The sequence below is a fragment of the Bacillus cereus group sp. BceL062 genome (genome assembly GCF_051780025.1).
Taxonomy (GTDB): domain Bacteria; phylum Bacillota; class Bacilli; order Bacillales; family Bacillaceae_G; genus Bacillus_A; species Bacillus_A toyonensis.
On record NZ_JBPWGY010000011.1, the window covers coordinates 173,014 to 220,958 of the forward strand.

Here is a 47,945-nt window from a genome sequence, read left to right on the forward strand (position 1 = left end):
ATTGCAATTATGATTGGTTTCCAAATTTTAATCGGTTGGTTTATGTTTGCTACAAAGGTTGGTCAACAAATCATTATTTTAATTAGTAAAGTTTTCAACAAACTAATTAAACTTGGTACGACAGGTGTCGATTTTCTCTTTAATGGGATTCAAAGAGATTTTGTCTTTTTCTTAAATGTATTATTAATTATCGTATTTTTCTCAGCACTACTTTCAATCTTTAGTTATTTAGGTGTTTTACCATTTATCGTTCGCGTTGTCGGCGGTGCAATTTCAAAAATTACTGGTTTACCACGCGTTGAATCATTCCACGCAGTAAATTCTGTATTCTTCGGTTCAAGTGAAGCGTTAATCGTTATTAAAAATGATTTACAGCATTTTAACAAAAACCGTATGTTTATTATTTGTTGTTCTGCGATGAGCTCCGTTTCTGCTTCTGTTACAGCATCATACGTAATGATGTTAGATGCGAAATATGTACTAGCTGCTCTTCCGCTAAACTTATTCTCAAGCTTAATCGTTTGTTCGTTATTAACACCAGTTGATACGAAAAAGGAAGACGAAGTGATTCAAAAATTTGATAGAACTCTATTTGGAGACAGTTTTATTGGCGCAATGATTAACGGTGCGCTTGACGGTTTAAAAGTAGCTGGGATCGTTGCTGCATTAATGATTGCTTTCATCGGTGTTATGGAAGTTGTAAACTACGTAATTAGCGCAGCTTCAGGTGCAATGGGACATGCTATTACGTTACAACAAATCTTCGGTTATATACTCGCTCCATTCGCATTCTTAATGGGTATTCCAACTCAAGATATTATCCCAGCTGGTGGTATTATGGGTACGAAGATTGTATTAAACGAGTTTGTAGCAATCCTTGATTTAAAAGAAACAGTTACAACATTAGCTCCACGTACAGTTGGAATCGTTACAGTATTCTTAATTAGCTTCGCAAGTATTAGCCAAATTGGTGCAATTGTTGGTACAATCCGTGCCCTTTCTGAAAAACAAGGAAGCGTCGTATCTAAATTTGGTTGGAAAATGCTATTCGCGTCAACACTTGCTTCTATTTTATCTGCGACAATCGCTGGATTGTTTATCTAATAAAAAACTCCACCTTACTTCTATTTTTCTAAATGAAGTTTGAGTGGAGTTTTTTACTATCTTCTATATGTAAACTACTCCAAAAAAACGCAAGACTCCTTTCCGAATTATTCCAAAAATGTATTCCCCTATATATTCTATGATGATATGATGGACAAGGGTATAAGTGACTATAATTAAAACACAATAGAAGGATGATAGAATGAAAAAATATACATATATCGCTTTACTTTCCTCTGCTATTCTCGTAGGTTGTAACACTAGTAATGCTAGTGATAAACAAATAAAAGAAACAACAGCGGAACAAGCAGTTGAACCAAAAAAAGCACAAGCAAAAACAGTAGAAACCCCTTTAACGCAAGGGGCTATCACATGGGATTCGTATGAATATAACGCACAAAACACCACGCTTTATACAAAAAACTTAAGAGATTCATTTAAACAAGTACGTTACAATATTTGGCGTACTGCCGATGGACCTGAAAGCAAACAAACTTTTACTTCACAAGAAAAAGATCGTGATTTTGCCCTCCCACTTCATTTAAAAACATTTCATTTAAAACGTGGAGAATTTCAAATTGAAACAGTAGGGATTAAAGAGGATAATACGGAAACAAATCTAGTAACATCTAAAATTACATTCCAGCAACATGTACCATTTTTGATGTATCATGCGATTGAAAAATACCCTGGACCAGGTGATGGTGATTACGGCTTATACGTACCGCCTGAACAATTCGAAAAACATATGCAGTATTTAAAAGATAACGGTTATACGATGCTTACATTTGAACGTTGGAATGATATAAACCGTGTTAATAAACCTATTTTTATAACAATGGATGATGGTCGAAAAAATAATATGAATGCTCTTCATGTTTTACAAAAATTAAAAGATGATACATTCCAACCTGCAGCAACTGAATTTCTTACTTCAAATGAGATAGACAAACCGAACCGTCTATCAACAGATGATATAAAACAAATGATAGATTCAGGTATTTTTTCTATTCAATCTCATACTGCAAATCATACAATGATGGCTCATTCAGGTAATTATGATGAGGAATTACGCGGTTCTAAAGAAAAAATCGAAACTCTTACCGGTAAAAAGATCATCGCTCTCGCCTACCCAGTAGGCTCTTATAATGACGCCGCTGTCGAAGAAACAAAAAAACATTATGAGTTCGCAGTGACTACTGATCACGGCAATCACATTACAAAAGGTACCCCAAACGAGCAACTCTTAATTAAACGCCATTTTGTAGGACCTGATATGTCCATGGAAAAATTCGCATCTCTTATAAAGTAAACCATAAGATATTTTAAATCTTACTAAAAAACGAAAGAAGAGATCTGTTTACAGTCACTAACCTATCCCCCATCTAAAAATGATACGATAAACAAGGGTAATTCCCCACCGCTCTTACAGCGGTGGGGATTTTAAATATAAGTAATGCAACATACTACACAATAGAAGGTGATTTTATGAGAAAATACGCAGCAATTGCTTTATGTACGTCTGCTATTCTAGCAGGATGTAATACTAGCACTGTAAGTCCAGAACCTAAAAAAGAGAAAAAGGTTCAAGAAGTTAAAAAACAAGAGGAGACTGTGCAAGAACAAGGTAAAATTTCTTATAATCCGATTACACACGATTCTACAAACACAAGTATCCATATTACAGAAATAAAAGATTCTCTAACCGAAGTACAATATAAAATTTGGCGCACTGCGGATGGAAAGGAACATGCTAAATCTTTTTCTTCTAAAGAAAAGGAGAAACAATTTACACTTCCATTTGACATAAAAGAATTTGAAGGAAAACGCGGTGAGTTCCAAATTGAAGCAACAGGAGTCAAGGAAGATGGAAAAATCATCTCACTCACAAAATCTGCTATTACTTTCGAGCAAAAGGTTCCCGTTCTTATGTACCACGCAATCGATGATTATCATGGACAAGGCATTAAAGATTTATTCGTATCACCTGCTAACTTTGAAGGCCAAATGAAATATTTAAAAGATAACGGTTATACATTATTAACGTTTGAACGCTGGGGCGATATTAATAAAGTCAACAAACCAATTTTTGTTACATTTGACGATGGTATGAAAAATAATATGAATGCATTTCATATTTTGCAAAAACTAAAAGACGATACTTTCAAGCCGACAGCAACAGAATATATGATTGTTGATAATGTCGATGTTGAAGGCTCTCTCTCTACAAATGAAATAAAAGAAATTGTTGATTCCGGTATTTTCTCAGTGCAGTCTCATACAGCAACACATGCTGATTTACCGAAGATTACAAACTACGAAGAAGAATTAAAAGGATCGAAAGAAAAGCTAGAAAAAATAACAGGTAAGCCCGTTATCGCAATTGCTTATCCATTTGGCCATGTAGATGATAAAGTCATTACAGAAACGAAGAAATATTATCAATTTGCGACGACAACAAAGCCTGGAAAGTTCATTACGAAAGGTGAACCGGATGAGTTGCTAAAAATGAAACGTGTTCGTATACACCATACAACTACAGTTGAACAGTTTGCTTCTTCCATTAAATAAATGTGAGAGCTCAATACATTTTGAGCTCTCTTTTTACTTTATATTTATATATATTTTTAGAATTTTCTTGTATTATATATAGTAAGAAATCTTTCAAACTAAAGGAGATTATACATATGTCATTTGAACAAACGTTAGAGAAGTATGCTGCCCTTGCAGTTAATGTTGGTGTTAATATTCAACCCGGACAAACTTTATCAATTAGCGCACCTCTTGAAGCTGTACAATTCGTACGCCTCGTTACAGAAAAAGCATATAAATCTGGTGCAAAACACGTATATGTTGATTGGAATGATGAGACGTTAACACGCTTAAAGTTCGATCTAGCTCCTGAAGAAGCATTCGCTGAATTCCCTTCTTGGAAAGCACATGCTCGTGAAGAATTAGCAAAAGAAGGCGCTGCATTTATGTCTATTTATGCAGAAAATCCTGATTTATTAAAAGGGGTAGAAGCAACACGTATCGCAACAGCCCATAAAGTAGCTGGAGAAGCGATGAAAGTATACCGTGATTATGTACAAGCCGATAAAGTAAGCTGGTGTGTAATTTCTGTTCCTACGAAAGAATGGGCTGCGAAAGTATTCCCTAACGTAGCACCAGAAGAACAAGAAGCAAAGCTATGGGATGCTATTTTCAAAGCTACTCGCGCTGATTTAGAAAATCCTGTAGAAGCATGGAAAGAACACGATGAAACATTACATACAAAAGTGGATTACTTAAACGAAAAGCATTATAAAGCTCTTCACTATACAGGTCCTGGAACAGATTTAACAATTGAACTTCCAGAGAAGCATGTATGGGCTGGTGCTGGTAGCTTAAATGAAAAGAACGTACCATTTATGGCTAATATTCCAACTGAAGAAGTATTTACAATGCCACTTAAAACGGGTGTAAACGGCCAAGTTTCTAGCACAAAACCGTTAGTATTTGCAGGTAACATTATCGATAATTTCACGTTAACATTTGAAAACGGGCGTATCGTAGACTATAAAGCTGAATCTGGTGAGGAAGCTTTAAAACATTTAGTAGAAACAGATGAAGGTTCTCACTTCTTAGGAGAAGTCGCTTTAGTGCCTCATGACTCACCAATTTCAAACACAAATATTTTATTCTACAATACACTATTTGACGAAAATGCATCTTGCCACCTTGCGATTGGAAATGCTTACGCATTTAACTTAGTTGGTGGAAAAACAATGTCTAAAGAAGAACTTGCTGAAAACGGCGCAAACGCTAGTATCACACACAACGACTTCATGATCGGATCAGCTGAGCTTGATATCGACGGTATTACAGATGATGGAAGACATGAGCCGATTTTCCGTAAAGGTAACTGGGCATTTTAAATCAACCAAAATAAAAACACATTGGATGATCCAATGTGTTTTTATTTGTTCGGCTTCAATTCAAATTTTATCGTTCTATTTTCACGTGTAAACTCAGGCCTGTATGTGGCGATATATGTATTTTCTTTATCTACATCAAATCGCATGATGTCTTGGATTTTTTCATCTGGTGCTACCTTTTTACTAATGAAGCTATCATATTTATATTCTTTAAACTTTGTACCTTTCTTATTTGTAATCTCAAATTCGTAAAATGCAAAAGGTATTTCTTTTTTACTATTATTTTTCACCGTGAAAACAATCCCTAAAATATCATCTTTCTTTTTATCTATGGTGTAATCTGGATACCCTAATTGGACTGAATCGAGAGTTACTTGCAAACCATCTACATCTACTGTCTCACCTATTTTATAAATTTTTTCTTGAACGTTCTCTTGTTTACTTTCATTACTATTTTCAGTCTCGGTACAAGCACTTAAACTAAAAGCTATGCCACAAATTAAAACAATTTGACTCACCTTTTTTAACATACTTTTTCCTCCACATAAGACAACATTTCATATGTATCATAACAAAACCCTTTACACTTTCTTGTCATATTTTGTCGTATTAATTGCTAACTACACAAATAGAAAAAAGCTATCTTCTACACAAGATAGCTCTCATGATGCCGATGATACTTTAAGTCCAATTACACCTAAAACGATAAATAAAATACAACACGCTTGGAATAAGTTAATATGCTCTTTAAAGAAGTATATACTAATAATCGTAATAAGTAGTGTCCCTAGGCCAGACCAGATCGCATAAGCAATACTTAAGTGAATCTTTTTTACAACGATAGCAAAGATACTGAAACAAATACCATAACAAACGAAAATAAGTACACTTGGAACAAGCTTTGTTAAGCCATTCGATAATTTCATCGCAATCGTTCCAGCTACTTCAAAAATAATTGTAACAGGTAATAATAGCCAATATATCATACTGGAATCTCCTTCTCTGTTACCTTATAGAGATTCTAGTGTATTACTTATAATCCTAATGAAATGTATTTGATTTCTAAATATTCCTCGATGCCGAAATGACCGCCTTCACGCCCGATACCACTTTCTTTAAATCCACCGAACGGTGCTTGTGCAACTGACGGAAGACCATCATTTAAACCGATAATACCGTACTCTAGCGCTTCACTAATTTGGAACGCTTGGCTAATATCCTTCGTAAAAATATACGCAGCTAAACCGTATGGTGTATTGTTTGCACGTTCAATTACTTCTTTAACTGTTTTAAATTTCGCAACTGGTGCAACGGGTCCAAATGTTTCTTCAGTCATACAAAGCATTGTATCATTTGCCAATCCAATTACAGTCGGCTGAATGAAATGTCCATCTAGCTCTGTAACCTGTTGGCCTCCATATAAGAGTTCTCCACCTTTTTGAACTGCATCTTCAATATGTTCTTGTACTTTTAAAACTGCATTCTCATCAATAAGTGGTCCTACAGTAGTTTCCGCACCGAATCCGTCTCCGACTTTAAGTTGCCCTACTGCCTTTTGGAACTTCTCTACAAATACTTCGTATACTTCTTCTTGAACGAATACTCGGTTTGTACATATACACGTTTGTCCTGCATTACGGAATTTCGAACCAATAACGGCTTCTACCGCTTTATCTAAATCTGCATCATTCATTACGATAAATGGAGCGTGACCACCTAATTCTAATGAAACTTTTTTCATCGTTTGCGCAGCGCTAGTCATTAACTCTTTCCCAATTTCCGTTGATCCTGTAAAGGACACTTTTCGAACGCGCTCATCTTCCATCCACGTATCAGCAATTGCTTTTGCACTACCTGTTACAATGTTTATTACACCTTTTGGAATGTCCGCTTCGTGTGCTAATTCAGCTAACTTCAATGCAGTTAACGGTGTTTGACTTGCAGGCTTTACAACTGCTGTACAACCTGCTGCAAGCGCTGGAGCTACCTTTCTCGTAATCATAGCCGCTGGGAAGTTCCACGGTGTAATAGCTGCCATAACCCCAACTGGTTGCTTCATAACTAAAATACGTTTGTTCGGATGAGAAGCAGGAATCATTTCACCGTATACGCGCTTCCCTTCTTCTGCATACCATTCAACAAAGCTATTTGCATAATTCACTTCACCAAGCGCTTCTGCAAACGGCTTTCCTTGCTCCTTCGTCATAATCGCTGCGATTTCTTCTTTATTTTCATCAATAAGTGTGAACCACTTTTTTAATTTCGTTGCACGATCCGCGGCTGTTAATTTTGACCATGTTTTAAAAGCCTCATGCGCCGCATCAACAGCTTGCTTTGCCTCTGTTATCCCGCCCTTTGGTACAGTTGCAAATATTTCTTTCGTTGCTGGATTGTTTACTTCAATTTGCTCTTGCAGTGTAATCCACTCACCATTTATATACATCGCTTTTTTATCTACATTTACAAACGTCGCTTTTTTATCCAATGTTTTCTTCCTCCTCTATGAACTTCTTAATCTTCCTAGTGGCAGCAGATTGACTTATTTTTAGAAACTCTGCTACTTTATAGCTTGATCCACATGTTTTATACGCTTTTAAAATAATATTTCGTTCCACTTCTTCCAACATTTTATAGAGACTTTGACCTGACTGTTCAACTGTTGATTCCTGCATTGCTATTGGTAAATCCTCTATCGTAACGATATCGTCAGCAGTAATAACAATTCTTTCAATTACATTCTCTATTTCTCTATTGTTTCCTTCCCACGGGTATCCAACAAACATTTGTAACGTACTAGGTGCTAACTTTACATCACGTCCGTACTTTTTATTAAAGTGCTGTAAATAATGATAAACGAGTGGTAAAATGTCTTCTGTTCTTTCCCGAAGTGGCGGAATTGAAATCGGAATGACATTCAGACGATAATATAAATCTTTCCGAAATGTTCCTCGTTTCACCATCTCACTTAAATCTCTATTTGTTGCCGCTACAATTCGAACGTCCACCTTTTTTAATTCTCTTCCGCCTATAGGACGAAATGTTTTTTCTTGCAATACTTGCAGAAGCTTCGCTTGAATTTCAAGCGGCATTTCACCAATTTCATCTAAAAAAAGAGTCCCTTTATGTGCTGACTCTAATAATCCCTTTTTCCCTTCACGATTTGCACCTGTAAAAGACCCACCTGAATATCCAAAAAGCTCCGATTCAATTAAATTTGTTGGCAAAGCCGCACAATTAATTTCATAGAAACTTTCATTCTTCCGGTGACTTACTTCATGTAGATGACGTACTAAGCGGCTTTTTCCCACGCCTGTCTCACCTAAAACGAGAACAGTACTATCTACCACAGATACTTTTTTAATCGTTTCTATTATTTTTTGCATAGCAATGCTTTTAAAAATAAGTCCTTCATGTTCATATGTTTCTCTTAATTCTTTTTTGTATGTTTTTAACTGATTATCCATTTCCTCTACCTTTTGTCGTAATTGATAGAGTTCAGTAAGATCTCGAGAATAACTAATCACTCTTCTTAAATTTCCCTCATCATCAAAAACTGGCCTCGTCCGAACATGTAAATACTCTCCCGATTTCGTCGTTTGAACGAGTTCAATCGGTCTCTTTTTTTCAATTACTTCTAATGTTGCGGATGGATAAAAGATTCCATCCTTTTGTAGTTCCTTTACATGTTTACCTACTAACTCTTCAGCAGCTAGTTGATAGTGCCTTTCGCATGTACTATTTACACGTACAACGATTCCCTGCTCATCTGTAACAAAAATTTCGTCAAACGCATATTCAAATACATCTTTTAAATCCATTAACACTCGTTCCTTTTCTGCAACCATCCTAGCCACCCCTAACTTCAAATCCATCGATTCACTTCACTACCTTTATTATAAAGTGAATTTTCTGCATTTTATATAGAGTCAGCTAGAATGTTTGCGATTTATCATTCAGTTTTTATACACGGGCAATATTTGCTTGCTCATAACAAGCTTGTAATGATTCTTCAATAATCGTTAAACCTTCCTCAAGTTGCTCATCTGTAATAACCAATGGCATTAATACACGGACAACATTTCCATATGTCCCCGCAGATAATAAAAGTAATCCTCGTTTATTTGCTTCCGCACACAAATTAGCTGTTAATATTTTGTCAGGCACTTTCGTCTTACGATCTTGAACGATCTCAAATGCACACATTGCCCCTAATCCGCGCACATCACCGATGCAATTATATTTATTTTTCATCTCTTGGAATCGGTCCATTACGACTTTTCCTAATTCTATCGCTCTATCATTTAATTTTTCTTTTTCTATTACATCCAGAACCGCTAATGCAGCCGCACATCCTAATGGACTTCCTGCATACGTTCCACCAAGCTCTCCAGGTGCAGACTCATTCATAATTTCTTTACGTCCAATAACACCGCTTATCGGTACACCAGCTCCTAATGACTTAGACACTGTAATTAAATCTGGAACGACATCATAATGATCAATTGCAAAGTATTTTCCTGTACGGCTAAATCCAGTTTGAATTTCATCCGCTACAAATAAGATGCCATGTTCTGAACAAATATTGCGTACTTCTTGGACAAATTTCTTACTTGGGACGATAAATCCGCCTTCCCCTTGAACCGGCTCCATAACAACAGCTGCAATTGTTTCTGGTGCTACTTCTGATATAAAGAAGTTCTTAAACTCTTCAATGATAAAATCATCGTACTGCTCTTCCGTTAACCCCTCTGGACGACGGTATTCATATGGGAATGGCGCTTTATATACTTCTGGAGCAAATGGACCGAATCCAAATTTATATGGCTTTACTTTACTTGTCATCGTCATTGTCATCAATGTACGCCCGTGGAAACCTTTAGAAAACGCAATAATACCTGATCTTTTCGTATATTTACGGGCGATTTTCACTGCATTCTCTACGGCTTCAGCACCACTGTTTAAAAATAGTACTTGTTTATCAAAACTTCCTGGCGCTAATGCAGCAAGCTTTTCCGCTAATTCAATATATGGCTCATACATCATGACATTAAATCCCGTATGAATGTATTGATCTACTTGTTTATGAAGTGCTTCTTTAACAGCCGGATGACAATGCCCTACATTAATTGTCCCTATTGCCCCAGCAAAATCAATATACTGATTACCATCAACATCTGTTACAAGAGCTCCATTTGCAGATTGTACAAACGTTGATATGCCGTTACTTACTCCTTTTGGTACTATATTTTGGCGGCGCTCTAATAAAGTTGCTGCTTTTGGTCCTGGAATTTGTTCATTTACTTTAGCAAATTTTTTTGTGTTCATTGCGTACCCCATCCTTTTCTTTACATTGTTTTCTCTTTTTATTGCAAAATACATGCCAACTTTCCGTTCTAGTATTCATCCTATACTCTTTGTATCCAGGCATAAAAAATAAGTCTATAAAGACTCATCAAGAGTCTTTATAGACTTATTTCCCTTGCATACTAGACTTTCCTTGTTCCCAAATAAACTCACCTGAATGAGAAATAAACTCACCAACAGATTCTACGACTAAGTCCGCAAGTGGTTCTAAAGTTTTACGGTCTCCCGTACCAGATAGTACTCCAATAGCATAACAATCACCACCGTTTTTAGCTAAATATAGATCGGTTGGCGTATCTCCAACGACTGCCACCTCACATGCCTCTAAATGAAACCTTTCACAAAAGGATTCTATAATTCTTTTATCAGGTTTCTGTGCCGGAAACGTATCAGAAGCTACAATATAATCAAAAAAGGATTCTAATTGATATTGTTTTAAAAATAATTCTGTCGGCGCAAAATCATCAGCTGTAACAACACCTAAAATAAATCCTTTATCTTTTAAACTTTGTAAAATTCTTGGTAGATCTGCCGTCATTTTCATATAGGAACGATGCTCGTACATAAGCGAAAATAATTTTTCACTTACCCATTCATGCATCTCCTCTTCCTTAGATGACTTAATATACTTACAAAGCCCCTTTGCTACATCGAGGCTTGTTCCAGCCGCTAGTGCGCTACTTGGATGAACAAATACCCCATCCACACCAATCTCTTTTAATAAAGCTTGCTGCATTGACTCTGGTAATTGATATAAATTTATACATTCCGCTACAAGCTCTTCCGCTACTTTTATCCAAATTGAGTGAAAATCCATTAATGTCCCATCTTTATCAAATAGTATTGCTTTTACCTTCTCCATAGCACCCTACCTCTCATTTCTTATCCTCTTAAGTGTATCAATAAAATATGGATATAAAATAAACGAATTGTAAAAATACCATAAAAATCAAACTAACTTCCAATTTACAATTCTAATAAAAAAAGATGCCCTTACAGGGCATCCTCTTGATGTTCAGGAACAAATAATTCCAGACAATGATATATGTTTTCGAATTCCATCGGTGCATCCCCACCGTACTCACCATCTAAATTAATCATTAGTTTATCTGGTGAATGCACTTTAATTCGATTCGCTTGTGTGTATAGTACTTTCGGATTGTTAATATGTTCCCCACGTTGCGCTTGTGTTGCTGCTTTAATTAAATCAGCGATAGAACCTTTTTTCAGCACTAATAAGTCAAATAATCCATCGTTAATCGATGCATACGGTGCTACTTTTTCAAATCCACCAACTGAACGAGTATTTGTAATTAAAAACATCGTAATTTCTTCTTGTAATAACTTCCCATCATACTCGATTTCAACATATGTTGGATGTAATGATGGTAACATTTCTATTCCTTTTAAATAGTAAGCAAGTTGGCCTAATACTGTCTTTAGCTTGCTTGGTACTTCATATGTTAATTCTGTAATACGGCCGCCACCAGCAATATTAATGAAATATGTATCATTCGCTCTACCAAGATCTAAAGGAACTGTTTTCCCTTCACAAATAATATCGGCTGCCTCTTCTATAGCGCGAGGTACACCGATCGCACGTGCAAAGTCATTTGTCGTTCCAACTGGAATAATTCCAAACTTCGGACGATGCTCATGTCCTACTAAACCATTTACCACTTCGTTTAACGTACCGTCACCACCAGCGGCGATAACAACATCAAACTTACGATCCGCAGCTTGTCTCGCCGCTACAGTTGCATCTCCAGGACCAGTTGTCGCATGACAAGACGCTTCATATCCAGCTTGTTCTAATTTTTGTAATACTTCTGGTAAGCTCTTCTTAAATAGCTCACGCCCAGAAGTAGGGTTATAAATAATCCTTGCTCGTTTCATCATTTATTAGCACAGGAAATTCCTTATTCATTGAAAAAAAGAATACACCGAATTCTTATTCAGTATCCCTATGCCTACCTCCTCTCATCTTCCTATCCTTCTTTTATCCCGCTCAAACAGGCAGTAAGAACCCGATTGGTGAAGGCTAATAATCAACGGGGGATGAACACCCCCACTACTGATTAAAGTTTCACTTTATGTCTATCCATTCTTCCATAAAAATTTACATATAACGAATAATAATTATCTATTATTTCATGAGATGAAAAAAAACCTCTATGTCTAGATTTATCATTATTCCCACCTTTTTGCAACTATCATACCATAGTTGCTATACAAACATTTTTTCACTTTTGACAGTTAATCAAACGTTTATTTAAATTATTTTTCACCATTTAAACAAACGTTTGATTAACTCAGAAAAAACACCCAAATAAGGGTGTTTTTCTGTTTAATCTTTAAGAATCTATACTATTTTAGCGTTCAAAAATAAGAATCTCTCTCTTATTTTATCGCTTATTAATCTCTTCAAGTAAGATTTTGTTAACAAGCGGTGGGTTTGCTTGTCCTTTTGTCGCTTTCATAATTTGACCAACTAAGAAGCCAATTGCACGGTCTTTACCGTTTTTGAAGTCTTCAATAGATTGTTCATTATTATCAAGGATTTCTGTTACGACTTTACGAAGTGTACCTTCGTCAGAAATTTGAACAAGACCTTTCGCTTTAACGATTTCTTCTGGATCTCCACCTTTTTCAATTAACTCGTTAAATACTTTCTTCGCGATTTTAGAAGAAATTGTACCTTTTTCAATTAATTGAACCATTTTAGATAAACCAGCAGGCGTTAATGCAACATCTTTTAATTCTTTTTGTTGTTTGTTTAAGTATGCAAGTACTTCACCCATTAACCAGTTTGATGTTAATTTCGCATCTGCTCCATCTGCAATTGTTGCTTCAAAGAAATCAGACATCTCTTTCGTTAATGTTAATACGTGTGCATCATAAGCTGGTAATCCAATTTCAGCAACGTAGCGAGCTTTACGTGCATCTGGAAGTTCTGGAATAGAAGCACGCACTTCTTCTTTCCACGCATCATCGATATAAAGTTCAACTAAATCTGGCTCTGGGAAGTAACGGTAATCGTCAGATCCTTCTTTTATACGCATTAAGATTGTTTTCTTCGTTGCTTCATCATAACGACGTGTTTCTTGTTGGATGATACCACCAGATAACAATTCTTTTTCTTGACGCACTTGTTCGTGCTCAAGACCTTTTTGTACGTAAGTGAATGAGTTTAAGTTTTTCAGTTCTGCTTTTGTACCGAATTTCTCTTGTCCAACTGGACGAAGGGAAATATTCGCATCACAACGTAGAGAACCTTCTTCCATCTTACAATCAGATACGCCAGTGTATTGAATGATTGATTTCAACTTCTCTAAGTATGCGTATGCTTCTTCTGGCGTACGCATATCTGGCTCAGACACGATTTCGATTAAAGGCATACCTTGACGGTTATAGTCTACTAATGACCCGTCAGCTGTATGCGTTGATTTACCAGCATCTTCTTCTAAATGAAGACGTGTAATACCGATACGTTTCTTTTTGCCATCTACTTCGATTTCAATCCAACCATTTTCTCCAATTGGCTTATCAAACTGAGAGATTTGGTAAGCTTTCGGATTATCTGGATAGAAATAGTTTTTACGGTCGAACTTCGTTTCCGTTGCGATTTCACAGTTTAATGCCATTGCAGCTTTCATTGCAAAGTTAACTGCTTCTTTATTTAAAGTTGGAAGTACCCCTGGGTATCCTAAGTCAATTACACTCGTTTGTGTATTTGGCTCTGCTCCGAATTCTGTTGGACTCGCAGAGAAAATTTTCGAATTTGTTTTTAACTCAACGTGAACCTCTAAACCAATAATTGTTTCTAAATTCATCTATGCTCGCCTCCTTACAGACTTGCTTTTTTTGTATGATAGTCTGTTGCTTGCTCAAACGCATGTGCAACGCGGTAAATTGTCGCTTCATCGAAGTGTTTACCAATGATTTGTAATCCAAGTGGCATACTATTAGCACCGAATCCACATGGAACAGAAATCGCTGGAACACCTGCTAAGTTTACTGGGATTGTTAAAATGTCGTTTGCATACATTGTCATTGGATCATCCACTTTTTCGCCTACTTTAAATGCTGGAGTTGGCGTTGTTGGTCCAATAATAACATCGTAGTTAGCAAATACATTTTCAAAGTCGTTTTTAATTAATGTACGTACTTGTTGTGCTTTTTTGTAATATGCATCATAGTAACCAGAGCTAAGTGCAAATGTACCCAGCATAATACGGCGTTTTACTTCGTCACCGAAACCTTCGCTACGTGTGTTTTTGTAAAGATCTAATAAGTTATTTACATTATCAGAACGAACACCGTAACGTACGCCATCAAAGCGTGAAAGGTTAGCAGATGCTTCAGAAGAAGATAATAAGTAATACGTTGCTAGAGCGTATTTAGAGTGTGGAAGAGATACTTCCTCCCAAGTTGCGCCCATACCTTCTAATACTTTTAAAGCAGCTAGTACTGACTCACGAGCTTCTTCGCCAACACCTTCGCCTAAGTATTCTTTCGGTACAGCAATGCGTAAACCTTTAACATCGCCTGTTAAACCAGCTAAGTAGTTTCCAACTTCAACATTTGCAGAAGTTGCATCCATGCGGTCAATACCTGAAATAGCTTGTAATAAGTATGCATTGTCTTCTACTGTACGTGTAATCGGTCCGATTTGGTCAAGTGAAGATGCGAATGCTACTAATCCGTAACGAGATACGCGTCCGTAAGTTGGTTTTAAACCTACAACACCGCAATATGCAGCTGGCTGACGAATAGAACCACCCGTATCAGAACCTAGAGAGAATAATACTTCTCCTGCTGCTACAGCTGCTGCAGAACCACCACTAGATCCGCCTGGAACGTAATCTAAGTTCCATGGATTTTTTGTAGCGTAGAAACCTGAGTTTTCATTTGAAGAACCCATTGCGAACTCGTCCATATTTAATTTACCGATTGTAACTGTGTCAGCAGCTTTTAACTTTTGCACAACTGTCGCATCGTAAATTGGATCAAAGTTTGCTAACATTTTGCTCGCACAAGTAGTACGAAGACCGTTAGTGACAATGTTATCTTTTACACCGATTGGCATACCGAATAACAAACCATTATCTTCAGCGCCGATCTTAGCATCTAATTCTTTCGCTTTCGCGCGTGCATTTTCTTCATCTAATGTAAGAAAAGCTTTTACGTTATCTTCAACATCCGCAATACGTTTGTAAGATTCTTCTACTAAATCCGTAACGGAAATTTCTTTGTTGTTTAACTTCTTATGTAACTCTGATACAGAATGATCAAATAATGACATCGAAATTCCCCTCCTCTATTCTAATACTGCTGGAACACGGATTTGATTATCTTTGTGATCCGGTGCATTTTTTAATACTTCTTCTACTGGTAAACCTTTTTCTGGCACATCTTCACGCATAACATTTTTCATAGTTAATACATGAGTTGTTGGTTTTACATCTGTTGTATCTAATTCATTTAACTGTTCTGCAAATGTAACAATTGCATCTAGTTGTTTTTGAAATTTTTCTGCTTCTTGATCAGTAATTGCAAGACGTGCTAAATGTGCTACGTGCTTTACATTCTCAACGGAAATTCTTGACACGGCTAGGCCACCTCCATAATATATCGTTCAATCTACAATACTATTGATGATACCAAATTTTCAGTACTTCAAGCAAGTCAACACATGGCACTTACGGCATTTTTACATAAAAAAAGAAAGGCAAGCGCCTTTCTTTACAATTTACTCTTTATCTAACGGTTTATTTTTTGGAAATCTCTCGTTATCTTCTTCATTATCACGAATTGTTTTTTGTAATACAAAACAAGACATCGTTAAAAATAACGTTCCAATTAAATAGTACCCTTTTACACTAAGCGTTTCATCTAACGTGTAAATCCCAATTAGCATCCCTGAAAGCGCACAAACAAATGAAGTCCATGCTAAAAACGTGAACGCTTGCGTATTTCTTCTTCTCATCATTATCCCCCTTGTTAGATGCACATCCATTATAGATAAATATATTTACCGTTATGGATTTTTATGTAAAATTATTTTTCTATTTATTAATCTATCATAAAAAAATGCCATTTTAAAGATTGTTTTCTTTCTAATCTGAAAAATTAATTAAAATTATTGACATTTATTTCTATTCTGCATAAAATAAAAATAAATATTACGAACCTCGAAATATACGGGAGTGGAATTAATTGTTGCAATATGAACATTTTTTAGACTTACTGCTAGATAACGCCAAGAAACTTTTCTATCCTGAAGAATGGGTAAGCCTTGATTTAACACTTTCAAAGACAGAAGTATTTTGTTTACTTTGGATGGAGCGAAATACAGATATTACAATGACAAAAATTGCTGACCTTCTTGATATACCGATGAGTACAACGACAGGTGTTGTAAATCGCCTTGTAAAAAAGGGGTATATTGAACGGTACCGTGATGAAAACGATCGACGTATTGTATTAATTCGTTTAACAGAAAACGGCGTAATGCTCGTTCAAGAAGTAAAACAAAATGCAGCCCATTACTTTAGCTTAGTGACAGAAGCATTGTCAGAAGAAGAAAAAGCATTCTTACTACAAATCTTCCAAAAGATTATGAATCACATTGCTACGACACAGCAAAAAACAGAAGAAAAGGCTTCTACACCTAGAATGAAAAACATTCCGATTGAATAAAGTGAAACTTTAATCAGTGAGGGGTTTTCTCATCCCTCACTGATTATTAGTTGAACCAATCGGGTATTTACGGGCAGTTGACCTCCCACCTAATTTCTTTGCTCCAGCCGAATTTTTGGACGGAAGTCTTACTGCCCGTTAATGTGGGATAAAGCCCTAACTGGGTTTTTATTCACTTAAATACTTCGATGTTCGTAATATTTGATAACCGAAATAAAGGGGATAGAATGATGAGAGTTATTTTGTATACAGGTAAAGGCGGCGTAGGAAAAACTAGCATTTCAGCAGCAACAGCACTTCAAAGCGCAAAACAAGGATTAAAAACATTAGTAATGAGTACAGACCCTGCTCATAGTTTAGGAGATTCATTTGGTATAAAGCTATCTTCTGAGCCATTAGAAATTCGCGAAAACTTGTGGGCACAAGAGATTAATACGATTTATGAAATGGAAAAAGGCTGGGGAAAGTTACAGAAATACATTACCTTGTTATTCACTTCCAAAGCAGCTGATGATATTACAACAGAAGAATTAACGATGTTTCCTGGTATGGAAGATTTAATTAGCTTACTTCGCGTGCTCGATTATTATAAAAAAAACACATACGACGTTATCATCATTGATTGCGCTCCAACAGGAGAAACATTAGCAATGCTTAGTTTTCCAGACATGCTCGGCTGGTGGATGGAAAAATTATTTCCTATTAAAAGAAAAGTTTTAAAAGTCGTTCGTCCTGTAGCTCAACCACTTCTTGGTGTCCCCCTTCCAACCGATGATATTATGGACGAATTAACAAATACACTTGAACAGCTTGGAGAAATGAGAGATATTTTATCGAACCGAGAAATAACAAGTATCCGCATCGTTGTAAATCCCGAAAAAATGGTCATTAAAGAAGCTCAGCGTAGTTTTACTTATTTAAATTTATACGATTATAACGTAGATGCCATCATGATTAACCGTGTCATCCCTAACACTGTCACCGATCCTTATTTTCAAGCATGGAAAGATACGCAAAAGAAATATAAAACATTAATTCAAGATAGTTTTCAGCCGCTTCCTATTTACGAAGCTCCCATGTTTGAACAAGAAGTTGTTGGTTTACCTATGTTAGAGCGTGTAGGCAATGCTTTATTTAAATCCGATTCCTCTCCTACTGAAGTGAAATTCAATGGTCGCACACAATATGTGAAAAAAGATGGCGATGAATATATTTTCGTTCTGTCCATCCCCTTCTCAAACAAAAGTGAACTTTCATTAAATCAAAAAGGTGATGAGCTTATTATTCGAGCCGGCTCTGTTAAACGGAACATCACATTACCAAAAACATTAACACACCTTTCTATTCAAGGAGCCAAGTTTGAAGAGGATGTACTAAACATTCGATTTGGAGGTGTGGTGCATGCATGAGGAATTACTACGAAAAGTAATTCGGACAAAAGTAAGATTCGGTATGCGTATATTAGAAGAGCTACCTACTCCAATCCAGCAATCAGCTAAGCAAATGCTAAGTATTTTGCAAGAGGAGCTAGCTGCTTATCCGAAAGAACGAGAGCATCATGAAGATAATTTAAAAAGTATCCTAATTGAATAATCATCTCTGTATAGAGGGCCTTTTTAGGCTTTCTATACTTTATTGGAGTGATATAAGTTGCTAAAAAAACATTCCACTATTACGCTTTGGATCATTCCTTTATTATTTTTCATTCATAACCTTGAAGAAGCTTTCCAAATGCCACAATATCTTGCTAATCAATTTTCAATTCATCTTATAACTAGCCAACAATTTTTCATTGCCATTTCCATATTAACAATCTTCGTCGTACTTATCGTCTTTCTATATCAACTAAACTTCTTGTCTTCTATACACTGGATTATTTTTATACAAGGAGCCATTTTCTTTAACGCTGTGCAACATATTATTTTGTTTTTGATTTATCGCTCCTATAATCCTGGCGTAATATCCTCAGTTTTCATTGTTATCTTTTCTATTTTCTTTTTTTCATCCAAAAAACAATTAATTCATAAAAAGCAATTCGTAATTACACTCATTTTCAGCTTACTTTCTTATCCCATTATAATTTGGATTACCTTACTATTCGCTAGCTGCTTTCAGTAATAAAAAAAGACCAGGAAAACTCCCGGTCCATCACTCTACTTAACAAACATTGGATTCTACGTTATACAAAATTGGAAGGTACAAAATTAGGGTTTTGTTTGTTAAGTAGATTATATGTTGAACGAACTAACAGCGGAGGGGTTCCTTCTGTTAGTTCATTAAACCCAATGATTATTTTACGATTTTTTCAAGCTCCTCAAGTGAAAGATCTACTGAAATTGAACCATCCTTTGTTTCTTTCTTAACTGCATCTGTTACTTCTTTTGAATGATATAATTCAATTACTTTTTTCAGTGTTGGATCGTCTTTATCTTTCGTACGAGCTGCGAAAATATTAATATAAGGCTTCGCATTTTCATTCTTTGGATCTTCTAAGAAAATAGGATCCTTCGCTGGATCTAATCCAGCTTGACCAGCCACACCGTTATTAATAACTGAAGCTGCTACATCTTTTAATACACGAGGTGTTTGCTGTGCAATAACCGGTGTAATTTTTAACTTCTTCGGATTTTCAGCGATACCACTTGGATCCCCAAATAGACCAAAATCTTTTTTAAGTTTCAATAACCCCGCTGCATCAAGAAGTTTTAATGCACGTGCTTGGTTCGTTGGATCATTTGGAATAGCAATTTCTGAACCATCCGGGATTTCATTTGCTTTCTTATATTTTTCAGAGAATAAGCCCATTGGTGCAATTTGTGTTGTACCGACAGCTGTAATATCTAACTTATGCTCCTTTTTAAATTGCTCTAAGAAAGCAATATGCTGGAATGAGTTTAATTCAATATCTCCATCAGCTAACGCTTTATTTGGCGTTGTATAATCAGAGAACTCAACCAGTTTAATTTTAATCCCTTCTTTTTCAGCTTTTTTCTTCAAAATTTCCCAAACGTCTCCATCCGTTCCAGTTACACCGACACGAACTACTTTCTCTTTTGCTCCTGCACCTGTGTCTCCACCTGAGCAGCCGCTTAGTGCTGAAATTCCTAAAATCGCTGATAATGCAAATGCTAAAATTTTCTTCATTTTCTTTTCCCCTCTTCCTTTTTATGATCTGCGTAAAAAGACTTTCGCAAAGTAGTTTCCTAAATTTTGAGCTATCTGTACAAGAATAATAAGTAAAACGACCGTTACGAACATAACTGATGTATCAAAACGTTGATAACCATATGTCATTGCTAAGTCACCAAGACCACCACCACCGACAAGCCCAGCAACTGCAGAAAATTCAATTAAACCAACTGTCATAAACGTAACACCTAAGATCAATGGTGCTAACGCTTCTGGCACGAGAATTTCAAAAACAATTCTAAGTGGTGAAGCGCCCATCGCTTGTGCAGCTTCAATTACTCCTTTCGGAACTGAGACAAGATTTGTTTCAACCATTCTAGCAATACCAATAGATGCCACTAACGTCATTGGGAAGATTGCTGCCGCTGTTCCAATCGTCGTTCCGATCACGCTTCTTGTTAGTGGGCTTAAAGCTACTAAAAAGATAATGAATGGAACTGGACGAATTGTATTAATGATGACGTTAAGAATAGAAAAAACCCATTTATTTTCTAAAAAATTACCTTTTCTTGTTACATATAAAAGTAAACCTAGAGGTATACCAAGAATTGTAGCGAATATAAGGGTTACAATTACCATTAAGAGGGTGTCCCCCGTCGCATCTAATATACGAGGCCAAAATATACTCCAATCAACTCGCATGAGCTTCTACCTCCTTCAGCTTCACTTGCAGTCTTAGATGTTGTAATGCTTTTTGAATTTCCTTCTGTTCACCTTGCAATTCTACAAGAAGATTTCCAAATAGCACATTTTGAAGTTCAATAATATTTCCGTACAGTACATTTACATCGACGTTATAGTTTTTTGCGATATATGATAGTACCGGCTGTCCAGTCTCCTCACCAGTAAAAGTTAAGCGATAGATCTGACCACCATTTTGAATTTTCGCTAGAACACTTTCTGGCAAGTGGTCATTAATAACAGAACGTACAAAGTTTTGAGTTGTCTTTGTTTTTGGTTGTGTGAAAACATCAAACAGTTTTCCTTCTTCAATAACTTTTCCCTTCTCCATTACAGCTACACGGTGACAAATTTCTTTCACAACATGCATTTCATGTGTAATAAGAAGAATTGTTAAATTATATTCACGATTGACTTTCTTTAATAAGTTTAAAATCTCTGTCGTTGTTTCTGGATCTAAGGCTGATGTTGCCTCATCACATATAAGTATATCTGGTGATGTTGCAAGTGCCCTAGCAATCCCAACACGTTGCTTTTGTCCGCCTGATAACTGCTCCGGATAATAGTTTGCTTTATCTTCTAGCCCTACAAACTTCAGCAGTTCATTGACTCTTTCTTTTATTTCATTCTTTGGTACTTTCGCTAACTTTAATGGATAAGCAATATTCCCAAACACTGTTCTTGAATTAAATAAATTAAAACTTTGGAAAATCATCCCAATTCTTTGTCTAAGTTTCCGTAATTCTTTCGTTGATAGTGATGTAATATCTTTATCATCTATTGAGATCGTTCCTGCAGTCGGTCTCTCTAACATGTTTACTAGGCGTAATAAAGTACTCTTTCCAGCACCACTAAATCCGATAATGCCAAAAATTTCGCCCTTCTCAACTGATAATGTTACATCCTCCACAGCATGAACAGATTGCCCACCTGATTCATATACTTTACTTACGTTATTAAAAGAAATCATTTTCTTCCCTCCTATATGCTGTAAAAACTAGAAGTAGAGCTTTCGAGGTAAAATAAAAAGTGCTCTCCTTCTTATCAGTAATAAAAGATAAGAAGGAGAGCACTTATATGTACTCGTTCACATCTTCTCATCTTCCAAGCCTATAAAGACTTGCTGGAGTTAGCACGGTATTAAAAAACCCGTTGCTGAGGTATCGTAGGGCCAGTCCCTCCACCTCTCTGGATAAGAATGTATCGATTTAATTGTCGTTTAATTAATTCTCATTATAGAACTCAGAATAGTGAGAGTCAATACATTTTTTAGAAAAATATTAATTATTTCTTTATTAAAATTTTCAAATAAAAATTCATAATAAAATAGTAATCTTGAAGGTTATGTAAAATTCTTCTCCCTCATATTTTTTAAAAGGATTATTTTTTCTATGAATTGAATACTATTATTTGAATATGAAATCAGAGGAAGGTGAATATATGAGAACAGCTCTATTACTCGTTGATATCCAAAATGATTATTTTCCAAATGGAAAGATGGAATTGCGCAATCCGGTAGAAGCAAGTGAGTATGCCAGTGAGCTACTAAAACACTTTAGAATGAACGACGAACCTATTTTTCATATCCAGCATGTAGCAATAAAAGATGATGCTACTTTTTTCCTACCTAATACAGAAGGTGTCCATATTCACGAGAATGTCCGTCCGCTTAGAGAAGAAACTGTTATACTCAAACATTATCCAAATAGCTTCCGAGAAACTAATCTTTTAGAACAATTACAACGTTTAGACATTGAACACATCGTCATATGCGGGATGATGACTCATATGTGTATTGATGCTACCGTAAGAGCTGCTTTTGATTTCGGCTTTCATTGTACCGTTATACACGATGCTTGTGCTACAAAAGATCTTTCTTTTAAGAATGCTACTATACCAGCTGTTTATATTCACAATACAATTTTGGCCAGTTTAAATGGAGTATATGCAAATGCAATGAGTACAGAGGAATTTTTGGTTACAAAAAAACACTCCATTCAGTGAGCAAAACCGAAAAGAGTGTTTCTTGTCAAACCATAGATTTTCTTTCAAATTGTATTATACAGGAAATTCTTAAAATGAATACTAAAAAATGTGACTAATAAATCAACTTTTTCCGTCACTTTATTTCTATTTACATGTTTATCCCGCTATTAATAGGGTTTAGCTCGTCCTCTTAGCGCAATGGTAATATATGGGATTCTAATTTTAAAAGGAGCTCTTCACATTCTGTGAAAAGCTCCTCTACTATTTCTTATAAAGTTTCAGAAGTAGTTTTTGCTTGCATGTGAAGTGCTAAGTAATCTGGGCCACCAGCTTTAGAGTCTGTACCAGACATGTTAAAGCCACCGAATGGTTGGTAACCTACGATTGCACCAGTACATCCACGGTTGAAGTATAAGTTACCTACATGGAAGTCTTCACGTGCTTTTTCAATATGGTCGCGGTTATTAGAAACAACTGCTCCTGTTAAACCGTATTCTGTATTGTTTGCAATTGCAAGTGCATGATCGAAGTCTTTTGCTTTACAGAATGCTACTACTGGTCCGAAGATTTCTTCTTTCATTAAGCGAGCATCTTCTGCAACATCAGCAACGATTGTTGGTTGGATGAACCAGCCTTTAGAATCGTCTCCTTCGCCACCTGCTAGGATTCTACCTTCTTCTTTACCAATTGCAACATAGCTCATTACTTTATCGAATGCAGCTTGGTCATTAACAGGACCCATATTTGTACCTAATACAGCTGGGTTATCAACTGTTAATTCTTTTGTTAATTCAACAGCACGATTTAATACGTGATCATATACATCTTCGTGGATTACAGCACGAGAACATGCAGAACATTTTTGTCCTGAGAATCCGAATGCTGATGCAACGATAGATTTAGCTGCTAATTCAAGATCTGCTTCTTTATCAACAACGATTGTATCTTTACCGCCCATTTCAGCGATAACACGTTTTAACCAGATTTGACCTGGATTTACTTTCGCTGCACGCTCATAAATGCGGATACCTACATCACGAGATCCAGTGAAGCTTACGAAACGTGTACGAGGATGATCTACTAAGTAGTCACCAACTTCAGAACCATTACCTGGCACGAAGTTTACTACGCCAGCTGGTAAGCCAGCTTCTTCTAATACTTCCATGAATTTCGCAGCTACTACAGGAGTTGTACTAGCTGGTTTTAGTAATACTGTGTTACCAGAAACTAAAGCAGCTGTTGTCATACCTGCCATAATTGCGAATGGGAAGTTCCAAGGAGAAATGATAACACCTACTCCTAATGGAATGTAAGAGAAACGATTATATTCAATTGGACGGCTTTCTACTGGAATACCGTCTTTCAATTTCAACATTTGACGAGCATAATATTCCATAAAGTCGATTGCTTCCGCTGTATCAGCATCTGCCTCATTCCATGGTTTACCTGCTTCTTTTACAAGGATAGCAGAGAACTCATGTTTTCTACGACGAACAATTGCTGCAGCACGGAATAAAATGTCTGCACGCATTTCTGGTTTTGACTTTCTCCAAGTTTGGAATGTTGCATCCGCTACTTGCATTGCTTTTTCAGCTAATTCACGGCTTGCTTTTGAAACACGACCAACAAGTTCCTCTTTATTTGCAGGGTTTACAGAAACAATTTTATCTTCTGTAGTGATTTTTTCTCCCCCAATAATTAATGGATAGTCTTGTCCAAGATAAGATTCTACTTTCTTTAAACCTTCTTCAAACGCTAATTTGTTAGCCTCTACTGAAAAATCTGTAAATGGCTCATGTTTGTATGCTACTACCATTCTTTTTAGCCTCCCCTTAGAAAAACGTTTACATTTTACAACATTATTCTACACGATAATTTAGATTTATTCAAATATTCCTAGACTTATATTTTAAAAATTAATAAATTTTTAAAATATAATAAAAAAAAGAGATTCATACATGCGTATGAATCTACAAAATATGAGTATATTCCAAAACATTTTTTCCAATCAATAATATAGTAACTAATAAAAATAAAGTTCTTACATATCCAACACCTTTTTGAACTGCAAACTTCGATCCAAAATAAGCACCTAAAATCATTGATAATCCCATAATAATACCGTATTCAAAATGAATTATATCTAAAAATAAAAAAGTAATTAAAGATACGATATTACTAACAAAGTTCAAAAGTTTTCCAGATGCCGCTGCTTGAATAAAATCCAAACCTATTAATAAAAATGCAAAAATTAAAAAGGATCCTGTCCCTGGTCCAAAAAAACCATCATAAAACCCTATCATTAAAATAACAAAGAAAAATATTAATGTTTTCCTTTTCGTCATCTTCTTATAGGTAGATACGCTTCCCCAATCCTTTTTTGCAATAATATAAATGGCAATAAACACCAACATTACAAGTACTAATGGACGTAAAATATCCGGTGGAATAAATTTTACCACTAAAGCACCTGCGACCGCTCCAATAATAGTTAACGGGATTAACTTTCCTACAATTTTAAAATCGACTTTTCCTGATCGAATAAAATAAATTGCACTCGTAAACGTCCCCATCGTTGCAGCTAATTTATTCGTTGCAATTGCCGAAGCTGGTGACAAACCGACAAACATTAGTGCAGGAAGCGAAATTAATCCTCCACCTCCAACAACTGAATCAATAAAAGCTGCTAAAAATCCGAATGCAATTAATAAAATAATGACTTGAAGACTTAGTTCGTCCATGACCTTTACCCCTTATCCCCTTATTTATAACATTTAAAATTATAACAAAATTCCTCAAGAAAAAAAGCTGTTCCTTCGTGGAACAGCTTTTATCTTTAATCTAAAATTTTTACGAGTGGCTCATCTTGCTTCGCTTCACGTATAATAATCGCTTCTGGACGTTCTACAGATTTAATCGTTACTTGTACTCTCATATAATTTGGGAAGTATTCCATAACAAGCCCTGCTACATATTGTGTAAAACCAATTATTTCCGCTTTTCCATTAAACTGGACAGGAATATCCAGCTTCATTTCTTTTAATTCCTCGTCTCTATACATACCAGTACCGATAACAGCGGAATAATCGCCTTGGAAATAATCGCTTAGTTTTGCTTTGAAGTTAGATACCCTTGCAAGATCTTCACGCTTATTGTCTGTTTTTGCTTGTTCAGACGGGAACAAATAGTATTTCTCGTTAATTTGTTTCCAATCTTCAACCGTTTCACTACCTTTTTCCACATTAGCATAAGAAACAAAGTTTCCTGGCACAAGTGCAGACTTTGGAGATTGACGATAAATCGCAAATGTAATCGGAACGTTTTTTATGTCGGGCTTTTTTTGGTGCATAACTTTCAAGATTTCTTGCGCCATTTTTTTCCCTTCAGCTAACATTTTTTCGTCCTCGATTTTAGCCTCACGCGGATAACCATGCTCTTCATTAAAATATTGAACAGAATTCATTGCTAAACCAACTACAATACCACCAAGTTCAACATCTTTATCGCCTTTTTTCACATAATAATTATGCTCTAAAATATTTGAAATATATATTGGATTTTTTTTATTTTTCACTTCTAGTGATTCTGATCCTTCGCCTAACGCTGGATTGAGTCCTATATTCGGAAATTTAACTGCATCTTTTTTTAATTTGCTCTCTAGTTCCTTTTGTTCGGCATCTGTACGCTTTCTTTTTACAAGCATTTTTACGGTTTGATCATCTAGAGTACTTCCACCTTTAAAGAAATAATCTTTCGTATTAAATGATTCTTTTGCAATACGCATTAATCCTGTTTCAAATTCATCTATATCAAGACGATTATTTAATCCCTGCACAACTAATCCACGTGCAGATCCTGCATCAAATGGAACAGTCGTCTTATAATATTCATCCGAAATAGCATACTTCGGAACGACTGCTTGCTCTTTTGCTTTCCCTGATTTCTCAGCCACTTTTTCATCTTTGTCGGCACCTGCGCTACAACCACTTACAAGTAGGCCAAGACTTAATACCGCTAATGCTATTTTTTTCATGGTAAGTTTGCACCTCTTACTTATTTAGCTCTTGTAAGAACCTCTCTTCATTCCAAACTTCAACATTGTGCTTCTCTGCTTGCGCTAATTTTGAGCCAGCAGCTTCACCAGCAACAACTAAATCCGTACTTTTACTAACACTTCCTGTTACTTTTCCACCTAATGCCTCAATCTTCTTCTTCGCTTCACTGCGTCCCATCACTTCTAATTTCCCAGTTAAGACGACAGTTTTCCCTGCAAAGTAAGATTCAACATTTTGTAAATCTGCACTTTTTATGCCTTTGTATGTCATGTTCACGCCATACTCTTTAAACTGTTGTAATAGCTCTAATACATCTTCATTATCAAAATATGTCACAACGGATTGCGCCATTTTTTCACCAATTTCATTAATTGATTTTAGCTCCTCTTCCATCGCTTTCACAAGTGCATCCATCGTTTCAAAATGCTCTGCAAATGTACGTGCTGCTTTCGCTCCGACATGGCGAATTCCAAGGCCAAATAATAATCGCTCTAACGAGTTTTCCTTCGAATTCTCAATTGCTTGTATTAAATTTGTTGCTGATTTTTCACCAAAACGCTCTAGCTGTAGTAATTGTTCTTTCGTCAATGCATATAAATCTGCAAACGTACGAATATAATCTGCATCAAAGAGCTGTGTGATGACACGCTCGCCAAGTCCGTCAATATTCATTGCATTTCTTGAAACGAAATGAATTAATCCCTCGCGAATTTGGGCAGGACAAGTTGGATTTATACAACGAAGTGCAACCTCTTCTTCTAAACGAACTAGTTCACTCTCACATGCCGGACAATGCGTTGGCATGCGGTATTCTTCTTCCTCACCAGTACGCTTATCAAAAATAACGTTCACAACTTCAGGAATAATATCTCCAGCCTTTTTCACAACAACGTAGTCACCAATTCGAATGTCTTTTTCACGAATTAAATCCTCGTTATGTAAGGAAGCACGACGAACGATCGTACCAGCCACTCGTACTGGTTCTAACTCTGCAGTCGGTGTTACAACCCCTGTACGGCCAACACTTAATTCAATGCCCGTTAATCTCGTTACAACTTCTTCAGCCGGGAATTTATAAGCAATCGCCCATCTTGGACTCTTTGCAGTAGTTCCTAGGCTTTCTTGAAGAGCAACATCGTCTACTTTTATAACGATCCCATCAATCTCATAATCAAGATTCGGACGTTTTTCCTGCCATTCTTCTACATAAGCTATAACCTCTTCAATTGTTTCACATGTACGGCGATTTGGATTCGTCTTAAACCCCAGTTCACCTAAGAAATCAAGTGATTCGCTATGCGATGAAATTGTTTTTTCTTCTACATTTGCAAGACCATATACAAACATGGATAGGTTACGCTTTGCTGCAATTTTCGTATCAAGTTGACGTATTGAACCTGCTGCCGCATTACGCGGATTCGCAAATACATCTTCACCGTTTTGCTCTTTTTCTTCATTTAGTTTAACGAATGAACGCTTCGGCATATAAGCCTCGCCTCGCGCTTCTAACGTTACCTCTTCATTTAATCGAAGTGGAATTGCTTTAATCGTTTTCAAGTTTTGGGTAATATCTTCACCTGTTATACCATCACCACGTGTTGCACCTTGAATAAAGCGTCCTTTTTCATAATGAAGTGAAACAGCAAGTCCGTCAATTTTTAATTCACATATATATCTTACATTCGCATCATCAATTCCTTGACGTACTCTTCGGTCAAAATCACGCAAATCTCCTTCGTTAAATGCATTTCCTAAACTTAACATCGGTGACTTATGCGTTACTTTTTCAAATATATCAAGAACAGTTCCCCCAACGCGCACGGAGGGAGAGTCTTCACTCATGAACTCTGGATTCTCTGCTTCTAATTTTATAAGCTCCTGCATATTACGGTCATACTCCGCATCAGAAACAGAAGGATTGTCTAATACGTGATATTGATAGTTAAATGTATTTAACAAATCACGTAGTTCTTCTATACGTTTTTTTGCTATCTCTTTTGACATATCCTCATTCCTTTCCTATTGTTTCGTCACAGGTGCAAATTTTGCTAATAAACGTTTAACACCAATCGGGCTTGGGAACGCGATATCTAATTCTTTTGAATCACCTTCGCCTTTTACACTTACAACTGTACCGACTCCCCATTTTTGGTGGGAAGCTTTATCGCCTACTGCCCAGCCAATTTGCTCGCCGCCTGTTGTCTTAACAGCCGGACGTACGAAAGCTGAACGAGAGCGTGTTGTTGTTGCCGCAGCTCCTGTCGTTCTTCCTTTTGCACTAAACGAAGTTTCACGCTTCGGCGCTGTTTCATTTAATGGTTCCACCAACTCTGCCGGGATTTCTGTAATAAATCGAGATGCTGCATTCATACTTGTCCTACCAAATAAAGTACGCATTTGCGCATTCGATAAGTATAATTCTTCTTCTGCACGAGTAATACCTACATAAGCAAGGCGACGCTCTTCTTGCATTTCATCTTCTTCCATAAGAGAACGCGTATGCGGGAATATTCCTTCCTCTAAACCAACGATAAAGACTACAGGGAACTCTAGCCCTTTTGCTGAGTGCATCGTCATTAAAATAACTTCTTCACCAGCAGTTGGATCTTCATCTACACGATCAATATCCGCGACAAGAGCTAAGTCTGTTAGGAATGCAACAAGGCTCTTATCTTCACTTTGAGATTCGAACGTTTGCGTAACAGATAAAAACTCATCTAAGTTTTCTAAACGGCCTTCTGCTTCTAAAGAACGTTCATTTTTCAACATCTCGCGATATCCTGTTTTTTCAATGACTTCTTCTACTAATTCTGTAACAGATAAGTACTCTTGCATATTTACCCAGTTGTGTAGTAAACTTGCGAATTCTTTTACTGCCTTTGTAATTTTTGCACTTACACCAACATGCTCAATTTCATCAAATACAGCCGTTAATGAAATTCCGTTTTGCACACCGTAATTAATAATTTTATCGATAGAAGTCGCACCAATCCCGCGCTTCGGCATGTTAATAATACGTGCGAAACTAATCTCATCATCAGGATTCCCAATTAAACGTAAGTACGCCAAAATGTCTTTAATTTCTTTACGGTCGTAGAACTTCGTACCGCCGACAATTTTATAAGGGATATTAGATTTCAGGAAAATCTCCTCAACCATACGAGACTGAGCATTCGTACGATATAATACTGCAAAGTCAGTATATTTTCGGTTCCCCATTTGAATATCATCACGAATTTTTTTCGCAACAAAATACGCTTCGTCCTTTTCAGTTGCAGCACGATAATACGAAATTTTGCTCCCAACTTGGTTGTCTGTCCATAATTTTTTCGGTTTACGATTCGTATTTTTTTCAATAACAGCATTGGCTGCATTTAAAATATTTTGTGACGAACGATAGTTTTGTTCTAACAGAATAACTTGCGCATTCTCATAGTCTTTTTCGAATGACAAAATGTTAGAAATATCCGCACCACGCCAGCGATAAATAGACTGATCTGAGTCACCCACAACACAAAGGTTTTTAAAACGTGCTGCTAAATGTTTAACAAGAAGGTACTGCGCTTTGTTCGTATCTTGATACTCATCCACGTGAATATATTGGAACTTACGCTGATAAAACTCTAGTACTTCTGGAACACGTTCAAATAGCTGAATCGTTGTCATAATTAAATCATCAAAGTCTAATGAGTTATTTTTCAAAAGACGTTTTTGATATTCTGTATATACATCGCTCGTTAATTTTTCATATGGATCAGCGATTGTAATTTTTTTTGCATATTTATCTGCAGATAACAGTTCATTTTTCGCATTACTAATACCGGCTAAAATAGAGCGCGGCTCAAATTTCTTCGGATCAATATTACGCTCTTTCATAATTTTTTTGACTACAGTTAACTGATCGCCTGAATCTAAGATTGTAAAGTTACGATTAATACCAATACGATCGATATCACGTCGTAAAATACGTACACACATAGAGTGGAACGTAGAAATCCAAATATCTTCTGCTTCTGGTCCGACAAGTGTATCAATACGCTCGCGCATTTCACGAGCAGCCTTATTTGTAAAGGTAATAGCTAGTACATTCCATGGCGCTACACCTTTTTCACCAAGTAAATATGCAATACGATGTGTTAACACACGTGTTTTACCACTACCCGCTCCCGCCATTAATAGCAGCGGTCCATTCGTTGTTTGCACTGCTTTTTGTTGCTGTGGATTTAAACCATTTAATAACTTATCCGTCATACTCATATACGCCTGCACCTACTCTCCTTTTACTGCTTTAACTGTTTTTAACGCCGATTTTATATCATCATAAATAACATTTCCAACAACTACTGTATCGGCATACTGCGCTACTTCTTTCGCTTGTTCTGCATTAGAAATGCCACCGCCATAATATAACTTAGCTTGTTTCAATTCTGCTTTTACATTTTTAACAAGTTCAATATCTCCATACGTACCGCTATATTCTAAATAGAATATCGGTAAATGTAATAGCTTGTCTGCTAAACGCGCGTATGCAATAACGTCATCTTCTGTTAAATCACATTTTGCATCTGTAAGCTGGGCTACTTTCGCTTCAGGATTTAAAACACAATACCCTTCCATGAAAATTTCGTCCCAGTCCATAATATCCCCAAATTCTTTCAATGCCTCGTGATGAACACCTGTTACCCATTCTACTTTTCGGCTATTTAATACACTTGGGATGTAATAAAAATCAAAGCCTGGTGTGATTGCTTCCACATCAGAAACCTCTAACACGCAAGGAACTGCATATCTACGAATGCTAACTAGCATGTGTAATACGTTATCAATTGTAACTCCATCACTTCCGCCTACAATAACAGCATCGGTTCCAGACTCACAAATCATTTCTAAATGTTCATCGCTTAACTCCTTATTTGGATCAAGCTTAAATACATGTTTCCATCCGGAAATATCGTACATGAAAACACCCTTTCTTTTCTCTAGTTATATCTATAGTTCTGTTTAAAATAACAGTTAGTTTTCATCTTGTTTTTTTTAAATAGCTATTAAATATTTTTCAAAAAGAAGGATTTCATTTTACCTTCTTTTTATGCATTCTTTCATTATAACAAAAAAAGCTACTGACACACACGCCCATTCCAACATCTTTTTCAACGTCAAATGTTGGATTACATATCCCCAAAATCACACGGAATACTAATAAGAGAAGTAGTATTTACTATTTCAATTTTCATAAAAAGGAGTGTTTTTCTAATGAAGCAAAACATCGGGACAATAAACGCTCTAATTCGAATTACACTTGGGCTTGTCCTCTTCGGATGTAGTGCCACTAAACTTGTACGCAATCCGTGGTGCACTTGGTCTAACATTTTTCTATGGATTGGTGCAATGAAAGTTGCAGAGGGAATTGTTCGCTTCTGCCCTATTGTTGAAGCATGGAAATTTGGAAAATACATGAATATGGGCGCATTTAAAATGCCTGGCATGAATTTTACTGAAAAAGGACATGCTAAAGAAGAAGTGAATCAAACTTCCGCTCATGACAAGCCAAAGTCAAAGGGAAGTTATGATGCTTCTGACAAAGAGATTGAGTCAGCGATTGAAGAAATAATCCTGGCAAAACCGCTTTGAATCATTTGTCACGATGCAAGATGCTCTCAAAGGGACTTAGCTGCTGCAGTGGGCGGTTAAGTCCTCTTTATTTTACCACAAAACAGAACGTACATTCTTTTTCATCCCTAACACGTACATAAAAAATACCAAATAAAAAAATTCAGAAGATTAGGTATGAACCCCTTGCTTAAAATGATATAAAAGTGATATCATTTTTATATCAGGAGGCGATCATATGAAAGAAAAACAAGTATTTTATGTAAATGGATTTCTAGGTGTTATTGGAATTTTAGTTTTAGCCGCTATCGGTGTATTTTGCCTTGTACAAGAAATGTTTGTAATAGCTATTTTAGCTCTCATATTAGCATCTGTTTTGGCTACAGGCATCGGTATCGTTCAACCGAATCAAGCGAAAGTTATTACGTTCTTCGGTAATTATTTAGGAACAATTCGTCAAAACGGTTTATTTTTAACAATTCCATTTGCATTCCGTCAAACTGTATCTTTACGTGTTGAAAACTTTAATAGTAAGAAATTAAAAGTAAATGATGTCGAAGGAAATCCAATTGAAATTGCAGCTGTTATCGTATATAAGGTGGTTGATTCTGCAAAAGCAATGTTTGGTGTTGAGCATTACGATCGATTCGTAGAAATCCAAAGTGAAACAGCAATCCGCCACGTGGCAACAAAATATCCTTATGATAATTTCCAGGATGAAACTTGTATTACGTTACGTGGAAATACTGAGGAAATTTCAGAAGAGCTAAAACGCGAATTAGAAGCGCGTCTTGAAATTGCTGGTGTAGAAGTATTAGAAACTCGTTTAACGCATTTAGCTTACGCAACAGAAATTGCCCATGCAATGCTACAACGTCAACAAGCAAAAGCAGTGTTAGCTGCTAGAAAAGAGATTGTTGAAGGTGCTGTGAAAATGGCCAAAGATTCAATCCATATGTTGGATGAAGAAGGCGTGCTGGAACTCGATGACGAGCGTAAAGCAAATATGGTAAACAACTTATTGGTTGCCATCGTTTCAGATAAAGGTGCGCAACCAGTTATTAATACAGGAAGCCTATACTAATAGGTTGTAAATAATTATGGCTAAAAAGAAAAGCTTCCCATTACGTATTGATCCTGAATTACACGCAGTCATCGAAAAATGGGCGAATGATGAGTTTCGTAGCGTCAATGCACACATCGAGTATTTACTTCGAGAAATGGCAAAGCAAAAAGGAAAATTGAAGAAAGATAAAGATGCATAAAAATCCCGCTGAGAAATCAGCGGGATTTTTTATACATTAGCTTCTCGTCATCTCATGCCCAATTGCACGATATCCTATATCACTTCGATAAAACAGACCATCACTTTCAATTTTACCGATTTCTTTATATACTTTATCTTTTGCTTCTTGTAAACTATTCGCCTTGCAAGCAACAAATAATACACGACCACCATTTGTTACAAAATCACCGTGTTTCATTACTGTCCCCGCATGGAAAACAATCACATCTTGCAATGCATCTAATCCGTTAATAACTTCACCTTTTTTATACGCTTCTGGATATCCTTTAGAAGCAAGTACAACACCGATAACAGCATCTTCTGACCATTGTAAAGTTAGTTCACTTTCATCTAACACAGCGTTGCATACATCAACTAAATCATTCTCTAAGCGAGGTAATACAACTTCCGTTTCAGGATCACCAAAGCGAGCATTAAATTCAATTACCTTTGGACCATCATTTGTTAAAATAAGCCCTGCATATAAAATACCTGTAAACGAACGATTTTCTTGGATCATCGCTTTAGCAGTTGGGTGTAATACTGTTTCAATCGCCTCTTGAACTGCTGATTCTGGAATTTGTGGTACTGGAGAATATGCGCCCATTCCACCTGTATTAGGACCCTTATCGCCATCAAAAGCTCGTTTATGGTCTTGAGCAATTACCATCGGATGTACAGTTGTTCCATTTACAAATGCCATCAATGAAAATTCTTGTCCATCTAAAAACTCTTCAATAACGACCTTCTTACTTGCCACGCCGAATTTCACATCTTGTAGCATTTCTTTCACAGCTTGTAATGCCTCTTCAAGCGTCATTGCTACCGTTACACCTTTACCAGCAGCTAATCCATCAGCTTTAATAACAATTGGCGCACCAACTTTTTGAATGTACTTTACTGCTTCATCATAGTCTGTAAAAGTTTCGTATGCAGCAGTTGGTATATTATACTTTTCCATCAACTCTTTCGTAAAAGCTTTACTGCCTTCAATAACAGCAGCCGCTTTATTCGGACCAAATACGCGAAGTCCCTCTTCTTTAAAACGATCAACAATTCCATTCATAAGCGGAATTTCTGGCCCAACGAAAGTTAATTCAACATTATTCTCTTTGGCAAATAAAACTAATGCATCAAAATCATTTTCATCAATATCAACTGGTGTTGCAACATCTCGCATACCTTCATTACCTGGTGCTACATACACCTTCTCCACCTTTTCAGATTGTGCAAACTTCCAAGCTAAAGCATGCTCACGCCCACCGCGGCCAATTACTAAAACATTCATATTTCATCCCCCAATAATTAAATAAGTACAAACTAGAAGCTATGCTCCTAGTTTGCTTTTTCATATCAATAAAAGGTTATCTTAACCGGACTTTTTAAATATCCTCTATTAGTGTTTGAAATGACGTACGCCAGTAAACACCATCGTAATCCCATACTTATCTGCCATTTTGATAGAATCTTCGTCACGGATTGATCCGCCTGGTTGAATGATTGCTGTAATTCCTGCTTTGGCTGCTTCTTCTACTGTATCTGGCATTGGGAAGAAAGCATCAGATGCAAGTGCGCTACCTTGTGCTTTTTCGCCAGCTTGTGTCATTGCAATTTTTGCAGAGCCTACACGGTTCATCTGTCCCGCGCCTACACCAACCGTCATGTTATCATTCGCTAAAACAATTGCATTTGATTTCACATGTTTTACAACTTTCCAAGCTAGTTTTAAATCTTTCCACTCTTGCTCTGATGGTTCACGTTTCGTTGGAATTGAAATTGTGTTCTCATCTAATGATAACGTATCTTCCTCTTGAACAAGAAGACCACCTTGGACAGAAGTTAGTTTTTTGCTTGCACTTGTCGCTTTTTCAATATTTACAGTTAGTAAGCGTAAGTTCTTCTTGCTTTGCAACACTTCTAAAGCTTCTTGCGAGAACGAAGGAGCGATAACAATTTCTAAGAAAATTTCGTGTAACTTTTCTGCTGTAGCTTTATCAATTTCACGATTTGCTGCAATAATACCGCCGAAGATTGATACTGGATCCGCTTCATAAGCACGAGTATATGCCTTGTGAATATCAGTTCCTACTCCAACGCCACATGGATTCATATGTTTTACCGCTACTACTGCTGGTTCTGTAAATTCTTTTACAATGCTAAGCGCTGCGTCTGCGTCATTAATATTGTTATAAGATAATTCCTTACCATGTAATTGTTCTGCATATGCAACAGAAGAAGTTGCAGCAAATGGTGCTTTATAGAAAGTAGCCTTTTGATGTGGGTTCTCTCCATAACGTAAGTCTTGCTTTTTCTCAAACGTTACAGTTAACGTTTCTGGACTTTCTTCACCCATTTGTTCTGTTAAGTAGTTAGAAATTAACGCATCATATGCCGCTGTATGACGGAATACTTTCGCTGCTAATTTACGTTTCGTCTCTTCTTTTACTTCGCCGTTCTCTTTCAGTTCTGCTAATACAACATCATAATCTACTGGATCTACGATTACCGATACAAATTTATGATTTTTCGCAGCAGAGCGAATCATTGTTGGGCCACCGATATCAATATTTTCAATTGCATCAGCAAATGTTACATCAGGCTTAGCGATTGTTTCTTTAAATGGGTATAAGTTAACAACAACAAAGTCAATTGGTTGAATGCCTAATTCATTCATTTGCGCTACATGTGTTTCATTATCACGAACTGCTAATAGACCACCATGAATATTTGGATGTAATGTTTTTACACGGCCATCCATAATTTCTGGGAAACCAGTTACTTCAGAAATACCGATTACTTGTAAACCATTTTCTTCCAGTAATTTTTTCGTACCACCTGTTGAAATAACTTCAATCCCTTGTTCTAGTAAACCTCTAACAAATTCTACTACTCCTGTTTTATCTGAAACACTTACTAATGCACGCTTTTTCATTTATCCTTCACCCCTGGTTGTATGTTAGTTAACAGTTGGTTCTTTCACAGACTGAACAATTTGATTCACTGTATTTACGTATAATTTATGTTCAACTTGTTGAATTTTCTTTTGTAAGCTTTCTCTCGTATCACCTTCAGAAACAACTACTGCTTCTTGCGCAATAATTGGACCTGTATCCATACCTGCATCTACATAATGAATTGTTACTCCAGTTACTTTCACACCTGCTTCTAACGCTTGACCGACAGCATCTTTCCCCGGGAAACTCGGTAGTAGTGATGGATGAATGTTAATAATCTTCCCGCCATATGCTTCTAGTAAAGTTGGCCCAATTAAACGCATATATCCAGCTAAAATAACATAATCAATTTCATACTCTTCTAGCTTCTTTAATATTTCTTTTTCAAATGCTTCTTTTGACTCATATGCTTTCGCTGAAAAAGCGAAACATGGGATATGATGATAATGTGCCCGTCCAATAACGCGTGCTTCTGGTTTATCACATACTAATAAACTAATATCTGCATCCAATCTCTTTTCTTCTACCGCATTAACGAGAGATTGAAAGTTAGATCCGCTTCCAGAAGCAAAAACTGCTAATCTACTCATAGTGCTGTGCCCCCATTGAAGGTAACACCATCCCCTTGTACAGTACGACCAATAATACGAGCTGTTTCTCCTTGCTCTTCAAGAAGACGAACAATATCTTTTGCATCTTCTTCCCTTACCGCTACTACCATACCAATACCCATGTTAAAAATATTGAACATTTCTTTCTCTTCTAGTTTCCCAACTTCTTGAAGCAAATTGAAAATCGGCTGAATTTCCCAAGATCCAAGTTCAATCTCAGCACCAATTCCTTCTGGCAACATACGTGGAATATTTTCAATGAATCCACCACCTGTAATATGAGCCATACCGTATACTTCATGTTTTTTCAATAGTTCTAAAATAGGTTTGACATAAATTTTCGTTGGTTTTAATAACTCCTCACCAAGAGGTAGTTCTAAGCGTCCATAAATGCGATCTAAAGATAGTTCTCCATCTTCTAGTAACACTTTTCGTACTAAAGAGTAACCATTACTATGAATACCGCTAGATGCTAAGCCAATTAATACGTGACCAGCTTCAATCTTTTCACCTGTTACAATTTTCTTTTTATCAACAATCCCAACTGTAAAACCAGCTAAATCGTATTCTTCCGTAGAATACATTCCTGGCATTTCAGCTGTTTCCCCACCAATTAATGCACAACCAGCTTGGCGACAGCCCTCTGATATACCTTTGACGATGTTTTCAATTTTACTAGGTTCAGCTTTACCACAAGCAATATAATCAAGGAAGAAAAGCGGCTCTGCCCCTTGGACAACAATATCATTTACACACATCGCTACTGCATCAATACCAATTGTGTCATGTTTATCTGCCATAAAAGCGAGCATCAATTTTGTTCCCACGCCATCTGTTCCAGATACTAATACAGGTTCTTCTAATGCAAATTTTGATAGATCAAACATACCTCCAAAACCGCCTAAACCGCCTAGTACTTCTTTTCTCATTGTTGTTTGTACGTGTTTTTTCATGCGAGATACCGCTTCATATCCAGCTTCAATATCTACTCCTGCTTGCTTATATGCATTCGCCATCGTTATTTACACCTCGTCTTTTAATTTCTCCCCATCCAGGGCGGCCGTTTTTAAGAAAGAAGCTAGCTTCTACATCAAAAGAAGTAGAAGCTTTTTTCACTTTCTTATTTCATACTTTCTAAAAGCTCTTGCTCATAATCATAAAGAGCTGTTGGATAGTCTCCATTGAAGTAAGCCATACATAGGCCGCCATATTTCCCTTCATATGGACGTCCAATTGCATCTACTAATCCATCTTCACTTAAAAATGTTAAAGAATCCGCTCCGATCATTTCACGGATTTCTTCTACTGTATTATTTGCTGCAATTAATTCTTTTCTCGTTTGAATATCAATACCATAGAAACATGGATATTTTAGAGGCGGTGAAGCAATTCTTACATGAACCTCTGTCGCTCCAGCTTCACGAAGCATACGAACAATTCGTTTGCTTGTCGTTCCTCTTACGATAGAGTCGTCAATCATAACAACTCGTTTCCCCTCAACTACACCTCTTACTGCGGAAAGCTTCATCTTTACCCCTTGCTCTCGCAGTTCTTGAGAAGGTTGAATAAATGTACGTCCAACGTAACGATTTTTAATTAATCCTAACTCATATGGAATACCTGTCGCCTCAGCATAACCGATCGCAGCTGAAATACTAGAATCTGGTACACCAGTAACAACATCAGCTTCAATAGGAGCTTCTGCCGCTAAACGTTTCCCCATGTTTTTACGTGCTGCGTGGACATTAATACCAGCGATATTAGAATCCGGACGCGCAAAGTAAATGTACTCCATACTACAAATTGCATGATCTACTTCATTTGTAAAACGATCTACGTGAATTCCTTCATCATTGATGATAAGTAATTCACCCGGTTCTACATCACGAATGTATGTTGCACCTACTACATCGAAAGCACATGTTTCTGATGCTACAACGTAAGCATCACCCATCTTTCCAATTGAAAGAGGACGGAACCCATTCGGATCTAGCGCAACAATCATTTCATTCCCAGTTAGTAAAAGGTATGCAAACGCACCTTTCACTTTATTTAGTGCCTCTTTTACACTTTCAATTAAAGAATCTTTCGTACTACGCTTAATAAGATGTAAAAGTACTTCTGTATCTGAACTCGTTTGAAAAATACTTCCCTCTGCCTCTAATTCGCGGCGAAGCATTTTTGCATTAATTAAATTTCCGTTATGAGCTAATGCCATACTATGATCAGAAAAACGGAATAATAATGGTTGAACGTTAGCTACTTCACTTCCACCAGCCGTCGCGTATCGTACGTGTCCGATTGCTGATTTTCCGTTCAATCCTTCTAGCTCACCTCTTGAAAACACTTCCGATATTAAACCTAATCCCTTGTGACCGACGATTTTTTCCCCATTATTTACAACAATGCCTGCGCCCTCTTGCCCACGGTGCTGCAAACTGTGCAATCCGTAGTACGAAACTTGTGCCGCATTTTCATGCCCCCAAATTCCAAAGACGCCACATTCTTCATTTAACCCCTTTATTTCAGCAAGCATGGGATTGCCCCTTTCCAAGCCTGTCTCATTTCATCTACATTTGCTGTAAGTAATACTTCATTTTCTTCATTATGAATTGTTACCTCATTTGTATCTGTCACTGCTCCAACTTGAATTGCTTCGACAACTTTCTCGAACGCTTCTTTGTTTTCACGTTTTACAGTTAGAACGAAGCGAGATTGTGATTCCGCAAATAATACCGCCGTTGCTTCACCGTCTAATTTCACAGTAGCACCTAAACCGTTAGCACCAATTGCACTTTCAGAAATTGCAACTGCTAAACCACCTTCAGCAACATCATGTGCCGATTGAACAAGGCCAGCTTGAATTGCTTCTAATACTTGTTTTTGGCGTTTTAATTCTACATCTAGATCGATACTTGGTGATTGGCCGAAAATTTTGCCGTGGATCATTTTCTGTAATTCACTTCCACCAAATTCAGCTTTCGTCTCTCCAATTACGTACACTAAATCCCCAGCTTGCTTAAATTCTTGTGTTGTTACATGTTTTAAATCATGGACAAGACCAACCATCCCAACAGTCGGTGTTGGATATACCGCTTCACCACTACGCTCGTTATACATCGATACGTTTCCGCCAATAACTGGCGTTTGTAATGTGCGACAAGCTTCACTCATACCATCTACCGATTTCTCAATTTGCCAGAAGATTTCCGGTTTTTCTGGGTTACCAAAGTTTAAGCAATCTGTAATTGCAAGTGGCTCTCCACCAGAACATACGATATTACGCGCTGCCTCTGCTACCGCAATTTTACCGCCCGTTTCTGGATCTAAGTAAATATAGCGAGAGTTACAATCTGTCGTCATTGCTAATCCTTTTTCTGTACCGCGTACACGTACAACCGCTGCATCTGAACCTGGTGTAACAACTGTGCTTGTGCGTACTTGATAATCATATTGATCATATACCCACTCTTTACTTGCAATTGTCGGTTGTTGTAGTAAAGCGAATAACGTTTCTTTATAATCTTCTACTTGCGGTGTTTCCACTTTCATCTGCTGGAACTCAGCAAAGTATGCTGCTTCTTTTGATGGTTTATGATAAATTGGCGCTTCTTCTGCAAGAGCATCTGCTGGTACTTCAGCTACCATTTCACCTTTATGGAATAAGCGAAGCATTTTGTCTTCCGTTACTTTCCCCATCGTAACTGCTGCAAGACCATACTTCTCAAATAAATCTACTATTTCTTGCTCTCTACCTTTTTTGATAACAATTAACATACGCTCTTGTGATTCAGATAGCATCATTTCATATGGTGTCATTCCCGTTTCACGCTGTGGTACATCATCTAAGTACATTTCAATACCCATACCTGCTTTACTTGCCATTTCTGCAGAAGATGAAGTTAAACCAGCAGCTCCCATATCTTGAATTCCAACAAGTGCATCAGACTGAATAAGTTCTAAACATGCTTCGATAAGAAGTTTCTCCATAAATGGATCTCCTACTTGAACTGCCGGACGTTTCGCTTCTGAGCTTTCAGATAGTTCTTCAGATGCGAATGTTGCACCGTGAATACCGTCACGACCAGTTGATGCTCCTACGTACATTACTGTATTGCCAGCACCGTGTGCTTGCCCTTTTTTAATATCCTCGTGGTTAATTAAACCTACGCACATTGCATTTACAAGTGGATTTCCTTCGTAACATGGATCGAATTGTACTTCGCCACCAACAGTAGGAATACCGATGCAGTTACCGTATCCTGCGATTCCTGCTACTACTTCTTCGAATAAATATTTCACACGTGGTGATTGTAGTTCACCGAAGCGAAGTGAGTTTAATAGAGCTACTGGACGTGCTCCCATAGAGAATACGTCACGGATAATACCACCAACGCCTGTTGCTGCTCCTTGATATGGTTCAATAGCAGAAGGATGGTTATGGCTTTCCATTTTAAATACAACCGCTTGATTATCACCGATATCTACAATTCCAGCGCCTTCTCCAGGGCCTTGCAGGACACGCTCACCTGTTGTTGGGAACTTGCGAAGAACTGGTTTTGAATTTTTATAACTACAATGTTCAGACCACATTACAGAGAATAAACCTGTTTCTGTATAATTCGGCAAACGGCCTAGAATCTTTTCAACCATGGCAAACTCTTCGTCTGTTAGCCCCATTTCCGCATATATACGCTCTTCTTTAATTTGTGTTGGATTTGGTTCAAGCATTAACGACATATGTTTCCCTCCACTGTTTTAAGATAGATTGAAAGACTTTTAACCCTTCAGCACCACCAAGCAATTCATCTACAGCACGCTCTGGGTGTGGCATCATACCAAGTACATTTCCCTTTTCATTTACAATACCAGCAATATCTGAAACGCTACCGTTCGGATTTTCTACATAACGGAATGCGATTTGATTATTCTTTTCTAATTGTTTAAGAGTTACTTCATCACAATAGTAATTCCCTTCACCATGTGCAATTGGAATATTGATTACTTCATCTTTTTCATATTGTGATGTAAACATCGTTTCGTTATTTTCAACACGTAACTGAACAGTGCGACACATAAATTTTAAGTTTTCGTTTCTTATTAGTGCTCCTGGTAGTAATCCTGATTCAACAAGAATCTGGAATCCATTACACACTCCTAAAATTGGTTTTCCTTGCTCAGCAGCTTTTTGCACTGCTTTCATTGCGTTAGCAAAGCGAGAAATAGCACCACAACGTAAATAGTCACCGTAAGAGAATCCACCAGGTAGTAAAATTGCATCATATTCATCTAAATTCTCTCTATCGTGCCAAACGTAATCTACTTCTTCACCAAGCTCATCTTTAATTGCATGGAACATATCGACATCACAGTTCGAACCCGGAAATACTATTACGGCAAATTTCACTGTGCGACAACCTCCTCAACTTCATAACGGAAGTCTTCCATTACAACGTTTGCTAATAATTTTTCACACATTTCCTTTACCTTTTCGTCAAGGTCAGATACAGATTTATCAATTGTTAGTTCCATGTACTTTCCGATTCGAACATCCTGTACTTCTGTAAATGAAAGACTATGAAGTGCCCCTTTTACTGCTGTTCCTTGTGGATCTAATACGCTTTCTCTTAACGTTACATATACCTTAACTTTATACATGTGAAATTCCCCCTAAACGTTTTAAAATCTCTTCATAAGCTTCTGTTAAATTTCCAAGATCGCGACGGAATACGTCTTTATCAAACTTTTCATTGCTCGTTTCATCCCATAAACGGCAAGTATCTGGTGAGATCTCATCCGCTAATATGATTTCTCCTTCTTCCGTTACACCAAACTCTAATTTAAAATCTACTAATCTTACACGACAGCTTGCGAAATGCTCAATCAATACTTGATTGATTTGTAGAGCCATATCTCGTAATACGCTTACTTGCTCTGGTGACGCAACATTTAATACACGAATATGATCTTCCGTTACAAGCGGATCACCTAAATCATCATCTTTGAAGTAAAATTCTACGATTGGTTCTGCAAGTACAGTTCCCTCTTCCATTCCTAATCGCTTTGAAAGGCTTCCTGCAATTACATTTCTTGTGACAACTTCTAAAGGAATAATACTCACTTTTTTTACAAGTTGCTCTGTTTCAGATAACTTCTCAACAAAATGTGTTTTTATTCCTACTTCTTGTAACTTTCTGAACAATAAAGTTGTAATCTCATTGTTCAAACGACCTTTTCCTGTAATCGTCTCTTTTTTCTCCCCATTGAAAGCAGTCGCACTATCTTTGTACTCTACCCAAACCATATCTGCTGATTCTGTACGATAAATTCTTTTTGCCTTACCTTCATACAGCAATTCTAGCTTTTGCATTTCGCAAGCCCCCTGTAGTTTGAAAAATGTGAATAATATTTTTATAAAGAATGGCACAGAATGACTCTATTCTGTGCCATATAAAATTTTACGCTTCGTTTAATCCTAGGCGTTCAAAGATTGTATCAACATGTTGCATATGATGCTCATAGTTGAAGCATTCGTTAATTTCCTCTTGCGTTAATTTGCTCGTAATACGCTCATCAGCTTCTACAAGCTCTTTAAATTGTACTTGTGTTTCCCAAGCTTCCATCGCTTTAGGCTGTACGATATCATAAGCTTCTTCACGTACCATACCTTTGTCGATTAGTGTAAGCATTACGCGCTGAGAGTAAATTAAGCCGTATGTTCTTGTCATATTGCGTTTCATATTCTCCGGGTATACAGTTAAGTTTTTAACGATATTACCAAAGCGATTTAACATGTAATTTAATGCGATTGTAGCATCTGGTAGAATTACGCGTTCTGCTGAAGAGTGAGAAATGTCGCGCTCATGCCATAATGGAACATTCTCGTAAGCCGTCATCATATAACCGCGGATAACACGAGCTAAACCAGTCATATTTTCAGATCCAATTGGATTACGTTTATGTGGCATTGCAGAAGAACCTTTTTGACCTTTTGCGAAAGCCTCTTCAACTTCACGTGTTTCACTCTTTTGTAAACCACGAATCTCAACTGCCATCTTTTCAATAGATGTTGCGATTAGCGCAAGTGTTGACATGTAATGTGCATGACGATCACGTTGCAATGTTTGTGTTGAAATTGGTGCCGCTTCTAATCCTAAGTTTTCACAAACAAATTTTTCTACGAATGGATCAATGTTCGCGTATGTACCAACTGCACCAGATAATTTACCAACGCGAACTGTATCCGCAGCTTGTTTGAAACGCTCTACGTTACGTTTCATTTCTTCATACCAAAGACCAAGTTTTAAACCAAATGTCGTTGGCTCTGCATGAACACCGTGCGTTCTTCCCATCATAATCGTGTATTTATGCTCTTTCGCTTTGTTAGCTAAAATGCTAACGAAGTTTTCTAAGTCTTTTAACAAGATTTCATTTGCTTGTTTTAAGATGTAAGATAAAGCTGTATCTACTACGTCTGTAGATGTTAAACCGTAATGAACCCATTTGCGTTCTTCACCTAATGTTGGTGTTTCTGATACAGCACGAGTGAAAGCAACTACGTCATGACGTGTTTCTTTTTCAATTTCATAAATACGATCAATATCAAATGATGCATGCTCACGAATTTTTTTAACATCTTCTTTTGGAATATCGCCAAGCTCAGCCCATGCTTCACAAGCTAAAATCTCAACTTCTAACCATGCTTTAAATTTATTCTCTTCCGTCCAAATAGCACCCATTTCAGGGCGTGTATAACGATTAATCATCTTTTTCCCTCCAACAGTTGTTCTTGATGGTCCCAAATATGCAAACTCTTCGCTTTTTCTAGAGCGACTTCAATATTATCATTTAAAATATTAACATGCCCCATTTTTCGCTGCGCTTTTGCTTCTTCTTTTCCATACAAGTGTAAATAGCACCCGGTTAATCTATTCACTTGTCCTAGGACCCCTTCTATATGTTCGCCTAAAATGTTTACCATGACAACTGGTTTTAACAAATTTGTTTCTCCAAGAGGTAAATTACAGATTGCTCGAATATGTTGACCAAATTGACTCGTTTCACATGCATCCTGTGTATAGTGTCCTGAATTGTGAGGTCTTGGTGCTAATTCATTAATGTAAATCTCACCATTAGCTGTAGCAAACATCTCTACCGCTAGTGTTCCCACAAGTTCTAATTCATCCGCAAGTACCTTTGCGTAAGCAATTGCTTTTTGAGAAAGTTCTTCTGTAATGCGAGCTGGAACGATAGATTCATGTAAAATGTTATTCACATGAATATTTTCCGCTACTGGAAACACTTTCGTTTCACCACTTACACTACGAATGACAATAGCTGATACTTCTTTTTCAAAAGGCACCCATTTTTCTAGAATGCATTCTGCTTCATTCGCAAGATTTCGTGCCTTCTCAACATCAGCTTCACTTCTTAAAACAACTTGCCCTTTCCCATCATATCCACCTGTCGTTGTTTTTAAGACGGAAGGATATGATAACTCAGCAATCGCTTTAGTAAGCTGCTCTTGATTTTGAACTAATCTATACGTCGCTACCGGTAACCCGGCTTTTTCAATTGCATTCTTTTCTGTAAAACGATTTTGCGTTTTATTTAACAACTGACTACCTTGTGGTAAGTAAGCATGTTTTTCAAGCCATTGTAAACATCTATAATCAATATTCTCAAATTCATATGTGACAACATCACTTATCTCTGCTAAATGCTGAATTGCTTTTAAATCGTCATATGGTGCAACAATTTCAACATCAGCAACTTGTGCACATGGTGAATGCTTTGTAGGATCTAAAACAGCAATTTTATATCCCATCTCCTTAGCTGCCAATGCCATCATTCTTCCAAGCTGGCCGCCTCCAATAATGCCGATTGTTTTTCCAGGTAAAATGATTCTCGTCATACTAGCTCACTACCTTCACGCACATCTTTTTCAATCGCTTCTCGTCTCAATTCCAATGCATCATGTATATCATCATGGAATGATCCAAGTATTTGTGCAGCAAGTAATCCAGCATTTGTTGAACCAGCTTTACCAATTGCAACAGTTGCAACTGGAACCCCTCCTGGCATTTGGACGATGGATAATAATGAATCTAATCCGTTTAACGCTTTTGATTGAACTGGAACGCCAATTACAGGAAGATTTGTCTTCGCTGCAACCATTCCTGGTAAATGCGCTGCTCCACCAGCTCCAGCAATAATAACTTTCAATCCACGTTCACGAGCCGTCTCTGCATATTCAAACATATAATCCGGAGTCCGATGAGCGGATACAACTTTTTTCTCATACGGTATATTTAATTCATCTAAAATGTCACAAGCAAATTTCATTGTTTCCCAGTCTGACGTACTTCCCATTATGACTCCAACTAGTGATTTCATATTAGAATCCCCCCGATTCAAATAAAAAAAGCCTGAAATAGAACAGTTTCTCTTTTACTATGAGAGAAAGCGCTCTACTCAGGCATACGTATCCCTTGTGAATAGAAAAATACCGAGTGACTTTCCCTCATAGTCTAACGAATAACGGTCGTTAGGTAGAGACTTGCAGGCCATATCCCCGCGATTATATGAGGTCTTATAAAATATTGTTTCTATGGCTATATTAACAATATTTTATAAACAATGTCAATAAATAATCGAATGTTTTTTTACTAGTTACCAATAACGTTCGTGTTTTAGTTATATTCAAAAGAAGAATTGCAACTATATGCAAGAAGGAAAGGGAATTAGAATATATATTTCTAGAGATCTATTTTACGTACAATTGTTTATATGGTACTTCAGTACATTTTAATAAAAGTATATAAACTCTTATTCTCTATACATCAATAGAACTTATATTATAGCGATTTAATTTTTAGGGGGAGAATAACCGTGAAAAAAAATAACTATGCTATTATCTTATTTATTTTTCTCTATCGCAGTAATTGCTATAATGATTGAATACTTATTTATATCATCCCATTTTTTCTACTCTCATTTTTTAAAATATATACTTATAATAGAAATAATGTTTCCTGTTCTTAAGTATTATTTTAGGACAGTCGGAAAATCAGGAACACAAAAAATCATTGCCATTATTTTAAACAGTCTCTATTTCATTCTTTTTTCATTTTTGGCGTTATTAAATTTATGGATTATGACATTTGGTAAATAAAAATAAACACAAAAAAGACGAGTCATTCTGACTCGTCTTAAGCTTGCTTGGCGACGTCCTACTCTCACAGGGACAAGGTCCCAACTACCATCGGCGCTAGAGAGCTTAACTTCCGTGTTCGGTATGGGAACGGGTGTGACCTCTCTGCCATCATCACCAAACTATGAAGGCATATTCCTTCAAAACTAGATAACATTTGCTACATATTATATGGTTAAGTCCTCGATCTATTAGTATTCGTCAGCTCCACATGTCACCATGCTTCCACCTCGAACCTATCAACCTGATCATCTTTCAGGGATCTTACTAGCTT

45 protein-coding genes, 2 rRNA genes and 2 riboswitches (1 of these 49 running past the window's edge) are annotated in these 47,945 nt (G+C 36.8%); of the genes, 13 read left to right on the forward strand and 34 right to left on the reverse strand.

What is annotated here, in order from left to right; genetic code table 11:
- The 4 genes from ACS2MN_RS23575 to ACS2MN_RS23590 all read left to right on the forward strand — a co-directional run.
- Nucleotides 1–1,104 carry the 3' portion of a NupC/NupG family nucleoside CNT transporter gene (locus ACS2MN_RS23575; protein ID WP_098709370.1) on the forward strand. The gene continues 93 nt to the left of window position 1, outside the view, so the window shows 1,104 of its 1,197 coding nt (coding positions 94–1,197); its start codon lies off the left edge, out of view; its stop codon occupies nucleotides 1,102–1,104.
- Nucleotides 1,105–1,306: 202 nt separating this feature from the next.
- Complete coding sequence (locus tag ACS2MN_RS23580) at nucleotides 1,307–2,416, forward strand: polysaccharide deacetylase family protein (RefSeq protein ID WP_000760988.1); 1,110 nt, start codon at nucleotides 1,307–1,309, stop codon at nucleotides 2,414–2,416.
- A gap of 176 nt (nucleotides 2,417–2,592) precedes the next feature.
- Nucleotides 2,593–3,675 (forward strand): polysaccharide deacetylase family protein, encoded by a 1,083-nt coding sequence (locus ACS2MN_RS23585; RefSeq protein WP_001233756.1) that lies wholly within the window; start codon nucleotides 2,593–2,595, stop codon nucleotides 3,673–3,675.
- A 116-nt stretch (nucleotides 3,676–3,791) separates the two neighbouring features.
- Entirely contained in the window at nucleotides 3,792–5,021 is a 1,230-nt protein-coding gene (locus ACS2MN_RS23590; RefSeq protein WP_087969144.1) for an aminopeptidase, read from the forward strand.
- A gap of 41 nt (nucleotides 5,022–5,062) precedes the next feature.
- On the opposite strand, the gene ACS2MN_RS23595 is transcribed toward ACS2MN_RS23590, so the two are convergent.
- The 11 genes from ACS2MN_RS23595 to ACS2MN_RS23645 all read right to left on the reverse strand — a co-directional run bounded on the left by ACS2MN_RS23595 (nucleotide 5,063) and on the right by ACS2MN_RS23645 (nucleotide 16,374).
- Nucleotides 5,063–5,551, reverse strand: coding sequence for a DUF4352 domain-containing protein (locus ACS2MN_RS23595; protein WP_000915100.1), 489 nt, complete (start codon nucleotides 5,549–5,551; stop codon nucleotides 5,063–5,065).
- Between the two features lie 132 nt (nucleotides 5,552–5,683).
- Nucleotides 5,684–6,007, reverse strand: a complete 324-nt coding sequence (locus tag ACS2MN_RS23600; RefSeq protein ID WP_087951276.1) for a DMT family transporter — start codon at nucleotides 6,005–6,007, stop codon at nucleotides 5,684–5,686.
- A 47-nt stretch (nucleotides 6,008–6,054) separates the two neighbouring features.
- The gene (gene gabD / locus ACS2MN_RS23605; RefSeq protein WP_000358096.1) at nucleotides 6,055–7,506 is read right to left on the reverse strand and encodes an NADP-dependent succinate-semialdehyde dehydrogenase; all 1,452 of its coding nucleotides are present in this window, start codon (nucleotides 7,504–7,506) and stop codon (nucleotides 6,055–6,057) included.
- Nucleotides 7,499–8,866, reverse strand: a complete 1,368-nt coding sequence (locus ACS2MN_RS23610; protein WP_000225129.1) for a sigma-54 interaction domain-containing protein — start codon at nucleotides 8,864–8,866, stop codon at nucleotides 7,499–7,501. The genes gabD and ACS2MN_RS23610 overlap by 8 nt, the downstream gene beginning before the upstream one ends.
- A gap of 115 nt (nucleotides 8,867–8,981) precedes the next feature.
- Entirely contained in the window at nucleotides 8,982–10,346 is a 1,365-nt protein-coding gene (gabT, locus tag ACS2MN_RS23615; protein ID WP_088055848.1) for a 4-aminobutyrate--2-oxoglutarate transaminase, read from the reverse strand.
- A 145-nt stretch (nucleotides 10,347–10,491) separates the two neighbouring features.
- Nucleotides 10,492–11,247, reverse strand: coding sequence for an HAD family hydrolase (locus ACS2MN_RS23620; protein WP_000416652.1), 756 nt, complete (start codon nucleotides 11,245–11,247; stop codon nucleotides 10,492–10,494).
- A gap of 131 nt (nucleotides 11,248–11,378) precedes the next feature.
- Nucleotides 11,379–12,284 carry a diacylglycerol kinase gene (locus ACS2MN_RS23625; RefSeq protein ID WP_000977668.1) on the reverse strand — a complete coding sequence of 302 codons (906 nt, stop codon included), beginning with the start codon at nucleotides 12,282–12,284 and terminating at the stop codon, nucleotides 11,379–11,381.
- A gap of 506 nt (nucleotides 12,285–12,790) precedes the next feature.
- Entirely contained in the window at nucleotides 12,791–14,218 is a 1,428-nt protein-coding gene (gatB, locus tag ACS2MN_RS23630; RefSeq protein ID WP_001047675.1) for an Asp-tRNA(Asn)/Glu-tRNA(Gln) amidotransferase subunit GatB, read from the reverse strand.
- 14 nt (nucleotides 14,219–14,232) lie between these two features.
- Complete coding sequence (gene gatA, locus ACS2MN_RS23635) at nucleotides 14,233–15,690, reverse strand: Asp-tRNA(Asn)/Glu-tRNA(Gln) amidotransferase subunit GatA (RefSeq protein ID WP_000051450.1); 1,458 nt, start codon at nucleotides 15,688–15,690, stop codon at nucleotides 14,233–14,235.
- A gap of 15 nt (nucleotides 15,691–15,705) precedes the next feature.
- Nucleotides 15,706–15,996, reverse strand: coding sequence for an Asp-tRNA(Asn)/Glu-tRNA(Gln) amidotransferase subunit GatC (gene gatC / locus ACS2MN_RS23640; RefSeq protein ID WP_000086999.1), 291 nt, complete (start codon nucleotides 15,994–15,996; stop codon nucleotides 15,706–15,708).
- Between the two features lie 141 nt (nucleotides 15,997–16,137).
- Nucleotides 16,138–16,374: a YiaA/YiaB family inner membrane protein gene (locus ACS2MN_RS23645; protein ID WP_001254393.1), complete on the reverse strand. Its 237-nt coding sequence runs from the start codon at nucleotides 16,372–16,374 to the stop codon at nucleotides 16,138–16,140.
- Nucleotides 16,375–16,604: 230 nt separating this feature from the next.
- Between ACS2MN_RS23645 and ACS2MN_RS23650 the strand changes: the two genes are divergently transcribed.
- The 4 genes from ACS2MN_RS23650 (at nucleotide 16,605) to ACS2MN_RS23665 (ending at nucleotide 19,205) form a co-directional block, all read left to right on the forward strand.
- The gene (locus tag ACS2MN_RS23650) at nucleotides 16,605–17,087 is read left to right on the forward strand and encodes a MarR family winged helix-turn-helix transcriptional regulator (RefSeq protein ID WP_098954538.1); all 483 of its coding nucleotides are present in this window, start codon (nucleotides 16,605–16,607) and stop codon (nucleotides 17,085–17,087) included.
- A 227-nt stretch (nucleotides 17,088–17,314) separates the two neighbouring features.
- Complete coding sequence (locus ACS2MN_RS23655) at nucleotides 17,315–18,496, forward strand: ArsA family ATPase (protein WP_080595646.1); 1,182 nt, start codon at nucleotides 17,315–17,317, stop codon at nucleotides 18,494–18,496.
- Nucleotides 18,489–18,680: a DUF3926 domain-containing protein gene (locus ACS2MN_RS23660; RefSeq protein ID WP_000544096.1), complete on the forward strand. Its 192-nt coding sequence runs from the start codon at nucleotides 18,489–18,491 to the stop codon at nucleotides 18,678–18,680. The genes ACS2MN_RS23655 and ACS2MN_RS23660 overlap by 8 nt, the downstream gene beginning before the upstream one ends.
- Nucleotides 18,681–18,737: 57 nt before the next feature.
- On the forward strand, nucleotides 18,738–19,205 hold the full coding sequence (locus ACS2MN_RS23665; RefSeq protein WP_015001211.1) for an HXXEE domain-containing protein: 468 nt from the start codon (nucleotides 18,738–18,740) through the stop codon (nucleotides 19,203–19,205).
- Nucleotides 19,206–19,376: 171 nt separating this feature from the next.
- Here the strand turns inward: ACS2MN_RS23665 and ACS2MN_RS23670 are convergent, their stop codons facing one another.
- From ACS2MN_RS23670 to ACS2MN_RS23680, 3 genes are read right to left on the reverse strand one after another with little or no spacing between them, the layout of a single operon-like run.
- Nucleotides 19,377–20,231 carry a MetQ/NlpA family ABC transporter substrate-binding protein gene (locus ACS2MN_RS23670; protein WP_103591178.1) on the reverse strand — a complete coding sequence of 285 codons (855 nt, stop codon included), beginning with the start codon at nucleotides 20,229–20,231 and terminating at the stop codon, nucleotides 19,377–19,379.
- A 21-nt stretch (nucleotides 20,232–20,252) separates the two neighbouring features.
- Nucleotides 20,253–20,918: a methionine ABC transporter permease gene (locus tag ACS2MN_RS23675; protein ID WP_016107417.1), complete on the reverse strand. Its 666-nt coding sequence runs from the start codon at nucleotides 20,916–20,918 to the stop codon at nucleotides 20,253–20,255.
- Nucleotides 20,908–21,927 (reverse strand): methionine ABC transporter ATP-binding protein, encoded by a 1,020-nt coding sequence (locus tag ACS2MN_RS23680; RefSeq protein ID WP_000622986.1) that lies wholly within the window; start codon nucleotides 21,925–21,927, stop codon nucleotides 20,908–20,910. Before ACS2MN_RS23680 ends, ACS2MN_RS23675 begins: the two co-directional genes overlap by 11 nt.
- 124 nt (nucleotides 21,928–22,051) lie before the next feature.
- Nucleotides 22,052–22,156: riboswitch (SAM riboswitch) on the reverse strand.
- A 241-nt stretch (nucleotides 22,157–22,397) separates the two neighbouring features.
- Between ACS2MN_RS23680 and ACS2MN_RS23685 the strand changes: the two genes are divergently transcribed.
- Nucleotides 22,398–22,961 carry a cysteine hydrolase family protein gene (locus tag ACS2MN_RS23685; RefSeq protein WP_098709374.1) on the forward strand — a complete coding sequence of 188 codons (564 nt, stop codon included), beginning with the start codon at nucleotides 22,398–22,400 and terminating at the stop codon, nucleotides 22,959–22,961.
- Nucleotides 22,962–23,211: 250 nt separating this feature from the next.
- Here ACS2MN_RS23685 and pruA read toward each other — a convergent pair whose 3' ends face one another.
- The 6 genes from pruA to ACS2MN_RS23715 form a co-directional block, all read right to left on the reverse strand.
- Nucleotides 23,212–24,759 carry an L-glutamate gamma-semialdehyde dehydrogenase gene (pruA, locus tag ACS2MN_RS23690; protein WP_000259542.1) on the reverse strand — a complete coding sequence of 516 codons (1,548 nt, stop codon included), beginning with the start codon at nucleotides 24,757–24,759 and terminating at the stop codon, nucleotides 23,212–23,214.
- A 154-nt stretch (nucleotides 24,760–24,913) separates the two neighbouring features.
- The gene (locus ACS2MN_RS23695; RefSeq protein WP_000343983.1) at nucleotides 24,914–25,684 is read right to left on the reverse strand and encodes a TSUP family transporter; all 771 of its coding nucleotides are present in this window, start codon (nucleotides 25,682–25,684) and stop codon (nucleotides 24,914–24,916) included.
- A gap of 95 nt (nucleotides 25,685–25,779) precedes the next feature.
- Complete coding sequence (locus ACS2MN_RS23700) at nucleotides 25,780–26,976, reverse strand: CamS family sex pheromone protein (protein ID WP_000717024.1); 1,197 nt, start codon at nucleotides 26,974–26,976, stop codon at nucleotides 25,780–25,782.
- Between the two features lie 16 nt (nucleotides 26,977–26,992).
- Nucleotides 26,993–29,002 carry an NAD-dependent DNA ligase LigA gene (ligA, locus tag ACS2MN_RS23705; RefSeq protein WP_346994895.1) on the reverse strand — a complete coding sequence of 670 codons (2,010 nt, stop codon included), beginning with the start codon at nucleotides 29,000–29,002 and terminating at the stop codon, nucleotides 26,993–26,995.
- Nucleotides 29,003–29,017: 15 nt separating this feature from the next.
- Complete coding sequence (gene pcrA / locus ACS2MN_RS23710) at nucleotides 29,018–31,267, reverse strand: DNA helicase PcrA (protein ID WP_001149617.1); 2,250 nt, start codon at nucleotides 31,265–31,267, stop codon at nucleotides 29,018–29,020.
- Nucleotides 31,268–31,957, reverse strand: a complete 690-nt coding sequence (locus tag ACS2MN_RS23715) for a heptaprenylglyceryl phosphate synthase (protein WP_000272082.1) — start codon at nucleotides 31,955–31,957, stop codon at nucleotides 31,268–31,270.
- 294 nt (nucleotides 31,958–32,251) lie between these two features.
- On the opposite strand from ACS2MN_RS23715, the gene ACS2MN_RS23720 reads away from it, so the two are divergent.
- The 3 genes from ACS2MN_RS23720 to ACS2MN_RS23730 all read left to right on the forward strand — a co-directional run bounded on the left by ACS2MN_RS23720 (nucleotide 32,252) and on the right by ACS2MN_RS23730 (nucleotide 33,873).
- The gene (locus tag ACS2MN_RS23720) at nucleotides 32,252–32,629 is read left to right on the forward strand and encodes a YgaP family membrane protein (protein WP_000812355.1); all 378 of its coding nucleotides are present in this window, start codon (nucleotides 32,252–32,254) and stop codon (nucleotides 32,627–32,629) included.
- Nucleotides 32,630–32,846: 217 nt separating this feature from the next.
- A complete protein-coding gene (locus tag ACS2MN_RS23725; RefSeq protein ID WP_000660692.1) occupies nucleotides 32,847–33,692 on the forward strand; it encodes an SPFH domain-containing protein in 846 nt (281 codons plus the stop codon).
- A gap of 16 nt (nucleotides 33,693–33,708) precedes the next feature.
- Nucleotides 33,709–33,873 (forward strand): toxin-antitoxin system HicB family antitoxin, encoded by a 165-nt coding sequence (locus ACS2MN_RS23730; protein WP_001085171.1) that lies wholly within the window; start codon nucleotides 33,709–33,711, stop codon nucleotides 33,871–33,873.
- Between the two features lie 36 nt (nucleotides 33,874–33,909).
- Here the strand turns inward: ACS2MN_RS23730 and purD are convergent, their stop codons facing one another.
- From purD to purE, 12 genes are all read right to left on the reverse strand, one after another.
- A complete protein-coding gene (gene purD / locus ACS2MN_RS23735; protein WP_087951281.1) occupies nucleotides 33,910–35,181 on the reverse strand; it encodes a phosphoribosylamine--glycine ligase in 1,272 nt (423 codons plus the stop codon).
- Nucleotides 35,182–35,289: 108 nt separating this feature from the next.
- Nucleotides 35,290–36,825, reverse strand: a complete 1,536-nt coding sequence (purH, locus tag ACS2MN_RS23740) for a bifunctional phosphoribosylaminoimidazolecarboxamide formyltransferase/IMP cyclohydrolase (RefSeq protein ID WP_098709377.1) — start codon at nucleotides 36,823–36,825, stop codon at nucleotides 35,290–35,292.
- A 24-nt stretch (nucleotides 36,826–36,849) separates the two neighbouring features.
- A complete protein-coding gene (gene purN, locus ACS2MN_RS23745; RefSeq protein WP_000088570.1) occupies nucleotides 36,850–37,437 on the reverse strand; it encodes a phosphoribosylglycinamide formyltransferase in 588 nt (195 codons plus the stop codon).
- Nucleotides 37,434–38,474, reverse strand: coding sequence for a phosphoribosylformylglycinamidine cyclo-ligase (gene purM, locus ACS2MN_RS23750; protein WP_001262428.1), 1,041 nt, complete (start codon nucleotides 38,472–38,474; stop codon nucleotides 37,434–37,436). The genes purN and purM overlap by 4 nt, the downstream gene beginning before the upstream one ends.
- A gap of 104 nt (nucleotides 38,475–38,578) precedes the next feature.
- Nucleotides 38,579–39,994: an amidophosphoribosyltransferase gene (gene purF, locus ACS2MN_RS23755; RefSeq protein WP_000879031.1), complete on the reverse strand. Its 1,416-nt coding sequence runs from the start codon at nucleotides 39,992–39,994 to the stop codon at nucleotides 38,579–38,581.
- A complete protein-coding gene (purL, locus tag ACS2MN_RS23760) occupies nucleotides 39,979–42,198 on the reverse strand; it encodes a phosphoribosylformylglycinamidine synthase II (RefSeq protein WP_000055551.1) in 2,220 nt (739 codons plus the stop codon). Before purL ends, purF begins: the two co-directional genes overlap by 16 nt.
- Nucleotides 42,182–42,865 carry a phosphoribosylformylglycinamidine synthase subunit PurQ gene (gene purQ, locus ACS2MN_RS23765; RefSeq protein WP_000666770.1) on the reverse strand — a complete coding sequence of 228 codons (684 nt, stop codon included), beginning with the start codon at nucleotides 42,863–42,865 and terminating at the stop codon, nucleotides 42,182–42,184. The genes purL and purQ overlap by 17 nt, the downstream gene beginning before the upstream one ends.
- The gene (gene purS / locus ACS2MN_RS23770) at nucleotides 42,862–43,116 is read right to left on the reverse strand and encodes a phosphoribosylformylglycinamidine synthase subunit PurS (protein WP_071720175.1); all 255 of its coding nucleotides are present in this window, start codon (nucleotides 43,114–43,116) and stop codon (nucleotides 42,862–42,864) included. The genes purQ and purS overlap by 4 nt, the downstream gene beginning before the upstream one ends.
- Nucleotides 43,109–43,828: a phosphoribosylaminoimidazolesuccinocarboxamide synthase gene (purC, locus tag ACS2MN_RS23775; RefSeq protein WP_001170546.1), complete on the reverse strand. Its 720-nt coding sequence runs from the start codon at nucleotides 43,826–43,828 to the stop codon at nucleotides 43,109–43,111. Before purC ends, purS begins: the two co-directional genes overlap by 8 nt.
- A gap of 88 nt (nucleotides 43,829–43,916) precedes the next feature.
- Nucleotides 43,917–45,224 carry an adenylosuccinate lyase gene (gene purB, locus ACS2MN_RS23780; RefSeq protein WP_000610752.1) on the reverse strand — a complete coding sequence of 436 codons (1,308 nt, stop codon included), beginning with the start codon at nucleotides 45,222–45,224 and terminating at the stop codon, nucleotides 43,917–43,919.
- Entirely contained in the window at nucleotides 45,221–46,372 is a 1,152-nt protein-coding gene (gene purK, locus ACS2MN_RS23785) for a 5-(carboxyamino)imidazole ribonucleotide synthase (protein WP_000196786.1), read from the reverse strand. Before purK ends, purB begins: the two co-directional genes overlap by 4 nt.
- Nucleotides 46,369–46,854 carry a 5-(carboxyamino)imidazole ribonucleotide mutase gene (gene purE / locus ACS2MN_RS23790; RefSeq protein ID WP_000839361.1) on the reverse strand — a complete coding sequence of 162 codons (486 nt, stop codon included), beginning with the start codon at nucleotides 46,852–46,854 and terminating at the stop codon, nucleotides 46,369–46,371. The genes purK and purE overlap by 4 nt, the downstream gene beginning before the upstream one ends.
- A gap of 110 nt (nucleotides 46,855–46,964) precedes the next feature.
- A riboswitch (purine riboswitch) is annotated at nucleotides 46,965–47,066 on the reverse strand.
- A 299-nt stretch (nucleotides 47,067–47,365) separates the two neighbouring features.
- Here purE and ACS2MN_RS23795 point away from each other — a divergent pair.
- Nucleotides 47,366–47,632, forward strand: a complete 267-nt coding sequence (locus tag ACS2MN_RS23795) for a hypothetical protein (RefSeq protein WP_346994896.1) — start codon at nucleotides 47,366–47,368, stop codon at nucleotides 47,630–47,632.
- A gap of 45 nt (nucleotides 47,633–47,677) precedes the next feature.
- On the opposite strand, the gene rrf is transcribed toward ACS2MN_RS23795, so the two are convergent.
- Nucleotides 47,678–47,793: ribosomal RNA gene (rrf, locus tag ACS2MN_RS23800) — 5S ribosomal RNA — on the reverse strand.
- A 49-nt stretch (nucleotides 47,794–47,842) separates the two neighbouring features.
- Nucleotides 47,843–47,945 (reverse strand): 23S ribosomal RNA (locus ACS2MN_RS23805); the annotation flags it as partial.

Excerpts from the sequence above, each read along its gene's own strand:
- ACS2MN_RS23720 (WP_000812355.1), top strand. The coding sequence starts at position 32,252 with ATGAAGCAAAACATCGGGACAATAAACGCTCTAATTCGAATTACACTT.
- purF (WP_000879031.1), bottom strand. The coding sequence starts at position 39,994 with ATGCTTGCTGAAATAAAGGGGTTAAATGAAGAATGTGGCGTCTTTGGA.
- purE (WP_000839361.1), bottom strand. The coding sequence starts at position 46,854 with ATGAAATCACTAGTTGGAGTCATAATGGGAAGTACGTCAGACTGGGAA.
- ACS2MN_RS23680 (WP_000622986.1), bottom strand. The coding sequence starts at position 21,927 with ATGATTTCTTTTAATAACGTAAGTAAAGTATATGAATCAGGTGGGCAA.
- purK (WP_000196786.1), bottom strand. The coding sequence starts at position 46,372 with ATGACGAGAATCATTTTACCTGGAAAAACAATCGGCATTATTGGAGGC.
- ACS2MN_RS23795 (WP_346994896.1), top strand. The coding sequence starts at position 47,366 with ATGCTATTATCTTATTTATTTTTCTCTATCGCAGTAATTGCTATAATG.
- ACS2MN_RS23595 (WP_000915100.1), bottom strand. The coding sequence starts at position 5,551 with ATGTTAAAAAAGGTGAGTCAAATTGTTTTAATTTGTGGCATAGCTTTT.
- ACS2MN_RS23645 (WP_001254393.1), bottom strand. The coding sequence starts at position 16,374 with ATGAGAAGAAGAAATACGCAAGCGTTCACGTTTTTAGCATGGACTTCA.
- ACS2MN_RS23655 (WP_080595646.1), top strand. The coding sequence starts at position 17,315 with ATGATGAGAGTTATTTTGTATACAGGTAAAGGCGGCGTAGGAAAAACT.
- ACS2MN_RS23660 (WP_000544096.1), top strand. The coding sequence starts at position 18,489 with ATGCATGAGGAATTACTACGAAAAGTAATTCGGACAAAAGTAAGATTC.
- purS (WP_071720175.1), bottom strand. The coding sequence starts at position 43,116 with ATGTATAAAGTTAAGGTATATGTAACGTTAAGAGAAAGCGTATTAGAT.
- ACS2MN_RS23700 (WP_000717024.1), bottom strand. The coding sequence starts at position 26,976 with ATGAAAAAAATAGCATTAGCGGTATTAAGTCTTGGCCTACTTGTAAGT.
- ACS2MN_RS23695 (WP_000343983.1), bottom strand. The coding sequence starts at position 25,684 with ATGGACGAACTAAGTCTTCAAGTCATTATTTTATTAATTGCATTCGGA.
- purL (WP_000055551.1), bottom strand. The coding sequence starts at position 42,198 with ATGTCGTTAATGCTTGAACCAAATCCAACACAAATTAAAGAAGAGCGT.
- pruA (WP_000259542.1), bottom strand. The coding sequence starts at position 24,759 with ATGGTAGTAGCATACAAACATGAGCCATTTACAGATTTTTCAGTAGAG.
- ACS2MN_RS23685 (WP_098709374.1), top strand. The coding sequence starts at position 22,398 with ATGAGAACAGCTCTATTACTCGTTGATATCCAAAATGATTATTTTCCA.
- ACS2MN_RS23580 (WP_000760988.1), top strand. The coding sequence starts at position 1,307 with ATGAAAAAATATACATATATCGCTTTACTTTCCTCTGCTATTCTCGTA.
- ACS2MN_RS23585 (WP_001233756.1), top strand. The coding sequence starts at position 2,593 with ATGAGAAAATACGCAGCAATTGCTTTATGTACGTCTGCTATTCTAGCA.
- ACS2MN_RS23730 (WP_001085171.1), top strand. The coding sequence starts at position 33,709 with ATGGCTAAAAAGAAAAGCTTCCCATTACGTATTGATCCTGAATTACAC.
- gabT (WP_088055848.1), bottom strand. The coding sequence starts at position 10,346 with ATGAACACAAAAAAATTTGCTAAAGTAAATGAACAAATTCCAGGACCA.
- purM (WP_001262428.1), bottom strand. The coding sequence starts at position 38,474 with ATGGCGAATGCATATAAGCAAGCAGGAGTAGATATTGAAGCTGGATAT.
- purN (WP_000088570.1), bottom strand. The coding sequence starts at position 37,437 with ATGAGTAGATTAGCAGTTTTTGCTTCTGGAAGCGGATCTAACTTTCAA.
- ACS2MN_RS23670 (WP_103591178.1), bottom strand. The coding sequence starts at position 20,231 with ATGAAGAAAATTTTAGCATTTGCATTATCAGCGATTTTAGGAATTTCA.
- ACS2MN_RS23715 (WP_000272082.1), bottom strand. The coding sequence starts at position 31,957 with ATGTACGATATTTCCGGATGGAAACATGTATTTAAGCTTGATCCAAAT.
- gatB (WP_001047675.1), bottom strand. The coding sequence starts at position 14,218 with ATGAATTTAGAAACAATTATTGGTTTAGAGGTTCACGTTGAGTTAAAA.
- purD (WP_087951281.1), bottom strand. The coding sequence starts at position 35,181 with ATGAATGTTTTAGTAATTGGCCGCGGTGGGCGTGAGCATGCTTTAGCT.
- ACS2MN_RS23625 (WP_000977668.1), bottom strand. The coding sequence starts at position 12,284 with ATGATGAAACGAGCAAGGATTATTTATAACCCTACTTCTGGGCGTGAG.
- ACS2MN_RS23725 (WP_000660692.1), top strand. The coding sequence starts at position 32,847 with ATGAAAGAAAAACAAGTATTTTATGTAAATGGATTTCTAGGTGTTATT.
- ligA (WP_346994895.1), bottom strand. The coding sequence starts at position 29,002 with ATGTCAAAAGAGATAGCAAAAAAACGTATAGAAGAACTACGTGATTTG.
- ACS2MN_RS23600 (WP_087951276.1), bottom strand. The coding sequence starts at position 6,007 with ATGATATATTGGCTATTATTACCTGTTACAATTATTTTTGAAGTAGCT.
- purC (WP_001170546.1), bottom strand. The coding sequence starts at position 43,828 with ATGCAAAAGCTAGAATTGCTGTATGAAGGTAAGGCAAAAAGAATTTAT.
- ACS2MN_RS23610 (WP_000225129.1), bottom strand. The coding sequence starts at position 8,866 with ATGGTTGCAGAAAAGGAACGAGTGTTAATGGATTTAAAAGATGTATTT.
- purH (WP_098709377.1), bottom strand. The coding sequence starts at position 36,825 with ATGAAAAAGCGTGCATTAGTAAGTGTTTCAGATAAAACAGGAGTAGTA.
- ACS2MN_RS23590 (WP_087969144.1), top strand. The coding sequence starts at position 3,792 with ATGTCATTTGAACAAACGTTAGAGAAGTATGCTGCCCTTGCAGTTAAT.
- ACS2MN_RS23675 (WP_016107417.1), bottom strand. The coding sequence starts at position 20,918 with ATGCGAGTTGATTGGAGTATATTTTGGCCTCGTATATTAGATGCGACG.
- ACS2MN_RS23620 (WP_000416652.1), bottom strand. The coding sequence starts at position 11,247 with ATGGAGAAGGTAAAAGCAATACTATTTGATAAAGATGGGACATTAATG.
- gatA (WP_000051450.1), bottom strand. The coding sequence starts at position 15,690 with ATGTCATTATTTGATCATTCTGTATCAGAGTTACATAAGAAGTTAAAC.
- purB (WP_000610752.1), bottom strand. The coding sequence starts at position 45,224 with ATGATTAATCGTTATACACGCCCTGAAATGGGTGCTATTTGGACGGAA.